The sequence below is a fragment of the Chitinivorax sp. B genome, assembly GCF_005503445.1.
In the GTDB taxonomy this organism is placed as follows: domain Bacteria; phylum Pseudomonadota; class Gammaproteobacteria; order Burkholderiales; family SCOH01; genus Chitinivorax.
The window spans coordinates 1-57,671 of record NZ_SCOH01000030.1 but is presented as its reverse complement, the minus strand read 5'-3'; the positions used below and the strand labels follow the sequence as shown (position 1 = coordinate 57,671).

The following is a 57,671-nucleotide window of genomic DNA, read 5'->3' as shown; positions in this document are numbered from 1 at the left end:
GCTACTGGCCTTGCATCCCGATATTGCAGTTCTATGGTCAAACCTGACAGATCAGGCAAAACAGGCATCTACACTGAATCAGCTCAACGGAAAGATCATCAATCAGCGCTTACAACATAACCGTGAAGCATTGAACATTCTTCGTGGCCAGGAAGGCAATCAAAACATTTACGGGCCTGACGGTCAACCGCTTGAAGGAGCCAGCGGCCGGACTCTCGGCTCTGCCTGACCCCGAATCACTTCCAAGCTTCATCCCTATGGTAGCAAAACAATGCCTACCATGAAGCCAATGAACTTTTCTTAGTCGTTCTTTACACCATCAGATCTATTCTGCTGCATTCAAGGCATTTCACGACACGGACTGCAAAGCGCTAGAATGAGTGAAAAACGGGGTAGATAGCAATAATCCGTGATTACTGACCGCCATCACGCTCCGATCACCAACCAGTCTCCGTTTCGGATACCACCATGCTTATCAATTGTGCTGCCTACCAAAATGGCAGCAAACTGACTGACGTAACCGTTGAAGATATCAGTGAACATCTGAAATTGCCGGATCAGTTTCTTTGGGTTGCCCTGAAAAACCCGACCGATCAGGAAATCGACAAAATGGGAGAGGAATTCGGCCTACACGAATTGGCTGTAGAAGATGCTAAACATGGCCATCAACGCCCCAAAATCGAAGAATATGGTGACACCTTATTTTGTGTATTGCACATGCTGGAGGTTGATGAAGACGATTTATTGCGGGTTGGTGAAATCAATATCTTTGTTGGTCGCAACTTCATTTTATCGATGCGCAGCCGCAGCACAGTGGGATTTCTGAATGTTCGACAACGTTGCGAAAGCGAACCTCACTTGTTGACGCATGGATCCGGATTTGTTTTGTATGCCTTGATGGATGCCGTAGTGGATCGCTACTTCCCAGTCATCGACTGGCTGGCCCGAGAGCTTGACGCCATAGAGAATCGAATTTTCGAACGATCTGCGTCAGCAAGAACCAATATTGAAGAACTCTATGATCTGAAACGGAACCTGATGGTAGTCCAGCATGCTGCATTGCCATTGCTGGAGGCCATCAGCAAGCTCTACGGCGGTCGGGTACCAGGAATTTGTGTCGGCATGGGTGAGTACTATCGCGATATTTATGATCATCTGGCTCGTATAGTCAAAAGTATCGAAAGCATTCGAGACATGCTCAATACGGCCATTCAAGTCAACCTATCTCTGATCTCCTTGGATGATTCCGCTATCACCAAGAAATTGGCAGCATGGGGCGCCTTATTTGCGGTACCAACCATGATTGCTGGCATTTATGGTATGAACTTTGAAGCCATGCCTGAACTGAAGTGGATGCTAGGCTACCCGATGGCGCTTGGATTGATGATTGTATTGGACGTGATACTTTGGCGGCGATTCAAAAAGGCTGGGTGGCTGTAGTAACAAACGTCAGCAGGTTGGACGTTGATGAGAACGAATCAACCACACCATAGTAGCTTCACGAATGGGATCAGCTATCTCGAACACCCATGCCAAAACAATGGGCGGAAGCATTACCTCAAGGGACATCTGTCCTGATCAATTTACCAGCCCGCCTGATCAAGTAGCTAAAACCGTAAAATAAAAAAAGCCGCGGGGAAAACCCTCGCGGCTCGCGACACGGCTCTCAGCCGATTCGTTCAACGTTTGAACAAATACAGGATCCAGCCCATGATTCGCTCCTTTCAATTTCGGCGTCACACCTTGCGGTGTTTAGCTGTACGCGGGCGGTTGCAACCCTTGCCATATTTCATTGAGTCAACCACCGGCCACGAGCGACAACAGTCTGTACACAAGCTCGTTCCGGCCCACCATACCACCATGACATGGCGCTTTGCCACTCGCAACAACAAGCAACTTTTTAATTATAAAGAAAAATTACCTAATATGCAATAATGGCATACAAGAGGTACTCAATCACGTCGACACCACCAATCATGCTATCGACATAAAAAATCCAATCTGTGCTGCCTGATGCCGCGCATTTCACAGCCCTGTTATCTGCATCAACCCATGTAAATCAGATTGCCTGTTCGTTCGTTTCACCGGTACGAATACGCACCACCTGCTCGACAGAAGTCACGAAAATCTTACCATCACCAATCTTGCCAGTACGAGCCGCTTTAATGATAGCGTCAATTGCAGGTTCTACCTGAACATCTGCCAAAATGACTTCAATCTTGACCTTAGGCAAAAAATCGACAACGTATTCAGCCCCACGATACAGCTCGGTATGACCCTTTTGCCGACCAAAACCTTTGACCTCTGTAACCGTAAGCCCAGTAATGCCAATTTCATGCAACGCTTCACGTACTTCATCGAGCTTGAACGGCTTGATCACCGCTTCAATCTTCTTCATCCAGACTCTCCCTGTTGATTGATATTGTGTTGACGCATCAGCCCCACATCAGCAGACTAGATTCCTAACCATTGTGGCCAGAACTTATTGCGGTCATTTTCGGTAAAGCAATATGGGCAACGCGCGTGATCATGTTGTGGTGTCAGTGTAATCGTAAAATACTCACCACAAAATTCACAGTAACCGCACCATGTACCATAGTAATGCCAACTGTCAGGAATGGCCGGTGCCGGTGGCGTAACTGGCCGATTATCTACGTCAGTTTGCTCCGTCTCGGCATCCGTCATACTTACATCCCCGAAGAATAACGATTGGTAATGGGGTAGCGCCAATCCTTGCCATAGCCACGTGCGGTGATACGCACACCAACCGGAGCCTGACGACGCTTGTATTCGTTGATTTTTATCAGGCGGATAACACGTTTCACGTCCTCACCGGGATAGCCTTGGGCAATGATTTCCTGCGGGCTGAGATTACGTTCGACATAGGCCTGCATGATGCCATCCAGTATGTCATAGGGCGGTAATGAGTCCTGATCCGTCTGGTTATCCCGCAATTCGGCACTAGGCGCACGCGTGATAATTCGCTCAGGAATCACGCGGGTGATTGTGTTGCGATATGCTGCCAGACGGTAGACTAGGGTTTTGGCCACATCCTTCAACACAGCAAAGCCCCCTGCCATGTCGCCATATAAGGTAGCATAGCCCACAGCCATCTCGGATTTATTGCCTGTGGTCAATACCAAGCAGCCAGTCTTGTTCGATAGTGCCATCAACATGGTACCTCGTACTCGCGCTTGGATATTTTCTTCCGTGGTATCTTCCGGCAGTCCAGCAAACTCGCCAGACAAGGATGACCGGAAAGCATCGAATACTGGCCGGATAGGTATTTCACTGTATTTCACGTCGAGCAACCCAACCATTTCCCGGGAATCATCCACACTGATGCCGGCGGTATATTGTGACGGCATCATGACTGCATGTACTTTGTCGGCACCTAATGCGTCAACGGCTACCGCCAGTGTCAACGCAGAGTCAATCCCACCCGACAAGCCTAGCAATGCTCCTGGGAAGCCATTCTTCCCGATGTAATCGCGGACGCCAATAGTCAGGGCTTTATAAACCTGCGCTTCTATCGATGGTGTAACCGGAACCTCACCGGGCACCCAGTCTCCGTTCTTGAATTCATAGACACCAATGGCATCATCAAATAGCGGTAACTGTGCAACTACGTCACCCTTGCGATTCACCAGGAAAGACTGACCATCAAACACCAGTTCATCCTGCCCGCCGGTCAAATTGGCATATGCGATGGGCAAGCCAGTTTGCTCAACACGGGATTTAACCACGTCAAAACGTACCTTCTGCTTATCAATGTGAAATGGAGACGCATTCGGCACCACAATCACTTCGGCACCCGCAGATTTAGCCAGGGCTGCAGCCTGCGCTTGCCAGATATCTTCACAGATGTTGATACCAACTCGCACACCAGCAATTTCCACCACGCATGGCGCACCTCCGGCCTCAAAATAGCGTTTTTCGTCGAATACTTCATCATTCGGCAATGAGATCTTGCGATATGTAGCGATGATCTTGCCATTACGAATGATTGAAGCCGCGTTGTAGCGTTTACCCTTTTCCTGTAAGGGATAGCTGACAACCAAGGCAATACCTTGTACTTCCACCGCTAGGCGAGCCAGTTGTGAGGCACAATCGGTGTAAAAAGCCGGACGCAGCAGTAAATCCTCAGGAGGATACCCACATAACGCGAACTCAGGCGTCAGAAGCAGGTCTGCTCCCAAGTCACGTGCTTTACGCACATATTCGACGATCTTGGCAGCATTACCAGCCAAATCGCCAACAGTAGGATTGAATTGGGCAATGGCGAATTTCATATAGTTGTCGTGTGCTCGATATACCGCGATTATATCGCCGGAAGGCAAGTCCGCGAGTGGTTTTACGCGAACGTACATATTTGACGGGCTTGTCAGCCACGCTCACAGCAAATTTCATGCCGAAAGCAGCGCCCCACCATGTCCAACAATACAGAAGTACGCATTCTCGAGTCCTTGAACGATGTTACCGCCGACCAGTGGGACACCTTGGTCGGATCACATCCAGCATTGTGCCATGCGTTTCTACAGGCTATGCACAAATCCGGTGCAGCCTCTCCCGATACAGGTTGGCACCCTGTTTATCCAAGCCTATGGCGGTCTGGCATACTGGTAGGGGCAATGCCGCTTTACATCAAGACGCACAGTTATGGGGAGTATGTGTTTGACTGGGCATGGGCCGATGCCTATGAACGCCACGGCCTACATTACTACCCCAAGCTACTGTCGGCCATACCATTTACCCCAATTGCAGGGCCTCGTTTGCTCGCAACGACACAAGTAGATCGACAGCATTTACTGGAAACAGCATTGAAGCTGCTGGAGGAGGATGAGCAGCTATCATCACTACATGTGCTGTTTCCAGATGACTATGCCTCGCCAATATGCCAGCACTACCAAGGGCTGCAACGGGATGGCATTCAATTCCACTGGCACAACCGTGCTTATGCCGATTTTGATGATTTTCTTGCCTGCATGTCGCACGACAAACGCAAAAAGATTCATCAGGATCGTAAAAGAGCACTTGCTGACATCGACTACATTGAATGCCTGCAAGGCGAGGATATCAGCACTGCCGATTGGGCATTTTTCCATCGCTGTTACACCCATACTTATCACATGCACCGTTCTGCCCCTTATCTTGGTCACAAATTCTTCGAATCCATCCATGACAGCATGCCATCGCAATCTGTCATGTTTGTTGCATATCGACATCAGCAGCGGATTGCCTCATCTTGGTGCCTGCGAGGTCAAGATGTTTTGTTCGGTCGCTACTGGGGGGCAATGGAGTATGTCCCTTGTCTACACTTCGAACTGTGTTATTACCAACCGATCGCCTTCTGTATTCGACAACAACTGGCACGTTTTGAAGGTGGGACGCAAGGAGAGCACAAATTGGCACGCGGTCTATTACCTGTGACTACCCGCTCTTTTCATTGGCTGAAGCGCCCACAGTTCAACCATGCCGTAGCTGATTTTCTACAACAAGAACGAGACGGAATTGCGATCTATCTCGATGATCTCAACGACCGGCAACCGTTTCGCAGTGATGCCGTGAAATAATTGGTTGAACCACTTGCAGGGGCATGCAGGCTTGGCTATGATTTGATTCAATCAAACACTTGTTTGAATTTAATGGGGCGCACCCTGCACCCCATGTCACCCGCTATTTGAAGGAGAGTCGTATGTCACTGCCGTCCAATATCCAGGAACTGTTCCAAGGCTTACCCGCGCGTCTGAAGGCAGCAGATGCGGCCGGAAAGTCCAGCGTTTTTCACTTTGAACTGACTGGTGACGGTGGTGGTCTGTACACCGTTTCGGTTGTTGATGGTGTGTGTAAGGTTGAAACCGGCTTGAATGGCGAAGCAAAATGCAAAGTCACTGCGACTGCCAGCGATTATCTAGATATCGAATTAGGCAAACTGCGCCCAGAAATGGCATTCATGATGGGCAAGATCAAGATCACCAATCTGCCTGAAATGATGACATTCATGCAGTTGTTTACCAAACTGGCATAAATCTGACGGATAGTACAAAAACAACGCCCACCTGATTTGGTGGGCGTTGTTTTTTGATATGGGAACCACAATCAGCACATGTGCTGGCCACCATTCATCGCAATATTAGCGCCCGTCAGGAAAGCTGCATCATCGGAAGCAAGGAAGTTGATCAATGCAGCAACTTCCTCTGGTTTACCCAAACGTCCGACAGGTATGCCGGCAATAATCTGATTCCGGATTTCCTCTTTAACCGCCATAACCATTTCCGTCGCGATGTAACCAGGGGAAATGGTGTTGACGGTTACGCCTTTTTTTGCCACCTCCTGTGCCAATGCCATGGTAAACCCATGCATACCAGCTTTGGCAGCAGAATAATTACTTTGGCCAAACTGACCTTTCTGCCCGTTAATGGACGAAACGTTGATGATTCGGCCAAACCCTTGTTCGCACATATCATCGATGACCTGCTTGGTAACATTGAACAAACTATCAAGGTTGGTGGCCATCACTGCATCCCAGGCTGATTTGTCCATTTTCTGGAAGCGACCATCTTTAGTAATACCTGCATTGTTGACCAATACGCTAACAGGGCCTAGCACCTCGCGGATTTGTGCGACAGCTGCCTGGCAAGATTCAAAACTGGTCACGTCGCACTGCACAGCAAATACATCAAAACCTTCAGCCTTCATGTCCTGCAACCAACCCTCATGCTTGCCGGGAGTAGAGTAAGTGGTTGCCACTTGATAGCCTGCCTTCGCCAGTCGTTTGCAGATCGCCGTCCCGATACCGCCCATACCGCCGGTGACGAGTGCAATTTTCTGTGCCATGTTTTGTCTCTCCTGAATGTCGTTGGTTTCTTGAGAAAGCTGCGACTACCGCTTCAAATCAGTCGGCCTGATTTGATTATCAAGGCCGATTGGCGTGCGTTGTAATCCGGTCTAACCCTATCGGGTCAAACCCTCAATTTGTAGATCATTACATCCGGCAGTCATCACGCAGATCAATGCTTAGCCGGTCTGGGCGACCTAAGTGTCTTACCGCCCGTGACAACACGGAATAGGCCCGAGCGTAGTTGTAGTACTCCTCAATCCGCAATGCAAGGTCAACAATCAGCCCGTCAGCCCATGTTTTTCATGAAATTGGCGCCAGAACTCGATTTGAAGCGCTTTGGGTATAGCGTACCAACCCCAGACCAGCTTACTATGTCAAGCAAATGGACAAGTCATGGCACGGTCTCCACCCACAGATGGCGCCAATCGAATCGCGTTCGCCCATGATTTGTTGTATTCGATGTCTATAATGTGCTCAGGGTCGGCATCACATGTGCAACCCAACCGGTTGCAGGTCATGTAGGTCGCCTGTCTGTAAAAACGGATAGAGAAAGCCCGTCGTTTGGCTTCCGGGGAGTGAGACAAAACATGAGTATGACGGTGCGACGTGCCATTGTCTTGGCTGTTATCGTCGGGCTTCTGATCCCGTCTGCAATCATCAGCTTCATCACCTTGCAAGGGCAGCGCACTGCGTTGATCGAGCAGTTGAAGAAAGATCATGCCCGGCTGACTGAGATCCTGGTACTCGGCATGCAGGAGCCGCTTTGGAACCTGAGCGCTGATGCCGGCATGCCACTACTCAATTCGATCATGGATGATGAGCGTGTAGTCAGGGTACTGGTCACCGATCCGGCCCTAGGCACGTTCCTGCAAGCAGAGCGTCCGGAACGGCGGCGTGGCCAGATTTTGATCCCCCCCTTGCGTAAAACCGTGGTCTATCAAGGCAGTGAGATTGGTGTCGTCACTGTCGAAGTTGACAGCGGTCAGCTTGAGGCCGCACTACGCGATGATCGCAACAAGTTCCTGCTGACAGTGGCGGGCCAATTGCTGGTCAGCCTTGCACTGATACTGATCTTGATGCAATTACGAGTACTGGAGCCATTGCGACGACTGATGACCGACTCACGTAAATTGGCACAGCGTGAGCTGGAACAACCATTCATATGGGAACGGAAGGATGAGTTTGGCGCCTTGGGGCGCAGCTTGGAAACCACTCGCCAATCGCTGCAAACCCTGTTTACCGAATTGGAAAGTAAGAATCAGGCGCTGGAAGCTGACATCATGGTTCGCAAGCAGGTTGAAAACCAATTGCGGATAAGTGAAGAACGCTATCGCCGACTGGTCGAATCGACAAAGGTCATCCCGTGGGAGGCACAATCTGGCTCTTGGCGCTTCAGCTATGTTGGGCCACAAGCCGAGTCTCTTTTGGGGTATCCATTATCAATGTGGTATCAGGAAGGCTTCCTGACCAGTTATCTGCATCCTGATGATCGTCATTTCGCCTATCAAATTTTCGGCGAAACCTCGCCAGAACAAAGTGACAGAGAATTTGAGTGCCGGTTGCTGGCCGCAGATGGACATAATGTCTGGGTATCGCTAGTTGCCTCGGTGTTGACAGATAAGAGTGGCGAGAAATATCTGCAGGGTTATTTAATCGATATTGGCGCCCGCAAGAAGGTTGAAGAACAATTGGTGCATTATCGAGAACACCTGGAGGAACTGGTTGAAGCTCGTACAGCCGCATTAGCGTCTGCCAACAATGAGCTGCAAGCATTCAGCTATTCCGTATCACACGACTTACGGGCGCCACTGCGGACTGTAGATGGATTTGGCCAAGCCCTGCTTGAAGACTATGGTGACAAGCTGGACGAACAGGGCCGTGACTATGTACATCGAATGCGTCGTGCTACTCAACGGATGGGGGAGTTGATTGATACGCTGTTGAATCTGGCACGATTGGCACGCAGTGAGATGCATCTGGAAATGTTGAGCCTGAGTTTACTGATGCAGTCCATTCTGGAAGAACTACAGGCAAACGAGCCGGATCGCAAAGTGGAGATCGCCATTGCGCCGGAAATCTATGTACATGCAGACGGCAAGTTGTTGCGCTCTGCCATGTACAACCTGCTGTCGAATGCGTGGAAGTTCACCAGCAAAGCGGAGCAACCCAGCATCGAGTTCGGCGTCAAAGATGCTGAGGGGCGCCGTGTTTACTTCGTCAGGGATAATGGGGTTGGGTTTGACATGGCATTGGCTGGCAAGCTGTTTGGTGCTTTCCAGCGCCTGCACACGGTTCAGGAGTTCGAAGGGATTGGCGTCGGTTTAGCCACAGCGCAACGCATCATTCATCGCCATCGTGGAGAAATCTGGGCAGAGGCAGAACCAGGCAAAGGCGCCACCTTCTTTTTCACGCTACAAGCCAGCCCCAAAACTGGCAACGAAGACGCAGTATCCCCACCAGAAGAAGCCTGAGTGCGTATTTGAAACGAATGATCCGCCCCCACAACATAGACGAATCCACCATCTTAACCTTCGGCAAAGGCCCTTGATAGTCAGCCCCAGGTCATTTCATCCACCCTGTTTGCCACTGTTCCGTGGCATGCGCCAGCAGAGCGCTACAGCGTTGCAATCGTTAGGTAGTGATGTCGTCATGGCGGGCCAATGCTGGCATTGGTTTATTGCGAAACAGCCACCAAAGAACAACTCCCCCACCGGGTATTTGCCATTCTAGAGCAAGTGGATGTGATGGCAAGCAATGTCAACGGCCATCAATGCCAATTACTGTCCATTTAGCAAAGCTGCCAGTGCATCCACCTGATCCATTGCATTCAAGTTGGTAAAGCACACTGGGTCATCAAAATAACACACATTGGTGTTTAATTCGGACTGCCAGGCACGCACCTGACGCCTACCGGTAGAGACGAATTCACGCAGACTATCTCTGACCGAAGCTCGACAAAGGAAAATGGCGGGATGAATGCGATGAGGATCGGCTGCGATCACTAGTTCAACCTGCCCCACCAACTTGGCTCGCATGTGCATGACCAAATCACGTGGCAGCAATGGCACATCACACGGTACAACCAGTAATTCTCCTGTAGTCAACACATCAAAACCAGCCAGTACGCCAGCCAATGGCCCCGGAAAATCTGTTTGCAGGTCTTGTACAACCTGAAAGCCCAGCGCTTGATAGTGGTCAAGAGAACGGTTTGCGCTGATCAGAATGTCACCGACTTGCTGTCGAATCGCAGCTACCACCCATTGAACCAGCGGCACACCGTTCAGCTCAACCAAGCCTTTGTCTCTCCCCGCCATTCGTTGGGCACGACCCCCAGCCAGAATCAAAGCAGTGGTATCACAACGGATCATAAACGAATACTTGGCGGGTCAAACTGTTGATACAGCCTGAAACGCTCACGGTTGTCACCAGGGCGAGCGCCCTCCCACAATTTACGCCAGTTCCCGGCAGGCAGGACCTCTTCCCGAGTGCCCATTACCAGTAACAAGTCGCAGGGTTTGTCAGGGTTCAGCTTCAAACCCAGTCCTCCATGATAATCGAACAGACTGGCAACATCCGCAGACATACCCGCCGCTGCAATACATTGATATTTAACAGGCAATGCCTTTTTCAACACCGCCACCGGTTGCTGATATCCCTTCACCCAATCGATCCCAGGCAACCACAGCAACATCAGCAGACTCCAGCAAAATGCCACCCCACTCGCCCAGCTACTCAACGCCTGGCGACCCATCTGGCGACGTCTGGAAACCGCCCAGACCCATGCAAAGGTCAACAACAAACCAATCAGTAGATCCCAAATCGAAAATGCTTGAATGAAACCTGGAATCACCTTATCTGCACGACGCGCAAGCTGAGGTGGAATACCTGTCATATAGGCAGTCCAACCCAACCAGATATATAGACCCAACATACCAAAAGTCATCACACCAAACCAGTTCAACGCCGCCGCCGCACCACGTCGTAGTCGGTCAACGGCCGTTGAGGCCAATACACAGATCGGCATCAACAACGGCAGTAGATAGTCGTCCTGAACCAGTGGTGATGTCAGTAATCCCAAGGACATGATAGTCACCGCCAGCAGTGAAAACTGCACAGCAGGCCGCTGATATCCTGTCAATCGCCCATCCCATACTGCCCATATGGCGATGGGCAAGGCTGGCCACGTAAACCAAGGCAAAGTCCGTATATAAAAACTGAAATCGCTCGATTGCACATCGACAATCCATCCATGCAATCTCGCCAAGGCGTTGCCATGCCACCATGCAGCAAATAAATCTGGATTTTGATCGTAGAGCATGACAGGCCATACCAGCAAACCAGGTAGTGCCACAATGGCAGCAATGCCCCCCGTTTTGGCATACAAAGTATCACGCCAGTAACCAAATAATGCGGGTAAACCCAAGGCAATAAGCAGGATCACCATGGCGTCGTAAAACGACGACGTATTCGTCGCCAAGACAATACCTACGCCCAACGATAAACCAGCAAAAACCGGGATACGTTTGAATAGCACCATGCCATAGAATGCTGCGGAGTAACCTGCCATCGTCGCAGCACCGGAAATGGCAGTATGCCCCAGAACAATCAACCCCAGGCAACCAATCATCAGAATCACGACGACACGGCCATATCGGCGCCCAACTAATTCGCGGCCAATCCCCCCACAAAAAGTCAGTGCCAATGCCACGAAAATAGCAGACAACAACCTGGCCACATCATGCATCGGCATCAGATCACTCAACCGCGATGACAGAATGGCCACCAGTTGAAAATACAACGGGCCATCTTGCCAGGCAGGCATACCCGCCAAATGCGGGACCAGCCACTGCCCTTGACTCTGCATGGCATGAATGATCCCGATGGTATGCGGCTCATCGGGTTTCCATGGATGGTGTCCAAGAATGCCAGGTGCAAGCCATATAAGGCACAATAGAAACAGCGCCCATGGACGTTCATCAGTTTTAGGTGATAGCGTGTTGGCAGTTGGAGTGTAGGTCAGCATGTGGTTGTCAACTTTGATTTGGCGCGATTATAGCAGTCCACAAGCTGCACAAACGGGCTGTAGAATGCAAAAAGGCAGCCAAAGCTGCCTTTTTGCAGGATGCGGAAACGCGATTACTTGCGGCCCAGCATGCTGTACTTTTGCTTGAACTTATCGATACGACCTGCGGTATCAACAATCTTCTGCTTACCAGTGTAGAACGGGTGACACTCGGAACATACTTCCACGTGCAGATTCTTTTTCATGGTCGAAGCAGTTTGAAATACGTTACCACAAGAGCAGGTAACTGTAATTTCAGCATATTCGGGGTGGATGCCTTGTTTCATAATTCAGTCCTCGGTATCGGGCCCAGGGGTTTTGCCTAGGCTACTTTAAAACGCGGCATTATCCGCGACACATCTATGTTTGGCAAGCATTAACCGCAAAAGGCTGTCGAAACAAGCTTGTGCGAGAAAGATGCGCTACAGATCAGCGACGCATGGAGTCAAAAAAGTCGCCGTTATTCTTCGTCCCTCTGATCTTGTCTTGCAGAAACTCCATCGCCTCCAGATCATCCATCGGATACAACAATTTACGCAGTATCCAGATTTTCTGGAGTTGATCCTGTGGAATTAGCAATTCTTCACGGCGAGTACCAGAACGATTGACGTTGATGGCAGGATAGATTCGCTTTTCTGCCATTCGACGATCCAAGTGGATCTCCATATTGCCGGTCCCCTTGAACTCTTCATAGATCACATCATCCATGCGAGAACCGGTATCAATCAACGCTGTGGCGATGATAGTCAACGAACCGCCTTCTTCGATGTTGCGAGCAGCGCCAAAGAAACGCTTTGGCCGCTGCAATGCATTCGCGTCCACACCACCGGTCAACACTTTGCCGGATGCCGGCACAACCGTGTTATAGGCGCGCGCCAGTCGAGTGATGGAATCCAGCAAAATGACCACATCCTTCTTATGCTCGACCAAGCGCTTGGCTTTTTCGATCACCATTTCGGCGACCTGAACATGTCGTGCAGCTGGCTCATCAAAAGTAGAACTGACAACCTCACCCTTTACAGAGCGTTGCATCTCAGTCACTTCTTCCGGGCGCTCATCAATCAAAAGAACAATCAAATAAACTTCTGGATGATTTTGCGCAATGGAATGTGCAATATGCTGCAACATTACCGTCTTGCCCGACTTGGGTGGCGCCACCAGTAAGGCACGCTGGCCTTTACCAATAGGCGCAATCATGTCGATGACACGACCAGTGTTGTTTTCCTCCCCCAAAATCGGGCGTTCAAGCTTGAGTGGCTGTGTCGGAAATAGCGGCGTCAGGTTCTCAAACAGGATTTTGTGTTTGGAGTTCTCGGGTGGCTCGTCATTGACTTTGTCAACCTTGACCAGTGCGAAATAACGCTCCCCCTCTTTCGGCGTACGGATCTCACCATCTATCGAGTCTCCGGTGTGCAGATTGAATCGCCGAATCTGCGAAGGACTGACATAAATATCGTCAGGCCCTGCCAAATAGGAGGTATCAGGCGAACGCAGGAAGCCGAAGCCGTCAGGCAGCACCTCGAGCGTTCCTTCGCCAAAAATGCTTTCGCCTTTTTTGGCCTGATTCTTGAGCAAGGCAAAAATCAAATCCTGCTTACGCAGGCGGTTGGCGCCATCGATCTCGTTGGCAATAGCCATTTCAACGAGCTGCGAGACGTGCAAGTGCTTCAGGTCAGATAAATGCATGGTTTCGCCGTGAATACGGAAAAAGGGAGGGTTAGCGGGAAATATCGGTAACTGGTTAAGGAATGCGAGGAAAAACTGGTATCCGGGATTGCAAGTCTCTTGGACTGGTGGTCCCGGATTCGGAACTGCTCAATTAACGATTTATTCTGAGCTGAAGATAGCTTGTTTAAATAGTGCTGTCAATAAACGCCGTCAATTGCGATTTAGCTAACGCACCAACTTTGGTAGCTTCTACATTGCCATTCTTGAAAATCATCAGTGTAGGGATACCACGAATGCCATACTTTGGTGGTGTTGCCTGGTTTTCGTCGATGTTAAGCTTTGCGACTTTCAGGCGACCAGCGTACTCCTGTGCAACCTCATCCAGAATCGGCGCAATCATTTTGCAAGGACCACACCAGTCAGCCCAGTAGTCAACCAGAACCGGCGTACTGGATTGCAGCACTTCGGCTTCGAATGTTGCGTCGGTTACATAGTGGATGTGTTCACTCATTGTGTCCTCACTGGAAAATTGGGTGCCGATTAGTCGGCAATACATAAAGATGGTGTCGGCAGGGCGATTCATCAAGGGCTGAGAATCATGTCTGTACAGATCCCGAGTATGTTGCGAATGCTAGCTGAAATGGGCGCTACTGAAAAGGCGATCCGCTACCGCCACTCAACAATCCAAACGGTCAATTGCCTTCAAATCGCATCAGCTGACGCCGGTCGCGCTTAGTTGGGCGCCCTTTGCCCTGAAATCCGTCACTGGTTAGAAGTTTTGCCTGCTCCTTGCGTTCAACCCGGGCTGCCAGGCTTTCCGCAGTTTCTTCATACAGCAGTTGTGCCATCGGCGCGGGTCCGCGGCTCTCACTCACTCCCTTGACCATGACTGTAGCCGTATCATCACCACGACGCAGCTGTACGGTATCCCCCAGCTTGATAATACGGGCAGGCTTGATACGATCATCGTTGATCAGCACTCTCCCTAAATCAACCGCCTCTGTAGCCAGACTGCGTGTTTTGTAGAAACGCGCAGCCCAAAGCCATTTGTCGATCCGGACCTTCCCATCGTGCTGCCCGTCATTTGATTTACTCATTCGTTGATTGCCCTTGCGAGATTGCCCCTGATGGATGCTATGATGACTCGACAGATACGCAACTGGCAATTCGTCCTTATCAATCGAGACAATAAAAAATCACAATGCGTCGTTTGTTTGCTGTTTCCCTGATCACGCTAACGTATTTATCCACTTCACACGTAGTTGCATTGGATAAGATTAGCCAGCTTGAAATCGATACCCGTGGTATCGACTCTCGATTCGGGCTGATACAGCTTTCCAATTTCAGCCGTCCTGTTACCAATTTGGCGGCCGACTCGTTGGAGGCATTGGCCCGTTATCGCTTCATTTTGCCACCAGAGGCGGATAGACAAGTCAAGCTGGAGGCACAACTGGAAAACAGCCTGACCATATCGCACCCATCAGGGGGAATCACGCTGACCGACTGGAAACATTACCGAAGCGAATGGCAAACACTCCAACGCCTTGACAAAGTAGAGTTTGCTGGCCCGCGTTTTGCCGATGGGGAAGAAGGCCGCTTCCCGTCAGTAACAACAAAAGAAATTCATCAAATACTGAACAAGCATCCCGAGCGATCGGAAAGCGTGTTACGGCAAGCAGAGAATTGCACCACAGCCATGACATTCCCTTGCTCAGTCAATGCCAGTTTGGTGCGGGTACGCCTAATGTACCGTCAGGGTAACGACTGGTCGATTCTGCACGAGATTCGCTTTGATCTCCCCCCGCCGTAATGACTGAACGAATCCAACCACACTATAATTCCTGAATTCCTGCACCCGGGTAACGATGGAGTTTGTTACATGTCCGAGCAACGCCAGCACCCAAGAATGCAGTTGCATTTACGCGCCGCCGTCTTTGTGGCTGGCTCGAGAGAACCAATCAAGGGCCAGACCGTGGAGGTATCAATCAGCGGTGCGGGTATTCTCACCGATGTAGCATTGCGCATCGGACAGCAATATCGGTTGATTCTCGAATTTTTCAACGCCGCCACCAACAGCAAGCAATACCTTGAGACACAGATTGAGGTCGTCCATTGCTCTTTGGTGGGTAACATTAGCCAGTTTCGTTGCGGTGTGAAATTCGTGCAGCCATCAGCTGACTTCAAGACAAAAATTGGCAAATTGATTCGTGGCTGATCCGGCATTGTTTTCGTCGAGTCAGCCTGGATGGTTGATCCCCCTTGTCCACCGTCCTTGACCATACGCCAATGCCCCCGGCAGCAGAGGTGATCGGATGAACAACCAGCGTACCCTGCCCGACCACATCGCCGACTATCTGATTGCCAAGATTTTCATTGGCGACCTGAAGCCAGGGGACAAACTTCCTCCGGAGCGCCTGTATGCTGATCAACTCGGCGTGGATCGTACCTCGCTACGTATGGCGCTGAAACAACTAGCCCGAATGAACCTGATTCGATCGGTACAAGGATCGGGCATCACCATTTCCGACTATCGGGAACACAGCGGCATTGACTTTCTTGCATGCGTATTTAGCATTGAGCAACTGGATCTGGGTGGGCGTTTTTTATTAGAAGCACTTGATCAATGGGTATTTTTTATGCCATTGACCGTAATGATGGCTGCCAGCCATCAGGAAAGTCGGCGGCAGGCGGCTACAATTGAAGACATTCTGGCGTGTCAATTGTCAGCACTGCAAAACCCGCATGGTCTGAGCACCATCATTACATTGGAAATCGAACTGCAGAACATGCTGAACAGGCAGCTAGGCAGCATAATGATGCAACTGATCGGTAATTCAACTTCGTTACTGCGGCGGCGCATCGCCAAGCTATTTTTCGAGCACGGTGACCCAGCACACCATATCGCCTTTCACCAAAACCTCCTTCGACAAGTGCTGGCTGGTGACATACAAGGCTACCATTTGATGGATCACTACCGGCACTACCTGCGTGAAGCAACCGAACCATTACGAGTCTACCTGCACAGCCTACCTCCCGAACCCAAATTGATCCGCTCCCCGCTTTAAAACGTCATCAGGCCAAACACCCAGTTGATGGCCACATTCCGATCAACTGGCAAACGACATCAAGATATGCCAAAGCCGCATATCCATTCTGCTAGCGCAGTCTCGTCCCTTATCGCTATGATCACCATCAAGAGCAAAAACTCTACTCACTATCCACTTTCTGGAGGTGTGCACTCATTCGACCGCAATACATCAGCCAGCCAATCCCACATAGAACAATGATGGCATTCGTGGCAGACCTCAGTTCAATCATCCGGGGCATACCAACACCAGGCAAAGGAGAGACAAGATGCAGAGAATCTGGCAGCAGCACTATCCGATCAACACCCCTCATGAAATAAATCCTGACCAGTATTCGTCAATTGTAGTAATGCTGGATGAAGCTGTGACCAGATACGGTGATAAGCCCGCTTTCATCAACTTAATGACACCCATGAGCTATCACGAACTGGATCAACATGCCCGCCACTTTGCAGCTTATCTGCAACAGGTATTGGGGTTGAAAGCAGGTGATCGGATAGCGCTGATGATGCCCAATTCGTTGCAATATCCCGTCGCCATTTTCGGGGCATTACGAGCTGGTTTGGTCATCGTCAACGTCAACCCGCTTTATACCGCGCGGGAGCTGACGCACCAGCTAAACGATGCAGGCGCTCAAACGATCCTGATTGCAGCCAATTTTGCCACCACACTTCAAACAGCCTTAGCTCAAACACCAATCAAACACATCATCGTTACTGAGCTGGCCGATTTATGCCCTACCCCAAAACGCTGGCTACTAAACTTCGCAATCAAGCACGTCAAAAAGCTGGTACCTTCGTATTTCTTACCTGGTGCAATACGTTTCAAACAAGCCTTACACAAAGGTGCTCAACATACTTTGATTGCACCAGTATTACACCATACCGACATTGCATTTTTGCAATACACCGGCGGAACGACCGGCCTATCAAAAGGGGCCATGCTCACGCATCGCAATATCATCGCCAATGTGCTGCAAATTACTGCAGGCGCGCAGATCACCGAAAACGAGATCATGATAACGGCGTTACCGATCTATCACGTGTTTGCCCTGGTTGCCAGCATTACGTTCTTCATGGCCGGTGGATCCAACATCTTGATCACCAATCCTCGCGATACCGATACTTTTATCAAAGTGATCAAGGATGCCCAGTTCACAGCCATCATCGGCGTCAATACACTGTTCAACGCACTGCTGAACAACCCCAACTTCGATCAAGTTGATTGCTCTCGCTTGCGATTCTCGCTATCTGGCGGCATGGCTACACAGGAAGCGGTCGCAACTCGCTGGCAGCAACGTACCGGATGTATGATCCTGGAAGGCTATGGCCTGACTGAAGCGGCACCGGTTGTCTCCATCAATCCACCACAAACGCCTACCTTCACCGGTACAGTGGGATTGCCCTTACCATCCATCGATGTCCGCATTGTCGATGCGCATGGCAACGCACAAGGTATTGGCGAACCCGGCGAGCTCTGTGTCAAAGGTCCGAACGTGATGATCGGATACTGGCATCGCCCCGAAGAAACCCGCAAGGTACTCAGCCCGAATGGATGGCTGATGACGGGCGACATTGCCCAACTGGAGGCTGACGGCCGTATTCGTATTGTTGACCGCAAGAAAGATATGATTTTGGTTTCGGGATTCAATGTCTACCCGAATGAAGTAGAGAATGTCATCGCACAACACGCTGGTGTGCTGGAAGTAGCTGTCATTGGGATGCCACATGACGACAGTGGCGAACTGGTAAGGGCCTATATTGTCAAGAAAGATCCAATTCTGACAGAGCACAATGTCATCGAACACTGCAGACAATTGTTGACTGCATACAAAGTACCAAAAGAAGTGGTGTTTCGTGAAGACTTGCCCAAAACCAATGTTGGCAAGATTCTACGCAAAGATCTACGAGACGAAGCGCTGGCAGCGCTGAAAACGCCGATAGAAACGACATGAGGGTTCGTAGCCAGCACAGCAGAATCGTACCAGCAGTGGGTACCGCACTGCACAAATGTCAGGCATGTGCATACATCACCACCTATACTAAGGTTGAGCCCAATTGCTAATGCGGGTGATGCCCATGCCAGACAACGCCCAGATCCTGCAACAACTGACTGCCCTCTCCAATTTCATTGACAGCGAGGGTAGCTTGGATGACCGGCTATACGAACTTGCTGAATTGGCTGCAAAAATGTTGTCTGCGGATTATTGCTCTTTGATGCTATTAAGCCATGCTGACATTGGAGATGTCCAGCTCAAGTTGGTCGCCAGCTATGGCCCTTTGCATCAAGATGCAATGGACGTTTCCGTACGTAAGGGCGAAGGAATCGCCGGCCATGTACTGGAAACCGGTCGGTCGCTCCTGATCGCGGACATTGAACAATCGCCCTTTGCAGACTATGCCAAACGATGTGATGACCCTCGGAAATCGATGATCTCCTCACCGATCATCCTCAACAGTGACATCATTGGCGTTATCAATATCAGCGGCAATCGCCACAAACGACCGTTCAATATCGATGACCAGCACCTATTGGATATTGCCGCACTGTTCATTGGCAAAGCCATTCAAGTCATCCAATTGCAGAATGTTCTGAATTCACGCTTTGCACAACTCGCCTTGCTGCAACGCCAAACAGAAGGCAACTCTCCCTTTGCATTCAACGCAACACAAAACCCGGACCAGCTAGCACGCATTCTGGCCAAGACCTTCTACCGAGAACTTACCCGTGCTGGGTTCAATCCCAATCAAATCATCAGTACTGCCACCGAAATCATCCATCAGCTCAATGACAATATTGCCAAGCACAAAAAACGGTTGGATCGTCGAGAGTAAATACAGCCAATTTGTCAGTTGACTTAAAGCCCAGTAAAATCGTCGACTACTCCCGATCCTAACCTTGCTGTTTCTTGCTCCGCATCAAAAATCCCCCTTTGCTAATAGTTGACTGATTTAATCGGGAATTATATACTGCCAGTCAGTTATCCAAACTCTTCGCGTCACAAGGACAGTCCATGCGCCTCACCACCAAAGGCCGCTTCGCCGTTACCGCCATGCTCGATCTGGCGTTACGCCAGGGTAATGGCCCCGTGACGCTGGCAGGCATTGCCGACCGGCAGCGCATCTCGCTGTCTTATCTTGAGCAATTGTTTGGCAAGCTGCGCCGCCGCCAACTGGTAGAGAGCGTACGTGGGCCCGGTGGTGGCTATTGCCTGGCCAAACCACCTCAGGACATTTCAGTTGCCGAGATAATCCAGGCAGTGGATGAGCCAATTGACGCCACTCAATGTGGTGGCAAGGAAAACTGTCTGGAAGAGCATCGATGCATGACCCACGATTTGTGGGCAAGCTTGAATGTCACGATTTTCGAATATTTGGCGTCGGTATCACTGGGCCAGCTGGTAGAAAGCCAGCGAGCCAAGGAACACGCCTGTGATGTCGCCGTCCTGCAAGATAAACGCGTAACCGGCAACAAGCCGACCGCGGGTGCTTCGGTCTGAACCCGCACCCTTTACCGACACTTGGAGAGCATCGCATGACCAAACTCCCGATCTACCTGGATTATTCGGCTACCACGCCTGTTGATCCACGGGTCGCGCAGAAAATGATTCCCTATCTGACCGAACTCTTCGGCAACCCCGCATCCCGTTCGCACAGCTTCGGCTGGGAGGCGGAAAAAGCCGTGGAAGAAGCGCGTGAACAGGTAGCTGCATTGGTCAATTGCGATCCAAAGGAAATCGTCTGGACATCCGGTGCGACCGAGTCCGACAACCTGGCTCTAAAAGGCGCTGCGCACTTTTATCAGACCAAGGGTAAACACATCATCACCATCAAGACTGAACACAAAGCAGTGTTAGACCCTTGCCGTGAACTGGAGCGCGAAGGCTTTGAGGTGACCTATATGGCACCTGAAGAGAATGGTTTGTTGGATCTTGGGAAACTGCGTGACGAGATCCGCCCGGATACCATCGTGATCTCGGTGATGATGGTCAACAACGAGATTGGCGTAGTTCAACCCATTGCCGAGATTGGTGAGCTATGCCGTGAAAAAGGCATTATTTTCCATGTGGATGCAGCCCAGGCTACCGGTAAGGTAGAAATCGATCTATCCAAGCTGAAGGTCGATCTGATGAGTTTTTCGGCCCACAAGACTTATGGGCCGAAAGGTATTGGTGCATTGTATGTGCGCCGAAAGCCACGTGTGCGTCTGGAGGCGCAGATGCATGGTGGTGGTCACGAGCGTGGTATGCGTTCCGGCACCCTGGCGACTCACCAGATTGTCGGTATGGGGGAAGCCTTCCGTATCGCCAAAGCAGACATGGCGGCAGAAAACGAACGCATCCGCACGTTGCGTGATCGCTTGTGGCAAGGTCTGCAAAGCATTGAAGAAGTCTATTTGAATGGCGACATGGAACAGCGCGTGCCGCATAACCTGAACGTCAGCTTCAACTTTGTTGAAGGTGAATCCTTGATCATGGCGATCAAGGATCTGGCGGTATCAAGTGGTTCAGCCTGTACTTCCGCCAGTCTTGAGCCCTCCTATGTGTTGCGAGCCCTAGGCCGTAACGATGAATTGGCACACAGCTCGATCCGTTTCTCGATCGGCCGCTTCACTACAGAGGAAGACATCGACTTCACCATCAACCTGCTCCGACAGAAAATTGGCAAGCTGCGTGAGATGTCACCCTTGTGGGAGATGTATAAAGACGGTATCGATCTGAATACCGTTCAGTGGGCAGCACATTGACTTTAAGGCCGGACGTTGTCTGGCCAGTATTCAGGCAATAGCCTGAACGCATTGATCAGGAGTACGACATGTCTTATAGCGACAAGGTGATTGATCACTACGAAAACCCTCGAAACGTGGGTTCATTTGACAAGGGCGATGGATCGGTAGGCACCGGAATGGTTGGTGCACCGGCCTGTGGCGACGTGATGAAGTTGCAGATCAAGGTAAACGAACAAGGCGTGATTGAGGATGCCAAATTCAAAACCTATGGCTGTGGTTCGGCAATTGCTTCTTCATCACTGATCACCGAATGGGTCAAGGGCAAGACACTGGATCAGGCCATGGATATCAAGAACACCCAGATTGCCGAAGAGTTGGCATTGCCACCGGTGAAAATTCACTGCTCAATCCTGGCAGAAGATGCCATCAAGGCCGCTGTTGCAGATTACAAAGCCAAGCATACCGCCTGACCAGGAGAAACTGTTCCATGGCTATTACATTATCAGAACGCGCCGCCAAACATGTATCGAATTTTCTGGCCAAACGGGGCAAAGGGGTCGGCATCCGTCTGGGTGTACGTACTTCGGGCTGCTCCGGTATGGCTTACAAACTGGAATTCGTTGATGAAGTGGTCGACAGCGACCTGACATTCGAAAGCCATGGTGTAACAGTCATCACTGATGCCAAAAGCTTGCCATATCTTGATGGTACAGAGCTGGACTTTGTGCGCGAAGGGCTGAACGAAGGCTTCAAGTTCAACAACCCAAACGTCAAGAACGAGTGCGGCTGCGGGGAAAGTTTCAACGTCTGATCTTATGGATCTGACTGCCTAAGCCGCAGGCAGACGCTTGCGGCTTTTTCGTGGCAACGCGGATAAGGATTTCATGAGCATCGATTTCAGACAAAACCACTTCGAACTGTTCGGCTTGCCAGTGCGCTTCGAACTGGATTTGAGCGCCCTTGAACAAGCTTATCGCCGCGTTCAATCAGAGGTTCATCCGGATCGCTATGCTCATCTGAGTGATGCCGAAAAGCGTCGGTCACTGCAATGGGCAACCCAAACCAACGAGGCTTACCAAACACTACGCAAACCGCTGAGCAGAGCCCGTTACTTATTGCACCTGGCGGGGGTGGATACCCAGGAAGAAACCAACACGGCGATGCCTTCCGAATTTCTGATGGCACAGATGGAATGGCGTGAGGCCATTATGGAAGCCAAGTTCAGCCAGAACGTGGCGGAGCTGGAACAGCTCTCCCGCCGCCTGCGCCATGAAGTGAATGATCTGCACCACACGCTGCACACATTGCTGGATGAAGAAGGCCGTACCGATCTGGCGGCCACCACAGTTCGCAAACTCAGGTTCATGGAAAAACTGGATGAAGAAATCGGCAATGCGATTGATGCAACCCTTTCCTGATCCAGCGATCCATTGCAATTCGTCGGCATGCTGCCTTGTTTTGATTTAATTTTTTGAAAAGTGCCGCTCAACATGGCTCTCCTGCAGATTTCCGAACCCGGACTTTCCACCGCCCCTCATCAGCATCGGCTGGCTGTTGGTATTGACCTCGGCACCACCAATTCGCTGGTGGCCACCGTGCGCTCCGGCGCTGCTACCGTATTGGATGACGAGCAAGGCCGCCCATTGTTACCGTCTGTGGTGCATTACCGTGCAGATCAGCATGTGGATGTTGGTTTTGCCGCGCAAGCCCGCCAGAATGACGACCCGCACAGCACCATCGTCTCCGTGAAACGATTCATGGGGCGCGGTCTGCGCGATATCGAAGGCCACGAGAATCTGCCTTACAAGTTTGTCGATGCACCTGGTATGGTCCAATTGCGTACCACGGCTGGCATCAAAAGCCCGGTGGAAGTCTCCGCAGAAATTCTCAAACGCTTGAAAGAACGTGCCGAGAAGAGCTTGGGTGGAGAATTGACGGGCGCGGTGATCACGGTGCCCGCCTATTTTGACGATGCACAACGCCAAGCCACCAAAGATGCAGCCAAACTAGCCGGCCTGGAAGTGCTGCGTCTGCTGAATGAACCGACCGCTGCCGCAGTGGCTTATGGCTTGGACAACAACAGCGAAGGCACCTATGTAGTGTATGACTTGGGGGGGGGCACATTTGACGTATCCGTCCTCAAACTTACGCTGGGGGTGTTTGAGGTACTTTCCACCAGTGGCGATTCTGCACTCGGCGGGGATGACTTTGATCATCGCGTGTACTGCTGGGCCTTGCAACAGGCTGGCGTTACCCTGCCCTCTGCCCGTGATACCCGCTTGCTGCTGACCAAATCCCGCTCAGCCAAAGAAGCACTCACAGATCACGGCGTGGCCGACATCACCGCCATTCTATCTGACGGCAGTGTAGTCAATCAGACGATCACCAGTGAAATCTTCACCGACATCAGCCGCACGCTGGTCAACAAAACGCTGATTCCCGTTCGCAAAGCGTTGCGCGACGCCAAACTGACCATTGATGACATTGATGGCGTTGTCATGGTTGGCGGAGCCACCCGCATGCCCCAGATTCGCCGAGCCGTTGCCGATTTCTTTGGCAAGGAACCTTTGACCAATCTGGACCCAGACAAGGTCGTCGCACTGGGCGCCGCCATTCAAGCCAACGTGCTGGCGGGCAACAAGGCACAGGATGACTGGTTGCTGCTAGATGTGATTCCGCTCTCGTTGGGATTGGAAACCATGGGCGAGCTGGTGGAAAAAATCATTCCGCGCAATTCAACCATTCCAATTGCCCGTGCGCAGGAATTCACGACATACAAAGATGGCCAGACAGCGATGGCGATCCACGTATTGCAAGGCGAACGGGAGTTGGTAAGCGATTGCCGTTCGCTGGCGCGTTTTGAGCTGCGTGGCATCCCTCCGATGGTTGCAGGTGCCGCCCGCATCCGCGTGACTTTTCAGGTCGATGCAGATGGTCTGCTGTCGGTTTCTGCCCGAGAACTCAGTACCGGCGTGGAAGCCAGCATTGCGGTGAAACCCTCTTACGGTCTGGGTGACGATGACATCGCCCGCATGCTGCAGGAATCCATGCAGCATGCCAGCGAGGATATGGGCGCACGCAACCTGCGGGAAGCGCAAGTTGAAGCCCAGGCCTTGATTGATGCAACCGATACTGCGTTGGCGCAGGATAGCAGGTTACTGGACGAGACCGAGCGTACCACGGTCCAAGCCAGTATAGACACACTGCGTCAGGCCTTGCATACGGCCGATGCTTCAACCATCCGTCAATTGACCGATGCCCTCAACCATGCCACTGCCGATTTCGCCGCCCGCCGCATGGATGCCAAGATTCGCCAAGCCCTGGCCGGGCAAAACATTACCAGTTTGGAGTAAGCCATGACCCAGATCGTCGTTCTGCCGCACCATGAAGTCTGTCCTGATGGTGCTGTGATTGAGGCAGAGCCCGGTACCAGTATTTGTGATGCATTGCTGGAGCACGATATTGAAATCGACCATGCCTGTGGCCAGGTGTGTGCCTGCACCACCTGTCACGTGGTGATCCGCGAGGGCTTCGGTTCGCTCAACGATCCGGATGAAGATGAAGAAGACATGCTGGACCGAGCTTGGGGCCTGGAACCCACATCGCGTCTGTCCTGTCAGGCCAAGGTTGGTAACATCCCGCTAGTTGTCGAGATTCCCAAGTATTCACTGAATCACGCCAAGGAAAACCACTGATGGCCGACAGTCCAAGCCAGGCTCGTGTGCGCCAAGCCTTGGATGCTCAGGGGCTGGCCACTGACATCGTCGAATTCGATACCCATACCCGAACGTCGCACCAGGCGGCAGTGGCCATTGGTTGCGATGTGGCACAGATTGCCAAATCTCTGGTCTTCCGATGTCAGCACAGTGGACAAGCGTTACTGGTGATCGCCAGTGGTGCCAATCGCATTTGCGAACGCAAGCTGGCAAGCCTGATCGGTGAACCCATTGGCAAAGCCGATGCCGACTTTGTTCGCAGCCAAACTGGCTTTGCCATTGGTGGTGTCGCCCCATTTGGCCATATCACCCCAATCCGCATTGTGATCGATCAGGACATTCTGCACTTTGATGCAATGTGGGCAGCGGCAGGCACACCCAACAGTGTGTTCCGTATCCGACCGAAGGATTTGGTGAGCGCCAGTGGCGGCACCTTGGCCGATGTTCGTCTAGATTGAAGTATCCCAGGAGCCTGATATGAAATGGACTGACTCTCGCGTGATCGCAATTGAGCTGAGCGAAGCTCACCCTGATATTGATCCCAAAAACATTCGCTTCACTGACTTGTTCAACTGGGTTGTCGCCCTACCAGACTTCAACGACGACCCGAAACATTGTGGTGAAAAGATACTGGAAGCCATTCAAATGGCCTGGATCGACGAAGCAGAATAGCAACCCACTCCAATCCAAACCGGCCGCATGCCGGTTTATACCTATACACCGACCTGGGTGCCGAACCAGGCCAATACCAGTAGCGACCGTTTCATGTCGACACCTATTCAGCCCGCCGAGCTCGCTTTCACCGAAGCAGGTATTCCCTTCTCCTCAGCCTTTGATGACATCTATCACTCCGATGATGGCGGTGTAGGCCAGGCGCGACACGTGTTCATGGGCGGTAACGATCTGCCAGCACGCTGGCGGAACAAATCGCGATTCGTAATCCTGGAAACCGGCTTTGGCCTGGGGCTGAACTTTCTTACCACGTGGCAGGCCTGGCGGGCTGACACTGCACGGTGTGACACACTGCATTTCATCTCGCTGGAAAAGTATCCGTTTTCGGCGGATGACTTACGGACACTCCATCAGCAATGGCCGGACTTTACCGACATGGCCAATGAGCTGCAGCAACAATGGCCCCTGTTGGCACCCGGTACACACCGCTTGCACCTGGAGGGTGGCCGAGTCTGCCTGACGCTGATCTTTGGTGATGCGTTGGATGCATTGCCAAAGCTGGTCGCCGAAGTGGATGCATTCTATCTGGATGGATTTGCACCCTTGAAAAACCCGGCGCTCTGGTCGCCCCCCCTATTCAAACAAGTTGCGCGCTTGGCCGCACCTGAAGCCACGGCTGCAACCTATACGGTCGCGGCAATCGTGCGCGAAGGCATACAATCTGTGGGTTTTCGTTGGGAGAAACGACCCGGCTTCGGTAAAAAGCGCAACATGCTGAGCGCTCGTTACCAGAACCCACGTCCAAGCCATCTGCAAATCCCCGTTACCCAGCGTGCAATTGTCTTGGGTGCTGGCCTAGCCGGTACCAGCGTAACTGAACGACTGACCGCACGCGGCTGGCACATCACCTTGATCGATCGGCGCAGCGGGCCCGCACAGGAATGTTCCGGCAACCCCGTGGGTGCGCTATTGCCATTGATGTCATTGGATGACAATCGCCAATCGCGCCTGAGCCGGGCCAGTTTGTTATATGCATGGCGTCACCTACGCCATATCAGTCCAGGTCAAGTGGACTGGTGGCAATGTAATGGTGTATTGCACCAGGCCAGTGACGAGACTGATTTTCAGCATCAGGCTCAGGTGGTTGATACCCTGGCACTGCCAGCCGAGTTTGTACACATGGTCAATCGCGAAGAAGCCAAGCAATGCGTTGGTCGCCCTGTGACTATTGGTGGATGGTGGTTCGGCCAAGCAGGTTGGGCCAATCCCGGTTCAATCTGCCAAGCCAATCTCGACAAGGCTGGGCCGCTGCTAACAACCCGTTTTAATACCGAGGTTAAACAGATTGTCTACGATGACAAGTTGCACGAATGGCGCTGCCTAGATCGCACGGGCCAGCTAATCGCCAGCGCTCCCATGCTGATTTTGGCCAACGCCGGTTATGCCCATTTGTTCACTCCCAGTCAGCATCTGCCATTAAGTCAGGCCTGGCGACAGTTGACCTGTATTCCTGCGACACAAACACCAACACTCAATCATGTAGTATGTGGCGATGGCTATATCACCCCGGCCTGGCGCGGCATTCGTGCGATAGGTGCCAGTACCGCCAGCGGCCCAGCCCAACCAGATGTAGCTGGCCACCACGCCAATCTGGGCCTTGCAGAAAGGCTCTTACCAGGATTCACACAAGGCCTGCAAGCTGCCTTGCAAGCCGGCCGAGTCAGTTACCGTCCGGCCACGCCTGATCGCTTGCCCATCGTTGGCCCTATTGCCGATGCTTCAGCCTTCAACCCGCGTAAGCACCATCGACCACAACTAGTACCGCGGCAAGCTGGCTTGTTTGCCCTACTGGGGTTAGGTGCCCGGGGATTGACCTGGTCCGCGCTGATGGCAGAGCTGCTGGCCAGCCAGATTCATGCTGAACCGTTACCACTTGAACGTGATTTGGTCGATGCCGTTGACCCAGCACGCTTTTTACTAAGGGCGCAAATCAAACCGACTGACGATTGACCCTGCTGGGGATGAAACTAGACCCTCGAGACCATTCCTACGACACGGACCAAGCGAGGGATATTTGTAACACCTTCGCGTAATGGGGCACCTGTTCCTAGTCACAGTCGTCAGGTAATCGGGTTCCGTCGTCACCATTCGCGCCATCAAGGCTATTGCCAGCCGTCCCATGCTTTGGTTAGGCTTGTCATATCCCTTCCAACCCAGTCAGGGGCATCTCACCACCGTGAGATCGATATTCTGACTGGCCAGACAACAACCAATACGATACTGATTCCAAACTGAGGAGTAAGCATGACTTCACGTTTTCTGCCCGAGCAGGAGATTCGCCCATTCAGCCCACCAGAGCGCCTGCTGCTGGGCCCAGGCCCGTCCAACGTGCCGCGACGGGTACTGGATGCATTGGCCCGCCCGACCATCGGCTATCTCGACCCGGCGTTCGTCACCATGATGGACGAACTCAAAAGCCTGATGCGCTATGCGTTCCAGACCCACAATGCGCTGACCTTTCCGGTATCCGGCCCGGGTTCCGCCGGGATGGAAATGTGTTTTGTGAACCTGGTCAGCCCAGGTGACAAAGTGATTGTGTGCCGAAATGGCGTATTCGGCGGCCGAATGGTGGAAAATGTCGAACGCTGTGGCGGTATTGCCGTGACAGTGGACGACCGCTGGGGAGAACCCGTGGACCCGAACAAGCTGCGTGAGGCATTAAAGGCCAATCCAGATGCCAGGGTCGTCGCCTTCGTCCATGCCGAAACTTCAACAGGCGCTTTTTCAGATGCCCAAACCCTGTGCAAAATTGCACAAGATGCGGGTTGCCTGACCATTGTGGATTGCGTGACCTCACTAGGTGGCATTCCAGTTCAAGTAGATGAATGGGGTGCCGATGCAGTGTATTCTGGAAGCCAGAAATGCCTGTCCTGCGCACCTGGGCTTTCACCGATCACCTTCTCAGATCGGGTGGTGGAACGCGTGAAAAACCGCAGCCGCAAGGCGCAAAGCTGGTTTCTCGATCTCGACCTGCTGCTCGGCTACTGGGGTGCCACTACGCGCACCTACCACCATACTGCGCCCAATAATGGCTTGTATGCGTTACACGAATCGTTCTTGATGTTGCGAGAGGAAGGTTTGCAACAAGCCTGGGCACGCCACCGTCATCACCACAACATGCTGCGCACTGGGTTGGAAGCCATGGGCATTCAGTTCCTGGTCAAGGAATCAGCCCGCCTGCCACAGCTCAATGCCATCCTGATCCCTGAAGGTGTGGATGACAAAGCAACCCGCACCAGACTGCTGAGCGAGTTCAGCATCGAGATTGGTGCAGGCCTAGGGGAGCTGGCCGGAAAAGTATGGCGGATTGGTTTGATGGGCTATTCCAGCCGGGCAGACAATGTGTTGCAGTTATTGTCGGTGCTGGAACGGGTTCTAGCTGATGCCGGCCACCCGATTACACCCAATACAGCGCTAGATGCCGCCCAGTCAGTGTGAATGCCATCAAATGAAAAAGTCAGCCTTGGGCTGACTTTTTCATTTGAAACTACAGCAAATCAGGCCTGGGGCATTTCACCACCCATCACCTCAATCAAATCTGGCAACAGATTAGCCAATTCACCGGTCATGATGGCGAAGTTGGCATCGAACTGCTCTTCGGCATTATCCGCACCACTCTCCTTGGCTTGCTCCTGCAACATATCCAGAAACGCCAGTTTTTTCACCTGAAGGTCTTCTGTCACCATCATTGACAGACGATCCTGCCAGGTCACAGCCAACTTAGTCACCAATTTGCCCGCGGCCAGATGGTTACGCACCTCATCGGCATGCAGATCCTGTCGGCTACACCGCACCACGGCACCGTCTTCACCTGGGGTTTTCAGCTCGCAGTCATCGTCAATCGTGAAAATGGCAGGCGGCTCACCGCTCTGCAACCAGTCGGTCATGATCAGGCTGGCATTGCCTTGGGTACGCAATGGACTGGCACGCAGGCCATCAATGCACTTGCGCAACCATTCCAGCATTTCTTCGCCCTTTTTGGGTGAACCAGCATCAACGACAATCCAGTGGTTAGCCGGGTCAATGTAAGCCCAAGTTTGTCGAACACGGCTGAATGCACGTGGCAGCAGTTCTTCTGTCACGCGTTCAGACAAATCTCGGCGTTCTTTCTTACCGACTTTGCGGTCCTGCTGCTCTTCGATCTCAACCACTTTGACTTCGACCATTTCTTTGACGACCGATGACGGCAAGATCTTTTCTTCCGCAGCCAAGGTAACCAGGTAACAGCCATGCACCGGGTAGACCAGTGCTTCAGACAGTTTCGGACGTGGGGCGCGGAAACCGACCGTGCTCATCTCCATCTTGCCACAACGTTGAAATTGCGCACGACGCAGGGATTCATCGATCTGTTCGGCATCCAGGGTAAAGTCGGCTTGCAGGCGAAACAGTTGCAGATTCTTGAACCACATATGGAACACATCCAAAGTCTGATGAAGGCCGGGCATTTTATCCCAGGCAACGACGGCTGGCACGCCGTAGATTTCCCCAAGTATCCCAGCTACTGATCAGACGATAGGCGGGTTTTCTTCCCGCAGCTTCTCGTCATCCTCCAGATAGGCTTTCGTCAGACTCATCGCGGTTGCCATCAGCACGGGACCCAGTACGACACCCAGAAAGCCAAAAACAGCAATGCCGCCCAAAATCGAGATGAACATCAACAGTTCATTCATCTCACTATGGCCGGACATCAGGATTGGCCTCAACAGATTATCAACCATGCCGATCACTCCAAAACCCAACCCCAGCAGGACGATGCCACTGACGATCTCACCGGTGGCCATCAGCCACAATGCCGTGGGCAGCCAGACCAAAGCGGTACCAATCGCAGGCAACAAGGCTAGGAAAGTCATCACCAGCCCCCAGAACAGGGCGCCATTGATACCCAGCGCAAAGAAAATGATGCCGCCCAGCGTTCCTTGCACCAAGGCGACCAGCAGGCTGGTGGTAACGCTGGCAAAGATCAGATTGCGGGTCTGTCCCAGCAGACGGTCGCGACGGATATTGGAAAAAGGCATCAGGCGACGGACATAATCCGCAAGGCGGGGACCATCCCTCAGGCAGAAATACAGTGCGAACAAAGTGACCAGCAAATCCAGCAGAAACAAGGCAGATTTGCTGGCAACAGCCGCAGTTTGCCCAGCAACAAAAGCGGCAGCCTTCTTCATGCCATCATTGAGCATTTCCTTCAATTCCTCCATGGGCGGCAACGGCAGATGAGCTTGCGCCCATTCCCAGGTGCTGAGCAACATCGGGGGCAACTGGGGAGAACGCCCGTCGCCCAATACCCCTTGCAGCGCGGAGATCCCCGAATAGGCCTGCCGCACCAGTTCCGCGGCCAAGCCCAAGGCAGGTAATACCAACAATAAGGTCACCAGAAACGTAGTCAGCAAGGCAGCTCGGCGTGGCGTCATGCGCCCTTGTAGTTTGCGATGCATCGGGTAGACACTGACAGCCAGCACACCTGCCCAGCACAACGGCACCAGAAAGGGCTGCAGCATCTGATAAAGCAGGTAGAAGATGATGGCAATGAACAAATAGAACACCACTCGCGACAAGGCGTAGTGTTGAGGATCTTTGATCACGGGCTGCTCCTAGAAAAGTTGAGTGGATTCTATCTGATAAATCACACCATGCCAGTTGGGAAATCAATCCACTGGCGCCGTTTGCCGGCGTTCGGGCAGGCAATGTTGCTATACTGGATTGCACCACGACTACTTGAGCCTGCCATGAAACTGATTGCATCACTCACCAGCCCCTATGCCCGCAAAATTCGTGTTGTACTGATCGAAAAACGTATTGCCTGCGAACTGGTGGTCGATATTCCCTGGAACGCTGACACTCAGGTCCCAGCCTATAATCCGTTGGGCAAGGTACCTGTATTGCTTGCCGACGATGGCGAAGCTTATTATGACTCACGCGTGATTGCGGAGTATCTCGATACCGTAGTCAGCCACCCCAGCCTGATCCCTGCAAATGCCCTACAGGCTGTTCATGTCAAACGGCTGGAAGCTTTGGCAGATGGCATTTGTGATGCCGCCGCCGCAACATTTCTGGAGAAAAAACGCCCACCAGCACAGCAAAGTACGGAGTGGATACAGCGCCAGCTGGACAAAATCGATACCGGCCTGGCGGCACTGGCCAAAACAGCGGAAGACACCTGGCTGGTGGGCGGACAACTGAGTTTGGCGGATATTGCAGCGGGATGTACGCTCGGTTACCTGAACTTGCGCTTTCCCGACATCGACTGGCGACACCGACATCCGCAACTGCAAAGCTATTTTGACCGGTTGATGACGCGGGAATCTTTCCTGCAGACGATACCACCGGTCGCCTGACGACAGTCATCGGTCATGAAGTAAAGGATGTTGATGACGACGGCCACTACCGCGATCAACGACACCGCTACCGAACTGATTGCGGACATCGACCGCTTGCTGGCAGGCGGCATGGCACGCCTGCGTTTTTCCACCAAGCTCGAAGACCGCTTTCTGAGCGACACTGCCCCCGGACGATCGAAGCGCTATACCCTGCTCGGGCTGATTGCGATTGTGCTCTACAACATCTTCAACATCACCGATCGGTTGATGTTGCCAGACGTCTATCAAGAGGCATGGGTCATCCGGATGGCAATTGTGACGCCGATGATGGTGTTGGCCATTGGTCTGGCACGTCTGCCACGCATGGCGCGCTATCTGGATCTACTGGCCATGATATTGATACTTTTGTCATGTATCAGTCTAATGGTGATCTTCAGCCTCAGTCGACATGCCAATGCCATTCACTATGTAACGGGTATTGTCCTCAGCTTCATGTTTATCAGTATCGTGGTTCGAATGCGATTTTGGTACACATTGGTCAGTGCGGTGGTGATTTTCGTCAGTGCCGTGCCGGCAGTCATGTCGTTGACCGGTAGCCCGCTGGAAATTCAGATCAACAGCCTGGTTGAACTTGGCGCTGCGATGATCATCAGCCTGATTGCCAACTACCAGATGGAATACGAAGCGCGCCGGGAGTATCTACGCACCCTGCGCGAGACCCTGCGAGCCAGCGCGCTTTCTGTTGCCAATGCTGAACTGTCACGATTGGCGGCAGTTGACACTTTGACTGGGCTGGCCAGCCGCCGCAGCTTCGATCAGCAGATGGCCCTGGCCTGGGAACAAGCCCGGCAATTGAATCGGCCATTGTCACTGATCTATATCGATGTTGATCATTTCAAGCGCTACAACGATCACTATGGCCATCCCACCGGTGATCAATGCCTGATACAGATCGGGCAGGCCATTCGCACCGGCTTACAGCGCAATGGCGATTTGGCTGCGCGTTATGGGGGTGAAGAGTTCGTGGTATTACTGAGGGAATGTGGCCCGGATGACGCTCTGATTGTTGCCCGGCGAATCCGACAGGCCATGACATCACAAGCCATCCCCCATGCGGATTCGCCAACTGCGGCGATTGTGACACTCAGCCTGGGAATTGCCGGGGGCTTACCTGGCGAATTCAAAAGCAGCATCGATCTGTTCGAAGCCGCCGACCACGCGCTGTACCAAGCCAAGGCCGATGGACGGAACCGGGTAGTGATCGCAGGCAGGGCTGCAGGCCCCGTCATCAAACCAGCTCCATCACCACCTTCAACTAATTGATTTTCAATGATTACTGAATGATGCCACCACCCAGGCAAATATCGTGATCATACAGGACTACCGATTGACCGGGTGTGACAGCCCACTGTGGCTCATCGAACTGCACGGTACACACCCCCTCCTCAATGGCAAGCAACGTACACGCAGCATCTTGTTGACGATAACGGGTTTTGGCTGTGTAGCGGCCAGGTTGAGGTGCGTCATCCTGCGTCCATGAGAGTTGCTGGGCGGTCAGTTCCGGTTTCAGCAACAATGGGTGATCATGGCCTTGCACCACAATTAGCTTATTATTGGGAATATCCTTAGCTGCGACAAACCAGGGCTCACCCTGCCCACCAATTCCCAGCCCCTTGCGCTGCCCAATGGTGTGATACATCAAACCTTCATGCTGCCCCATCACCTTGCCTTCCGGTGTCACCATTGGCCCTGGAGAACGGGGCAAATAGCGATTCAGGAACTCACGAAAGGGCCGTTCGCCAATAAAACAGATGCCCGTGCTGTCTTTTTTGCCAAAATTTGGCAACTGGGCTTCCTCCGCCATGCGACGGACTTCAGTTTTGCGAATATCACCCAGTGGGAACCAGGACCGTGACAGCTGTGACTGATTGAGTCGATATAGGAAATAGCTCTGATCCTTGGTGTCATCTACCGCTTTGGCCAGATAATGTCTGCCACCCTGCTCAACCTTGCGGGCATAGTGGCCCGTGGCAATCACCTCGGCACCCAGGTTCATGGCGTAGTCCAGAAATGCCTTGAACTTGATCTCGGCATTGCACAGCACATCTGGGTTGGGTGTTCGACCTGCCGAGTATTCATCCAGAAAGTACTTGAATACGCGGTCCTTGTACTCCTTGGCAAAATTGACGACTTCGATATCGATGCCAACAATATCTGCTACAGCAATGGCATCGGCAGCATCTTCTTTGATCGAACAATATTCGTCATCGTTGTCGTCTTCCCAGTTCTGCATGAACACGCCGATGACTTCGTGACCCTGTTGCTTCAGCAACCAGGCCGTCACTGAGGAATCCACCCCGCCGGACATGCCGACGACAACCCGTTTCTTGCTACTCATTGCTTCACTTTCCAATAATCTGTTCCGCACGCCACGCCACCCGGCACGGCGAACCACTGGTACCGACCAGCCGCAATGGCATGGCCAGCAATTCGCCACCTGACTCCACTTGGCAGGCAGCATCAGGCTGCAAGTCTTCAACCAGGAATTTGCCGTATTCGGCCAAGGTGCGATGAAAATAGAACATATCCTGGCCGACCACGCCAGGCATGCCATCCAGCACCCATACCGGTTCGGGGCCAGCCAGTAATTGATGTAATGCTGCAGGTGCAATACGCACCTGTTCAACAAATCGGATAAACAACAAATTGGGCTGTCCAACTGCCGGTTCAAGTGTCACCCCTTCTGTATTGACCGTTACCCATTGGTAGCGACCAACCAGCCAATCGAGCGATACCGACTCAAGTGTTGCGCCATCATGTAGAAAGTGCCGTGGCGCGTCGATATGGGTTCCAGTCTGTGTCCCCATCATCAACTGTGCCACGCAATAGCCTTGCTCCGCTACATCGCACCAGGGTGTGATCTGCATTGGCGGGTCTGCATACACAGCCTCGCGATAGATCGGCAGATCAATATCCATGGGGCGTGTCAAATCCAACCAACTCATGATGGCAATAGCTCCGTCAGAATGTTCAGTGGATAGCGCTTACCTATCAGAAAATCTTCCATGCAACGTAACACGAGTGGGCTACGATGGCGATCCGCAGTGACGCGGATTTCCTCAGGTGTCATCCAGACTGCTCTCAAGATCCCGTCGTCCAGCTTGCGCGCCGCATCGTGCTCGCCCAGTTCCCCACAAAACGCAAACCGCAAATAAGTGATATCACGATTTAGCACCGGTATCAGGTATATCCCGACCAATGCTTTTGGGGTGAACCGCCAAGCAGTTTCTTCGCGTGTTTCACGACTGCAGGCGCTGAGGATGGATTCCCCTTCATCCAAATGACCCGCAGGCTGGTTGAAGCGGATGCCTTCCGGTGTTTCCTCTTCCACCAGCAAAAAACGACCATTGCGCTCAATCACGGCAGCCACAGTGACATTGGGTTTCCAGATTGTCTGGTTCATGGTGCTTACATCCTTGTTACTTGCTGCAGGGAAGGTCTTACATCAACCAGCCATTCGTCATCATTGACCGACTAAGGGTAATTGCACCGGCTGGGATAGTTTGACGTAATCTTTGTACGCGGGAATCGCAATTGCAGCAATGACACCGACCAGCAAGATAGCCGGCATCACACAAGCCATCAGAATCACGCCAATACTATTTTTCTTGGGTGGCAACCCGTACTGGTTTTTGCCAGAGCTACCAGGAATGAACAGGTATATCAGGTTGATGAGCGGCACCAACGCCAGCAGGCAAGTCCAACCGTTCCAGCCTATGTCGTGACAGCGACGACGAGTAATCAACAGTGACGTGATCACCATACACACCGCACCCACAATCATGATCAAGCCAGCCATGAATGGCCCCCAGCTTCTTCCCAATACACCGCTCAGCAAGGAAAATGGGAGCATCACCGCAAAGTAGTTGGCCATCTGGTAGGCCATGTAACGCAACCGGCCAATACGACCATTCAACGCAAGAAAACTGGGCTGATAAGTTTCGTCAGCACTCGCATCCACCATTGTTGTCGGTGCCTGGTAGGGGTTGATGCTAGGTTCTTGCGAGGTCATATGGCTCACCATATCCATTACGTAAACCGGGTATTTTATTGTATAAGCACGCTGGCGGCGACTGGATGCCGTCAGTGCTTGCCAACATATCGCGCCTCTATTCCTGCCCGGAGCCTTCATGATTTTGCCACTTGCCGTCTACGTAGCCTGCCTGCCATTGGCAATCACAATTTTCTGGTGCCTGCTTGCACCGGTATCTCACCCTTGGTTCCAAGCTGTTCGCCTTGCTGGCATTACGCTCAGCACTTTGGCTGCCATCACTGCTGGCCTGATCCAACCTGCAGGTGTGCTTGGGCTGCTGGTGCTGGCGGGCTTGGTTCATGCCGGGCAACATAGCCGCTCCAGTGTACTTCGAACCTTGTTTATTGCTACTGCATTGATCTTTGCCATCGCAATGGCACTGCATATCGTTCCAGGTTTTGAGCGCGTTGCCATTTATCGTGGTGTGCTCAGCCCTGGCAGTACGGAAGCCCGCATTGGCTGGACATTGGATAAAGCACTGGCAGGCCTGCTGCTGTTTGGGCTTTACCGCCCAGCATCCACTAGCCCGTACCGTATGCATACATTATTGGCGGCAGCCATCCTGATGGTATGTGTACTTTTTGCCGGCTATCTTGGCGGATTACTACAATGGTCGCCAAAGAACATGAATATCGTCGCCCTGCATTGGCTGTTTGGCAACCTGTTCCTGACTTCATTCGCAGAGGAAGTGGTATTCCGTTTCTGGTTACAAAATACACTGGCAAAACATTGGCATGATCGATCGTACGGTTCATCTGCCGCCATTGCCGTGACTGGCCTGGTATTTGGGTTGTCCCATCTGGCAGGCGGGCCATTTTATGCATTACTGGCTGCGGGAGCGGGCTGCGCCTACGGTATGGTGTATGGGGTATTTCGAACGCGATTGGCACCAGTGTTAGCCCATGTGGGATTCAACAGTGTGCATTTTTTCCTGCTGACATATCCACTTGCGCAGATGGGCTGATCAAGCTAACAAAAAAGGAAGCCATCACGGCTTCCTTTTTTTTTCAGTCAGCGGTGGGTCAACCTTCGGCCACCCGCTTGGCAATATGCGCCAAGGCCTCCTCCACCTGATCCACCAGAACTAGGCATAGATCACCAGTCGTCAAACGTGACAATGCGGTATCAATTGCCACAAACTCACCGCGAATCTCGTCGACCTGTTTGGTGCGACGTGCACTGGCAAGTCCTTCACGTAGCAGACCGATCACTTCGCCATCCGCACGACCACGCTGGCAGGCATCCTGATACAACAATACATCGTCAAAGGCATCCCCCAGAATCTGGGTTTGCTGACGGATATCATCGTCCCGACGATCACCAGCACCGCTGATTACCACAGAACGTCGATTGGCGGGCAATGCATCAATTGCCTTGACCAAGGCCATCATCGCATCGGGATTGTGGCCATAATCGGCAATCACAGTTGCGCCGCGATAGCCGAAGACATTAAACCGACCAGGTGCATTGTCGACGTCGTTGTGGAAGCTGGCCAACCCCTTGCGAATGACTTCCCAGTCCAAATTCAGAGCCCAGGCTGCAGCCACGGCCGCCATCACATTCTCGACCTGGAAGCCGATTGTCCCACCGCGTGTAATTGGTACCTCGTCCAGCGCTACACGATATTTACGCTCGCCCTGCGCGGCGACCACTGCGTGGTCTTCCACATAAACTACACGATGCCCTTGGGCTCGATGCGTAGCCATGATCGGGTTGTGCTTATCTTGCGCGAAGAAGGTCACTGCACCTGGGCAGTTATCTGCCATTCGCACCACCATCGGGTCAGCTGCATTCAGCACTGCCATGCCATCCTTGGCCACATTCTGCACAATGACACGCTTCAATACCGCCAAATCTTCAACGGTGGTGATGTAGTTCAGGCCGAGATGATCACCCATGCCAATATTGGTGACCACAGACACTTTGCAGCGATCAAATGCCAATCCTTCGCGCAACATGCCACCACGAGCAGTTTCGAACACGGCTGCGTCGACATCCGGGTGCATCAACACATTGCGTGCACTACGTGGACCACTGCAATCACCACTGTCTACTTGGCGGCCGTTGACATACACACCATCGGTATTGGTCATGCCAACACGCAGACCATTGCTTGCCAAAAGATGAGCAATCACGCGAACCGTGGTGGTCTTGCCATTGGTTCCCGTCACAGCAACGACCGGAATACGGCCATCATCCCCGGCAGCAAACAGATTATCGATAATCGCTTCGCCCACTTGACGGCCTTTGCCAAATGACGGGCTGATGTGCATCCGCAAACCAGGGGCGGCATTCACTTCCACAATCCCGCCTCCCTGCTCTTCCAGCGGTTTCAGCACACTATCACACACCACGTCGACACCGCAGATATCCAACCCTACCATCTGTGCTGCTGCGATGGCGCGCGCCGCAACTTCCGGGTGGACGTCATCAGTTACATCGGTCGCCGAACCGCCGGTACTCAAGTTGGCATTGTTGCGCAGCACCACACGCTGCCCTTTTGCCGGTACCGATTCTGCGTTCAAATCTTCTGCGGCCAACCGCGCCAACGCAATATCATCAAAACGAATCTTGGTCAGTGAAGTGGCATGACCATCACCGCGACGCGGGTCACGATTGACCTGTTCCACAAGCTCGCGGACAGTATGCACGCCATCGCCGGTTACCTGAGGCGGATCGCGGCGGGCGGCGGCGACCAATTGCTTGCCAACCACCAACAAACGAAAGTCACTGCCAGGCAGGTAGCTTTCCACCAAGACATCATCACTGATTTCCGCAGCAGCAGCATAAGCTTTAAGTAGTTGTTCACGATCGACTACATTGACCGTCACGCCCTTGCCCTGATTACCATCCTGTGGCTTGACCACGACTGGACCATTGATTTCCGCCATGGCAGCCAGTGCGTCCTCAGCGCTTTTCACCGGACGGCCAGATGGTACCGGTACGCCAGCGGCTCGCAACAATTTCTTGGTCAGTTCCTTATCCTGCGCGATTGATTCGGCAATAGCACTGGTCGAATCCAGCTCAGCCGCCTGAATGCGTCGTTGACGGCTTCCCCATCCAAATTGCACCAGGCTGCCTTCCGTCAGTCGACGGTAAGGAATGCCACGCGCAACACCCGCATACACGATGGCGCCGGTACTCGGTCCCAGGCGAATGTCTTCATCCAGCTCGCGCAAACGCTTCAACGCGTCTTCCAAGTCAAACGGCGTATCCTCGACGGCAGAAAGGCATAGCGCCTCCGCCAACTCCAGTGCCAAGCGGCCAACAGCTTCTTCCGAATATTCGACCACCACTTGAAAAACACCTGCCTCCAGTGTCTGTGCAGTGCGACTGAATGTCACCGGGCACCCGGCCTGGGCTTGCAACCCCAACGTGGCAAATTCCAACGCATGTGCCATCGAAATGGTTTCATCATGACTGGTAGGGTGCAAAATGCCGATCTCGGGAAACCGGACGCGTAACCGGGCTTCGAATTCTGGTGTATCGGCGATTGAGCGTTCTGTCTCAGCGCAGGCCACAATGGCTTCAACAGCCGTATGTCGGCTCCAGAGATTAGGGCCACGTAACGCCCGGATTCGTGAAACTTCCATGCAAAATCTTCCTGTCGTGGCGGGTATGAGTACACCCGCCGATATCAATTTTTGGTGATACGAGCTCGAGATGCGCTATCGTCAGCCGTGATGGTTGCGCCTAGTTCGAAGTTCTCAATGCCTGCACAAATCAGGTCAGGGTCAATACCCAATGCCCATGTGGCAGCCACGGCTGCCAACATACTTTCGAGATGAGCAAGCTGGCCGTCCCGGGTCAAGGGAAACAGATCCAGCGTGGCCAGCACGGTTTCAGTACTGCCACTGGCCAGAATCACGGCCTGATCCCGCATAAAGACCGCACGGCCACCATTGGCCAGATGCTCTACGATTGGCAACAGGGTCGAATCCTTGGCATAGAAAATCACCTCGCCATCCGACAGATCGGCCATGTCAGCCACCAACAGATCATTGGCATTCAGAACCGCAGCCCCTTCGGACATGACGACATCCACCTGGGTACGCAGGACGTTGTAGACTTGTTCCGGTTCGTGGATATAGAAATCGTTCAACGAGCCATTCTCGGTTACATCGGTAACAATACCGATCTGGCACCGGTCGTATGGCAGGCCTTCGCTGAGGATGGTTTCAGGGCTGTGTTCGAACACGGCTGCCTCAACCACTCGGTTGATCAATAGGCGTTGGCCTGCATCCCAGTTTGTGCAATCACGAGATTCCACCTGGCGTCGATCCAGGAACAAACCGTCACGGCATGCCAAGCCGACATGGCGTCCTGCCAAATGCAACAGATGGGCAACCAGGCGGGCAATCAAGGTAGTACCTTGAGTGCCGGAAATACCGACCGTCGGAATACGACCTGAATCGCCTTCCGGGAACAAGTGATCGACGATCGCCCGTCCAACCGGACGGGGTGCGCCGTGTGCTGGCTTCAGATGCATCAATAGGCCAGGCCCAGCGTTAACCTCCACAATTGCCCCACCTTGTTGATGCAAGGGCTTGCTGACGTCCTCCGCCACCACGTCGATCCCGGCAATGTCCAACCCGACAACACGTGCTGCCAGCGTCGCGACTGCTTCCACATCCGGATGCAATGTTTCGGTTACATCGTTGGCCACGTTGCCATTGCGCTGAATCAACACGCGACGGCCATCGGCTGGCACTGAATCTGCATTCAGCCCCTGTCGCTCCAGATCGCGCAGGATCACGGCGTCCTCGCTCACGATGATGCGATTGAGCGGAAAGTCCTCCGTCAGACCACGACGTGGGTCGATATTCAAATGCCGGTCGACCAGTTCACTCACCGTCGATTTGCCGTCACCCTCCACCCATGCAGCCTCACCTTTTGCGACAGCAACAACACGATTGCCCACCACCAGCAGTCGGTGTTCGTCGCCACGCACGAAGCGTTCGACGATGACTTCGCTGCCTTCCTGCTCAGCCAATGTAAAGGCAGCATGCACGTCAGCTTCGTTGATCAGATCCAACGATACACCGCGGCCATGATTGGCATCGGTTGGCTTCACAACCACCGGCAAACCAATATCCTGCGCGACTTCCCACGCTTCCTCTACCGAACTGACAACCTGACCTGCTGGTACCGGTACACCGCAGGATTCCAGCAGGCGCTTAGTCAGATCCTTGTCACTGGAGATGCTTTCTGCAATGGCACTGGTACGGTCGGTCTCGGCCGTCCAGATACGGCGCTGCAACGCGCCCTGACCAAGTTGCACCAGATTGCCGTCAGTCAACCGAATATGCGGGATACGGCGTTCAGTCGCAGCATCGACGATACAGGCAGTACTCGGGCCAAGGTGGTAGGCATCGACCATTTCCTTCAAGTGCGCCACGGTACCAGCCACGTCAAACGGTCGATCCTCGATGGCAGCCATGACCAGGTCACGGCCAGCCTCCAGGGCTGCATGACTGACCTGTTCGTTGCGCGCACGTACCGCAACTTTGTACACACCATATTCACTGGTGGATCGGGCTTTGCCAAAACCAACCTGCATGCCGGCCAGATTCTGCAATTCCAGTACCACGTGTTCCATGATGTGAGCTGGCCAAGTACCTTCACGTACACGCTGCAAGAAGCCGCCGCGCTCACCGACACCGCAACGGTGTTCAATCAGCGTCGGCAACCAATTCGACAGTCGCTCGTAAAAACCAGGGATGGTATTCGATGGCGACTCTTCGAGCTCGCCGATATCAACCCACGCTTCCAGCACCGGGCGATAAGTCCAGATGTTCGGACCGCGCAGATAGGTCACGCGGAGAAATTGAATGTCTTTTTTCTTCATGATCCAGTTGTGGGCATGCAATCCAGTCATCAGACCGGATCAAACCGAGTGCGTCGGTCGGCTGGGCGGCCGTACCGTGCTTCAGAGTGAAGTATACTTCTCGACTTGGGCGCCATATGCCATTTTAGAATATGCGAGAATACCGTAAACCATCCGATAATGGGAAACACCCCGTTTCGCTTAACGTTGCCGCCATTATACGGTTGACTACGGTGCCGAATATTTACCTTCCAGCCAGGGTTACCCTGCAAGCCAGTGACAATGCGGCCTGCAGGGCAGATCGGAAGCCCGCCTGACGACACGACATGTTGCGCGACAAGCATATCCATCCCTGCCTGAATAACTGATTAATTCAATGATGATACACACAGCTTCAACCACCAACCCCATCCTGCCCGCACCATGGCACGCCAACATGCAGTCACAATTGGCTGCCAAGGAAGAAATCGTCGCCTGGTTGCAGTTGGATCTGGATGCGCAGCTCCGATTTACACAGGGCATACTGGTACTGACCACACAACGCTTGTTGACCCAAATGCCAGGCCAGCACGATTGGCAAAGCTGGCCACTCCGGGCGGGATTATCCCTGAAACATCACGATCACGCAGGAGTCGGCACACTGGAACTGTTCGATACCGAAGTGCGTTTGGCCCACTGGCGCTATACCTTGGGTCAGAACGTGGTCGCGCTGCGACTGCTGGACAAATTCAAACTGCAACTGGACAGTGCAATCACAGGACAGCCAGTCCCGCCACCAGAAGAATCCACCTGCCCACAGTGTAAGGCACCCATGGAGCCGGATCAGGATGAGTGCCCGATCTGTGCCCGCGAGCTGCATACCCCGCCTTCTACCTGGACACTATTGCGCTTATGGCGCTTTGCCAAACCCTATCAGGGACAGTTGCTGGCGGGCTTCCTGTTGATGCTGGGGGCAACAGCCGCTGCCATGGTCCCGCCCTATCTGACCATGCCATTGATGGATAATGTGCTGATCCCATTCCAGAATGGTGCCCATATCGAGCCAAGTACAGTTGGTGTCTACCTGCTAGGCCTGTTTGCCGCGGCCATTCTGCAATGGGGGTTGGGTTGGGGCAAAACCTATATCCTGGCCTTGGTCAGTGAACGCATCAGTGCCGACCTGCGAACCAGCACCTATGAACATCTTTTGCAGCTATCACTGGAATACTTCGGCGGCAAACGTACTGGGGATCTGATGTCGCGCATCGGCTCTGAATCCGATCGTATCAGCGTGTTCCTGTCGCTGCATTTGCTGGATTTTGTTTCCGATGTGCTCATGATTGTGATGACAGCTGTCATTTTGCTTTCCATCGACCCGTGGCTGGCCCTGGTAACATTGTTACCGCTACCGTTCATCGGCTGGATGATCCATTTTGTGCGCGACCGCCTGCGCACCGGCTTTGAAAAGATCGACCGAGTATGGGGGGAAGTCACCAACGTGCTGGCCGATACCATCCCTGGCATTCGGGTCGTCAAGGCTTTTGCACAAGAACAACGCGAAGCACAGCGTTTTCGTGACGCCAACAAACATAATCTGTTGGTGAATGACAGACTGAACAAAGTCTGGTCGCTTTTCTCCCCCACTGTATCGCTGTTGACCGAACTCGGCTTGCTGGTGGTGTGGGCATTTGGCATCTGGCAGGTGGCCAACGGCCATGTCACCGTGGGTGTGCTGACTGCATTCCTGGCCTATATAGGCCGTTTCTACGGCCGGTTGGACTCCATGAGCCGCATCGTATCCGTCACCCAAAAGGCAGCAGCGGGTGCCAAGCGCATCTTCGATATCCTGGATCACGTCTCCAGTGTGCCGGAGCCCGTCAATCCGGTGAAACTGCCAGTTGTCAAAGGTCAGATCGACATCCGTGACGCCCGCTTTCGTTATGGCAACCGGGCCGTGATCAAAGGCGTGGATCTCACCATCCACCCTGGTGAAATGATCGGTCTGGTCGGCCATAGTGGCTCGGGCAAAAGCACCTTGGTCAACCTGATCTGCCGCTTCTATGACATCACCGAGGGTTCGATCCGTCTGGATGGCACCGACATCCGATCGCTGACCGTGGCCGACTATCGCCGCAATATCGGCCTGGTCCTGCAGGAACCGTTTCTGTTCTTCGGAACCATTGCTGAGAACATCGCCTATGGCAAGCCAGATGCATCCCGCGAGGAAATCATCGCCGCCGCCCGTGCAGCACATGCCCACGAATTCGTCCTGCGCCTGCCGCAGGGCTATGATTCACTGGTGGGTGAACGCGGCCAGGGCTTGTCGGGTGGGGAACGCCAACGTATCTCGATTGCCCGCGCGCTGCTGATCAATCCGCGCATTCTCATTTTGGATGAAGCCACTTCATCGGTCGATACCGAAACCGAAAAGGAAATCCAGAAAGCGCTGGACAACCTGGTCCAAGGCCGCACCACTATTGCCATAGCACACCGACTATCCACACTACGCAAGGCAGATCGGCTGGTCGTCATGGACCGCGGTGTGGTCGTCGAGGTTGGCAACCATGATGAATTGATGGAAAGACAAGGTCATTACTTCCGCTTGTATGAGGCGCAAGCTCGCAATGTGGATACCGAGGGCGACAACAGCGAGCAGGATGAGGACTGAGTATGAGCACACCCCAATTTCAACTGACCCGTAACGGATTTGGCCGACTGGTGCTGACCACCTCTGGCAGCCTTGTCTATGAAGGGGTTGTCCCGGTACGAGCCTTTCCCATCGCTGCACCAGACGTAGGGATCGCACTGGTGGATACCGATGGTCATGAAGTCGTTTGGATCGACCAGCTACGAGAACTCCCGGCCTCCGTTCGTGCCCTGCTCGAAGAAGAACTCGCCAGCCGTGAATTCATGCCGGAAATTCTCAAACTCAAACATGTATCCACCTTTGCAACACCCAGCACCTGGGATGTGGAGACGAACCGTGGCGAAACCAGCTTCATCCTGAAAGGAGAAGAAGACATCCGCCGTTTGCCTGGTGGCGTGTTGTTGATCGCCGACAGCCACGGGGTGCAGTTTATGATCCGTGACCTGTTTGCCATGGATCCGCACAGTAAGAAACTGCTGGATCGCTTCCTGTGAACCGACAACAGCGGAAATTGACCACCTTGCTATGCAGCTTTACCTTCAGTGGGGCGATTGCAGCGCTCCCCACCGAACAGGTGCAATGCCACTACACCTATGGCGGTGAGACTCACACGCTCGTGGCTACGCCAACTACCACCCCTTATACGATCGATAATATTCAGATTGGCTCCTACTTTCAGTTTCGCATCGTGTTCCAGCGTGAGCCGGCCGATCTAGCCGCCATCAAGCTCTACACCTTTGCAGATCAGGAAGGCAGCCCGGTCCCCATTCATCAGGCCACTTATCACTATCCGCCCGCTTTCCAACGGCAATATGGCTTCACTGGACTGCAATTCGTCTACGAATCGGTGCGAGATGGTGAGCTGCAGTATTGGTGCGAGTTGATCAACGCTGTGGGGAAATCACAATGAACCGGCTGATCTTTATATTAGGCTTGCTGTATCTGATCGATATCAACTATGCCTTCGCTGCAGAACAAGGCAGTGTCAAGTTGCTGTTCGTCGGTGACATCATGTTGGATGACGGCCCGGGCCGTAGCATCGCCAATGGGCAGGATCCATTCCGCCATGTCGACACCTTGCTTAAATCGGCCGACTTTCGCATTGGCAATCTGGAATGCCCCATTGCCACCACAGGTGCAGCACTTGGCAACAAGATCTTTACCTTCCGTGCCCACCCTAGCGTATTGCCGTTACTGAAAGGTCGCTTCGATGCACTCTCGGTCGCCAACAATCATGCCGGTGACTACGGCAAGGACGCCTTTGTCGAAACACTGAACCTGCTTGAACAAACAGGCCTGAGACCCTTTGGGGGTGGCCGCAATCTCAGCGCTGCCCACGCCCCACTGTGGCTGGAGCGCAATGGTCTGCGCATCGCCCTACTTGGCTACAACGAATTCAAACCCCGATCCTTTGAAGCCGGTAGCAACTGGCCTGGCATCGCATGGAGCGAAGACAGCCAGGTTGTTACTGACATTCGTGCGGCTCGCCAATCAGGCGCAGATCTTGTGATTCCCTTCATGCATTGGGGCTGGGAACGCGAGCCAAAACCCACGGCACGTCAACGACAACTTGCCCACACCATGATCAATGCCGGGGCCGATATCGTTATCGGTGGCCACCCGCATATCACTCAAGGGGCCGAGTACTATCAAGGTAAGCCTATCATCTACAGTCTGGGTAATTTTGTATTCGACAGTTTCACCACACCAGCAACCCGTACCGGTTGGGTATTACGGTTGACGGTGGATCGGCAAGGCGTGACAAAGTGGGATACGGTCGCGGTAATGGTTGACGACGATGGAACACCAGCGCCCATTGTCGGTGCCAAGACCCCATGTGGCATTCGTGGCAGCCAGCACATTCAAACATGCCAAGATCGCTGATACCCCACGTCCACGAATCCACCTGAGTATTTACCATGAATCCGACTCCCCTTTCCTCAACCTCGCTGAACTCCCCACCCCGTTTCTCCAAAATAATTGACGTCAGCCAACCGGGTGACGATATCGGAATCTGGGGCATGGTATTGTCCGGCATGCTTGGAGGTGCACCTGGGTTCTGGCTTAGCGTCACTCTGCTTGGAAATGGCGAAGCAACAGGATGGCGAGCAATCCTGTCCACAATTGGCATGCTGGGCCTGTTAATTGTCAGCCTCGTCGGCATGGTAATCGGGTTTATCTTGTATTTCGTGCTTGAGGAACGCTGGCGGAGATGGCGTGGTATCACGCTATTCAATCAATCCACACAAACCATATTGGATGAGCACGGCCTGCATATTGAAGGATTGGGGTCTGCGACTTGGCATCAGGTACTGGATTACGATTTCATCCCGGATAGCGAATCGGCACTGATCATTCATACCGAACCATTTGGCCGTTTGTTGTTGCAGGCAGACATTACGTCACTGGTTACGGTATTGGAATACCATCTTAAGTCTACCCGCGATCAAGCCATTGCAAACAGTCACCAGCAGCCTACACAGCACGTGTTCCAATTCAAGGCCCAAGTATTTCACTGGCCTACTTTTCGGGTATGGATTGCCGCAGGTTATCTGGCCGCCACCGCCATAACCGTTTGCCTACTCTATTTTGCTAGCGATGCTGGCTTCTTCAAACTACTGGTTGGCCTGCTCTTCTTGGTGCCGTGTTCAGCCTGGCTTGTCTGGGCCATCCCATTCTGGCGTATTACCCACGGTGGCCGTCATATACAAGCCTTTGAACTTGCAGGTCATTCACTACGTAACACATCCGGCGACTGGGTTGTCGACTTGCGCAACACCAGTGTTGAATATCAGCAGACCAGCGGGGTTGGCTATGGGCTACGTTTCATCACGATCAATCCCACCAACAACAAACGGTTCGATCTGTTGATTGATGATGTCACCTGCCCCGCCCTGATCAAACAGTTACGAGCAATCGATGTTTTGGAATTCGACCGCCATATCTTGCGGCAATTGGATTGATCAAGCCCAAGGCAATACCACAGCCATGCAATGACTACGGATCATTTAGCATGTCAAACTCGATTAGCCACAACAGCATTTGCGGCCATTGGTATCAAAAAATAGCGTCACCCCCATGACGAGCCGGTTAGCAGCCATTGCAGTGCAAAAGGCACTCGAGATCTGGCAATACATGAACAAATGGAAAAAGCATGTCTCGTCATACCCCACCTGCTTGAAAATATATGAGTTTGTCCCTCAGCTGTGAATGCCGCTATTGGTGAATGTATACGCGATTTGACAGCATGCCATTTCCGATCGACATCTGCCGCTCACCCTGACCAATCAGATTCAGATAGGGTACAGTCGATACACCCAAGTTGACGAAATGGTTGCAAAACATGCTCCTTAACCCCCTGTGAAGCCAGTTCGCACTTGAGTTGCTCAAGCTTGTCAGGTGGCAACCAAGCATCGTGTACCGTTGTGCGTATCTGATAAGGCACGCCTGACCGCTGAACCAGTGCGAATGAATCACGCGCAGCCATGGCGCTGCCAGGGGTTGCCGTCAGCGCATCATAGTCAGCCCACAAAGCCTTCACATCCAGCCCCACCCAATCGCACAACGGTAATGCTACAGCCAGTCGATCAGGATAGGCACCCGCCGTATGCAGCCCAATTCGATAGCCCAGTGTTTTCAATATCTGCATTGCTGCGGGCAATGCCTTGTCGACGGTTGCCTCGCCACCTGAAAACACGACTGCATCCAGCAGGCCGACTCGTTGTTCGAAGAAGTCGTAGACCTCCTCCCAGACCAATGCCGATGCCTTACCACGCACCTGCAAATGCGGGTTATGGCAATACCGGCAACGCCAAGGGCAACCCTGTACCCAGACGACAGCAGCCAAATAGCCAGGATAATCTACCGTGGTAAATGGTGTCAGGCCACCAATCAACAATGAATCTGCCTGATTTGCATCCAGGTAAATAGGTATCGGCATCAGGCTTGATTCGAATGGCAGGGCTCAACAAAGAAACGGCGCTGTTGGTGTTCCCCTTTTTTCCCCGTATTGAAAGACGACACTGGGCGGTGATAGCCCATGACACGTGTCCAGACTTCACAACGAGTACGCTGGGCTTCAGGTAGGTCGACAATGGTCAGTTTGTTCGGGTTCACGATTGGGTTCCTTTTATCAAATCAACATTCACAAGTAGCTTGGCTACCCTGCTGGGCCAACAAGGCGGCATCGCAATGCGGGCAAAATTCATGCTCGCCAGCTAGATAACCATGCTTCGGGCAAATCGAGAATGTGGGTGTAACAGTGAGATACGGTAGTCGGAAACGCGACAAAGCCCGTTTCACCAATTGCTTACAAGCTTCAGCTGACGATACCTGCTCATTCATATACAAATGCAGTACCGTGCCACCAGTGTACTTCCGCTGCAGCTCATCCTGGCGTTGCAAGGCATCGAACGGATCATCGGTAAAACCGACAGGCAACTGGCTGGAGTTGGTGTAATAGGGCTGATCTGGCGTACCGGCCTGCAAGATGATCGGGAAGCGCTTTTTGTCCTCCTTGGCAAAACGATAGGTGGTACCTTCGGCAGGTGTGGCTTCAAGATTGTAGAGATGGCCGGTTTCTTCCTGAAATTCAATGATACGGGCACGAATATGATCCAGTAACCGGCAGGCAAAGGCATGCCCCCATTTCGTGGTGATATCATGCTCATCGTCAGTAAAATTGCGGATCATCTCATTGATGCCATTGACACCCAGTGTGGCAAAGTGATTGCGCAACGTGCCCAAATACCGCTTGGTATAAGGAAACAGCCCCCGATCAATATGACGCTGGATCACTTTGCGTTTGATCTCCAGACTCTGCTTCCCCAACATCAGCAATTCATCCACGCGCGCCAACATACCCACTTCGTCGCCTTTGTACTGGTATCCAATCCGAGCGCAATTGAGGGTAACGACCCCCAGCGAGCCCGTTTGCTCGGCCGAACCAAACAGGCCGTTACCCCGTTTCAGTAGCTCCCGCAGATCCAGTTGCAATCGGCAGCACATTGAACGAATCATGTGTGGTTGCAGTTCCGAATTCAGGAAGTTCTGGAAATAAGGTAAGCCGTACTTGGCCGTCATCTCGAACAAGAGATGAGCATTGGGGCTGTCCCAATCAAAATCTGAGGTAATGTTGTAGGTAGGAATCGGAAAGGTGAATACTCGGCCTTTGGCATCACCCGTCATCATCACTTCGATGTATGCGCGGTTGATCAGGTCCATCTCTGCCTGCAAATCACCGTAGGTAAACGGCATCTCCAGCCCACCGATATGAGGTACTTGCTCACACAGATCAGCGGGGCAGGTCCAATCGAAAGTCAGATTGGTGAACGGCGTTTGTGTGCCCCAGCGGCTGGGCACGTTCAGGTTGTAGATCAGTTCCTGAATGTATTGCTTCACCTCTACATAACTCAGGCCATCGTTGCGTACAAATGGCGCCATATAGGTATCGAACGACGAAAATGCCTGCGCACCGGCCCATTCGTTTTGCAAGGTCCCAAGAAAATTGACGATCTGGCCGATAGCACTCGACATGTGCTTGGGCGGCGTCGCCTCCACTTTACCAGGCACACCGTTCAGGCCCTCGTGCAGCAGCGTGCGCAAGCTCCAACCAGCACAATAGCCTGAGAGCATGTCGAGGTCGTGGATATGCAAATCAGCGTCGCGATGCGCCTGGCCAATTACTGGTGGGTAGACATGTGACAGCCAGTAGTTAGCCACCACTTTGCCAGATACGTTCAGAATCAACCCACCCAGGCTATAGCCCTGATTGGCATTGGCATTCACTCGCCAATCTTGCTGATCCAGATATTCATTGATACTGCTTGCAACATTGATCATGGTGCGTTGATCCTGCCGCAACTTGGCATGCTGTTCACGGTAAACAATGTAGGCACGGGCCGTGGCAAAGTAGTCTGCCGTAATTAGTGTTTGCTCCACCACATCCTGAATCGCCTCGATGTGTGGCATGCCACGCCCAAAACGGTGAACCAGTACTTTGACCACTTGTGTGGTCAAACGAGCGCTTTCAGCCACGCCGAACTCGCCACTGGCCGCACTGGCCTTGATCAGTGCATTACGGATTTTGTCTGCATCGAACCGAGCCCGGCTGCCATCCCGTTTGATGACATCACCTGAAATTGCCACTACGTTGTCCACCCTGCCCCCTTTCGCCAACCGGCATAAAATCAACCTATTGATATTCAAATAAATATTATTACAATATATTGTGCTAAAACAATGTGAACTGGCATTTTCTTGACACACATCAACAGTAGCCAACAGTCAACGCCATCGTTGCAGGCTGGTTGTCACCTTATCTCGTACCTATACTTAATCTGGGTTGCATGTCCAAACTGCAGATTGCGGCGGGTACTTCAACCTGCGACAACATGGAAAGGGGTAGCACGTCCATGCCAGCGAACCACCAGCGGATTGCCGAAGCCCACTTGACGGTTGGCGAGCCCTTGCCGTGGGATATGCACGATGAGCATGGTCATCTGCTATTGCGAAAAGGCTATGTACTGGAATCGGAAGGGCAGATTGATCGCCTCATTGACACCGGCCTATATGTGGATCGAGACGAGTTAGCCGCCACAGAAAAGGCTGCGTCAGAAGGCGAAGGTGCCCAATCGGCGGTAATGCCATTGTTACAGGCACGAGAACAACTGGATGCATTGGCGCCACAATTGAAAACACCAGACTTGGCATTGGACAGCATGATCGACGCCATTGCCCAGGTGGTGCAACGTGCATGTGACATCAACCCTGACATTGCCTTAGCGTTTATTCAACAACGACAGAAAGGCAGCTATGCGGTACGACACCATGTCGACAGCGCAATTCTGGCGTGTATTATGGCGCACAGCATGAAGATGCCACCCCAGGAGACACATTCGCTACTCTGTGCCGCACTGACTATGAACCTGGGCATGATCGAAGTACAGGACAAGCTCAATACCATCACAGGTGAACTGGCACCGGCAGTCAAAACTGCTATTCGTGCCCATCCACGAAAGAGTATGGATATCCTGATGCACGCTCAGGTGAAAGATCCCCTATGGCTGGACATTGTCGCCCATCATCATGAGGCAGATGACGGCACCGGTTACCCCGATGGCTTGAGAGGCGAACAGATCGTACTCTGCGCCAAGCTGCTCAATATCACGGATCGATACTGTGCACGGATATCAATACGGGGCGAGCGCCCGGTTGCCCTCCCTAACGCCGTGCTGCGCGACATCCTGCTCGAAAGCGGTCATGCTATTGCACCAGACATCGCCGCCCATTTCATCAAGATCATCGGTATTTACCCACCAGGCACCATGGTTCGCCTGGCCAATGGGGAAATTGGTGTTGTCAGCAAGCGAGCTGAAAATGCAGCAACCCCATGGGTACACGCCGTCATTGGCCCCTTTGGTGCTGATCTGGAATTTCCAATCCGCCGTAAAACAAGCGATGCACTCTACGCCATCCGTGAAGCAGTTGACCCACGTAAATATCGCATGCCATTTCGCATGTTTCCAGTATGGGGCAAAGAGGCCGCTGGTGGTTGATGTGTGCTGCCATCCGCAGCAAACTGCGCTAAGCTAGGCACCCATCTTCACTCACCCGGAACAAAGCCATGCTGATCGATGCTAGCCGCTCGTGGTTGTTGGTAGTGGATGTACAGGAAAAACTAGTGCCAGCAGTCCATCAAGCTGCGCAATTTATCGAAGATTGTGCTTGGCTGATTGAACTGGCTGGCTTGGTTGGCGTACCTGTGGTGTTTTCCGAACAGTACCCGAAGGGCTTGGGTCACACTCTGGAACGCCTGACAACTCAAGCACCAACCGCCCCGGTGGTCGACAAAGTGCATTTTTCATGTGTGGCTGGTGAATGCTTGCCGACTGAACTAATGTCACGCCGCAAGCAAGTGATCGTGACCGGCATGGAAGCTCATGTCTGCGTTCTCCAGACCGTACTGGAACTACTGGTGGAAGGCAAACAGGTATTCGTCGTAGGCGATGTGGTGTCATCACGCAATCCAAACGATACTCAGCTTGCCCTGACTCGCATGCAACAAGCTGGCGCAGTTGTTGTCAGCAAAGAGATGGTTTTGTTTGAATGGTTGCGGCAGGCGGGTACTCCGCAATTCAAAGAGGCCAGCATGCGATTCTTGCAGCCCCCACAGCAACGTTGACCGAACACAGATAAAGTGGTGCATCAGTAATGCTTGGTTTCTTACATGATTTCCAGCAAACCAAGCTAAACATAGTGCCTTTCTCCCCGCAATCTGTATTCGATTCAAGACTCACAGAAACGTGGCAAGACCAACCTACCGAGCCACAATGAGATGAGAGAAAGGCACTTCCTTTGATTTACAGATCTATCAGCCTGTGCACAAATCTGACGATACCCCTAAATTCATCTCGTCATATACATCTTTTTTATTTATTGAAAAACTATTGGTTGCAAGGAATTATTGCGAATCCTTTAACGACACGACCAACCAGGCAAATTAATGGCTTACGCAAAGCACAGCCCTGAAAATGGCATGACAAATGAGCTGTGTGTAATGAGATGCCTTAAACCTGAGGGAGCGCCATCTCAGCCATTGCAAATATTTTCTTTTTCAATATATTTCATCAGCAACTCGGCAGCCCACTTATGGCCGAACTCTGACCAATGATAATCATATTTAAAATTTGCCTTGTTTATATCAAGCTTTCTATCCACTATATATTCATAGTGATCGATAACTGGCACACCTATCTTTCCAGCTATATCAAGCAATCTTCGATAGGCATAACGACCTTCATCAACCCCAATACTTGAAGCGAACATTTCACTAGTCGCCAGAATTACTATTCTGGCGCCATCAGCATCTACCCTTCGCTTAAATTCAGCAAGTGCAAATTCTGTCGCACCGATTGCACCATGATAAAAATCAGCTAGAACCTTTTCATGTACATTTCTATCCAGATTTTCTGCAAACCGCTCACTCCACCCTGCCATCTTACTTGCAGTTTTACTATCATTACTAAAATACACCGCTCTTCTGTTTATTTTTTCCGCATTTGTCATACCAATAAACCCTTGTAAAATAGGAAATTGCAATGACGCCCTATTCCAAACCCATCGATAGAATGCACTATTCTTCATGAGGAAAGTGTGGCTCCTTGGCGGATTTTCCATTTTATCCTTAATCTTATACGCTTCCCAATCAGGAGAAATATTTGAAACAGAATAAAAACCAGATTCCTTTTTGGCAAATATTCTCGGCAAATGATCTGGATTCCAGCCATATCTTAAAGATTCAATAATAGAAAAATTATTTGCGTAATCATTTGACACAAACATAAGAACAACAAGCTTAGGATTAAACTTTTTAGCAAATTTATCATAAAATGGCAATTGACTTAATTGCCCAGTTCCACTGTATCCAAATGCACTTGCCGTTAAACTCCATTCAGGATGAGCTACTGCTGCAGCTCGCTCTAAAATTCTTTGTGTCTTGTCTTTAACTCTTACTTGGGCAGCTTCTACAAATGAATCACCTATCAATGAAATGTGGCACTGTCCTTCAGTGTATTTTGGTGGCTCGGCATCAAGAAATCCAAGAGAATTAGTACGTTCCTCAACCCAAAAATCAATATTATTAGTATGCCTAACAATATCATTCGGGCCAAACAAAAAACCAATATCCTGATAAAAATTAGAAGGCCACCTCTCTTCGAAAACAGGTTCTTTATATCTGAATATAATTTCAAGAAATACCAAAAATAGAAAAATAGAAACCACAGGGAAAACAACAGCCAAACAAGTACCACTAAATTTCTTGCTATTTTTCATGAATTCCACATTAAAAATTATGAACAATCCAAAAAACACTAATCAAGATAATACAAATTAGTGTAATTTTTTCTCAAATCGCCATTTTGATCATTCTTATATAGAATGCAATTACCAATAGCCAAAACATCAATTTCCGTACACATAAAACACTTGAATGCATCAGCAGGGGTGCAAACGACTGGCTCGCCTCTTATATTGAAACTAGTATTAACCAAAACCGGGCACCCTGTAATGCCCATAAATTTTGATATCAGCGCATGATATTTTTGATTGGTTTCAGCATGAACCGTTTGGATCCTAGCAGAATAATCAACATGAGTTACCGCTGGAATTGATGACCTCTTAACATTCAATTGATCTATTCCAAATAGATTCTGTTGAGATTCAGACAGAGGAAGTCTATGTACCTCTAATACATCCCCAACCATTAACATATATGGACTACTATCTGGTAAATTAAAATAATTACCTGCCTCCTCACTCAATATAGACGGAGCAAAAGGACGAAATGACTCACGATACTTCACCTTCATATTCAAATTTCGTTGCATATTTGGCAACCGAGGATCTGCCAAAATAGACCGCCCACCCAAAGCACGTGGTCCATATTCCATACGCCCTTGATGCCAGCCTAGCGCGTTGCCATTGGCCAATTCCATTGCGCATTGATTAACAAGTTCTGTTTCCTCAAGAACTTTGAATACAGCCCCTTCATTTATCAGACACTGCTCAATTTCCATCTGCGAATAGGAAGGCCCGAGAAAGCTACCTGCCATTTTATCCAAGCCTTTTCCATCACCTCGCTCACTTTTAAGGAAAACATGATTCGCAGCATATGCTGCCCCGAGCGCACCACCAGCATCTCCAGCAGCAGGCTGAATCCATATCGAGTCAAAAATGTTTTCGCGAAGTAGTTTGCCATTTGCTACACAGTTCAATGCAACACCACCGGCCAAACAAAGGTTTCTTTCCCCAGTCTCTTTCGAAATAGCACGTGCAAGTTTGATGACAACTTCCTCAGTAACAACTTGTATTGAGGCAGCCAAATCCATTTCACGCTGCGTTAACGTTGATTCAGGCTGTCTTGGCTTTCCACCAAATATCTTATCGAATTGACCATTGGTCATGGTTTGACCAACACAATAATCAAAATATTCCAAATTCAGCCTGAAACTACCATCATCCTTAATGTCAATTAAATTATCTTTAATTAAATTAGCAAATCTTGGCTTACCATACGGCGCCAAGCCCATTACCTTATACTCTCCAGAATTAACTTTAAACCCTGTGTAATAAGTAAAGGCTGAATATAAAAGACCAAGAGAGTGAGGAAAATGAATTTCGCGAGCTATTTTTAGATCATTACCACTACCTAGTGCCAATGAAGTCGTCGCCCATTCCCCTGCTCCATCCATAGTCAGTACAGCAGCTCTATCAAATGGAGAAGGATAAAAAGCACTAGCTGCATGGCTAAAATGATGCTCTGAAAAGAGTAACTTTTCCATCCAGTCTATATCTGGATCTATCTTACTGAGCTCATTACTTAATGTATTCTTCTGAAACAACTTATCTTTAAGCCATATTGGCAATGCTTTGGCAAAAGATAGAAAACCTTTAGGCGCAAAGGCCAAATATGTTTCCAACAAACGCTCGAATTTTAAAAATGGCTTATCATAAAATGCCACATAGTCAACATGGCTAGGCAATAGACCACCTTCCATCAAGCAGTATCTGATTGAATTAACCGGAAAGGTTGGATCATGCTTTATTCTGGTAAACCGCTCCTCCTGTGCTGCAGCAATAATTTTCCCATCAATGAGCAGTGCAGCTGCACTATCATGATAATACGCAGAAATTCCAAGAATATTCATAAATAGCTCAAAAAAGCGTATAAATAAGTGGAGCCAATGCAGAGCCTTGAGCCAAAATAAGTAAACCACCGAGAATGACCATTATAAATACCAATGGAAACATCCATATTTTCTTTCTAGCCTTTAGAAAATCCCAAATCTCTTTAATAAAATACATTTCCACCCTCTAAAATTGTTTACTCAGACTATCAGAATTAGGCCCAGGCGGATGCCTGAGCTGCCAATAGCTTTCAGCATTTGCATCAAACCTCTTCCTCATCGGATCATATCCAAACAACCGCATAACCAAGCCAAATGGGGTCAGCATGAAAAAATACATCATAGCCAGAACAATTGGACTAATAATATGCTGAATAAGATTACCGAATCCCATCCACAACTTACTTAACGAAGACAACTGACTAGGTGCAACAAATGAAATAATTATCAAAAAAACACCAAGCCAGCCAATTGGAAGATAAATATCATTACCTCCCCACCAAAACAGAATGCTTATTATATAAAATAACAAAGAAAACAAAATTCCAAAATCACGCTCAGTAGCACAGATCGCTTTCATCATGACCAACATGGCTTTGTTAGCTCAACTATTAAGATTGCCACAACTCCATCAGCGACACCAACAACATATGCTTTTTAACAAATAGCAAATCCACTCTCGGCAAAAATTAATCACATCCATCCATATGAAAATTGAAAATACATAAATAGGTACTACATATAATTCACTTTTGTTTTTGCCAGGCACCAACACGGATCAATTGACACTGAAGCGACAGTCAACCTACATTAGTCCATTTGGCGGAGGTGTTAAAGTCACTTATGCTGTGTTCGATGGGGAAAATTCAAGCTAGGCGATACCGATTAGAGATTCGTGGTCTTGCTCATGTAAGTCATGACATCTATCAATTCTGACATCAGACCTGAAGCTGTTGTGTCATGAGGCATGGAAGGCAGGCACGCTTCCCTCGCAAGATTGGGCCTCCAGGAGCGAAGGGTAGACTTCAACGGCAGGGCGGGATCGAACTTGCCATCGGCATAAATTCAGGTACGACAGTGCACCTCATCAAGCAACCTGGTGCCCAGTCCGGTAAGCTGCGAACCCCCAATCCTTCACCGTCAACCTTGGCCATGGTCCTATTCACCCACCTCGTCGATCTGCCCGACCCACGTACCCCGATCAACATTCGCCACAACCTGATGGACGTGGTGTTCCTCACCTTTGCAGCCGTGCTCAGCGGCGCCAGCGGCTGGAAGGCCATCGAAG

Annotated in this window: 54 protein-coding genes and 1 pseudogene (1 of these 55 running past the window's edge); 32 read left to right on the top strand and 23 right to left on the bottom strand. The window is 51.7% G+C overall.

What is annotated here, in order from left to right; genetic code table 11:
* Both FFS57_RS17270 and corA read left to right on the top strand, forming a co-directional pair.
* Positions 1-229, top strand: partial view of a flagella synthesis protein FlgN gene (locus FFS57_RS17270; protein WP_137939063.1) — the 3' portion only. 218 nt of this gene lie to the left of the window's left edge; the window shows 229 of its 447 coding nt (coding positions 219-447); its start codon lies off the left edge, out of view; it ends in the stop codon at positions 227-229.
* 239 nt (positions 230-468) lie between these two features.
* Entirely contained in the window at positions 469-1,440 is a 972-nt protein-coding gene (corA, locus tag FFS57_RS17265; protein ID WP_137939062.1) for a magnesium/cobalt transporter CorA, read from the top strand.
* 619 nt (positions 1,441-2,059) lie between these two features.
* Here the strand turns inward: corA and FFS57_RS17260 are convergent.
* Positions 2,060-2,398 (bottom strand): P-II family nitrogen regulator, encoded by a 339-nt coding sequence (locus FFS57_RS17260; RefSeq protein WP_137939061.1) that lies wholly within the window; start codon positions 2,396-2,398, stop codon positions 2,060-2,062.
* A 289-nt stretch (positions 2,399-2,687) separates the two neighbouring features.
* Positions 2,688-4,292, bottom strand: coding sequence for an NAD+ synthase (locus FFS57_RS17255; protein WP_137939060.1), 1,605 nt, complete (start codon positions 4,290-4,292; stop codon positions 2,688-2,690).
* 138 nt (positions 4,293-4,430) lie between these two features.
* Between FFS57_RS17255 and FFS57_RS17250 the strand changes: the two genes are divergently transcribed.
* Together FFS57_RS17250 and FFS57_RS17245 are read left to right on the top strand one after the other, a co-directional pair.
* Positions 4,431-5,573, top strand: coding sequence for a GNAT family N-acetyltransferase (locus FFS57_RS17250; protein WP_137939059.1), 1,143 nt, complete (start codon positions 4,431-4,433; stop codon positions 5,571-5,573).
* 122 nt (positions 5,574-5,695) lie between these two features.
* Positions 5,696-6,028 carry an SCP2 sterol-binding domain-containing protein gene (locus FFS57_RS17245; protein WP_137939058.1) on the top strand — a complete coding sequence of 111 codons (333 nt, stop codon included), beginning with the start codon at positions 5,696-5,698 and terminating at the stop codon, positions 6,026-6,028.
* A gap of 71 nt (positions 6,029-6,099) precedes the next feature.
* Here FFS57_RS17245 and phbB read toward each other — a convergent pair whose 3' ends face one another.
* Positions 6,100-6,837 carry an acetoacetyl-CoA reductase gene (gene phbB, locus FFS57_RS17240; RefSeq protein ID WP_137939057.1) on the bottom strand — a complete coding sequence of 246 codons (738 nt, stop codon included), beginning with the start codon at positions 6,835-6,837 and terminating at the stop codon, positions 6,100-6,102.
* A gap of 591 nt (positions 6,838-7,428) precedes the next feature.
* Here phbB and FFS57_RS17235 point away from each other — a divergent pair.
* Positions 7,429-9,312 (top strand): ATP-binding protein, encoded by a 1,884-nt coding sequence (locus FFS57_RS17235; RefSeq protein WP_137939056.1) that lies wholly within the window; start codon positions 7,429-7,431, stop codon positions 9,310-9,312.
* A 306-nt stretch (positions 9,313-9,618) separates the two neighbouring features.
* Here FFS57_RS17235 and mobA read toward each other — a convergent pair whose 3' ends face one another.
* The 6 genes from mobA to FFS57_RS17205 all read right to left on the bottom strand — a co-directional run bounded on the left by mobA (position 9,619) and on the right by FFS57_RS17205 (position 14,668).
* Positions 9,619-10,209 carry a molybdenum cofactor guanylyltransferase MobA gene (gene mobA, locus FFS57_RS17230; RefSeq protein ID WP_137939055.1) on the bottom strand — a complete coding sequence of 197 codons (591 nt, stop codon included), beginning with the start codon at positions 10,207-10,209 and terminating at the stop codon, positions 9,619-9,621.
* On the bottom strand, positions 10,206-11,864 hold the full coding sequence (locus tag FFS57_RS17225) for an ArnT family glycosyltransferase (RefSeq protein ID WP_137939054.1): 1,659 nt from the start codon (positions 11,862-11,864) through the stop codon (positions 10,206-10,208). The genes mobA and FFS57_RS17225 overlap by 4 nt, the downstream gene beginning before the upstream one ends.
* Before the next feature lie 113 nt (positions 11,865-11,977).
* Complete coding sequence (rpmE, locus tag FFS57_RS17220; protein WP_137939053.1) at positions 11,978-12,190, bottom strand: 50S ribosomal protein L31; 213 nt, start codon at positions 12,188-12,190, stop codon at positions 11,978-11,980.
* A 142-nt stretch (positions 12,191-12,332) separates the two neighbouring features.
* The gene (gene rho / locus FFS57_RS17215) at positions 12,333-13,589 is read right to left on the bottom strand and encodes a transcription termination factor Rho (RefSeq protein ID WP_137939052.1); all 1,257 of its coding nucleotides are present in this window, start codon (positions 13,587-13,589) and stop codon (positions 12,333-12,335) included.
* Between the two features lie 166 nt (positions 13,590-13,755).
* Complete coding sequence (gene trxA, locus FFS57_RS17210) at positions 13,756-14,082, bottom strand: thioredoxin TrxA (RefSeq protein WP_137939051.1); 327 nt, start codon at positions 14,080-14,082, stop codon at positions 13,756-13,758.
* Between the two features lie 181 nt (positions 14,083-14,263).
* On the bottom strand, positions 14,264-14,668 hold the full coding sequence (locus tag FFS57_RS17205; RefSeq protein ID WP_137939050.1) for an RNA-binding S4 domain-containing protein: 405 nt from the start codon (positions 14,666-14,668) through the stop codon (positions 14,264-14,266).
* 170 nt (positions 14,669-14,838) lie between these two features.
* On the opposite strand from FFS57_RS17205, the gene FFS57_RS17200 reads away from it, so the two are divergent.
* The 16 genes from FFS57_RS17200 (at position 14,839) to FFS57_RS17125 (ending at position 29,271) form a co-directional block, all read left to right on the top strand.
* The gene (locus tag FFS57_RS17200; RefSeq protein ID WP_137939049.1) at positions 14,839-15,381 is read left to right on the top strand and encodes a hypothetical protein; all 543 of its coding nucleotides are present in this window, start codon (positions 14,839-14,841) and stop codon (positions 15,379-15,381) included.
* Between the two features lie 69 nt (positions 15,382-15,450).
* A complete protein-coding gene (locus FFS57_RS17195) occupies positions 15,451-15,786 on the top strand; it encodes a PilZ domain-containing protein (RefSeq protein ID WP_137939048.1) in 336 nt (111 codons plus the stop codon).
* Positions 15,787-15,883: 97 nt separating this feature from the next.
* On the top strand, positions 15,884-16,636 hold the full coding sequence (locus FFS57_RS17190) for a FadR/GntR family transcriptional regulator (protein ID WP_137939047.1): 753 nt from the start codon (positions 15,884-15,886) through the stop codon (positions 16,634-16,636).
* Between the two features lie 289 nt (positions 16,637-16,925).
* Entirely contained in the window at positions 16,926-18,611 is a 1,686-nt protein-coding gene (locus FFS57_RS17185; RefSeq protein WP_137939046.1) for an AMP-binding protein, read from the top strand.
* A 124-nt stretch (positions 18,612-18,735) separates the two neighbouring features.
* Positions 18,736-19,491, top strand: a complete 756-nt coding sequence (locus FFS57_RS17180) for a GAF domain-containing protein (RefSeq protein ID WP_137939045.1) — start codon at positions 18,736-18,738, stop codon at positions 19,489-19,491.
* 179 nt (positions 19,492-19,670) lie between these two features.
* The gene (gene iscR, locus FFS57_RS17175; RefSeq protein ID WP_137939044.1) at positions 19,671-20,156 is read left to right on the top strand and encodes a Fe-S cluster assembly transcriptional regulator IscR; all 486 of its coding nucleotides are present in this window, start codon (positions 19,671-19,673) and stop codon (positions 20,154-20,156) included.
* A gap of 35 nt (positions 20,157-20,191) precedes the next feature.
* Complete coding sequence (locus FFS57_RS17170) at positions 20,192-21,403, top strand: IscS subfamily cysteine desulfurase (protein ID WP_137939043.1); 1,212 nt, start codon at positions 20,192-20,194, stop codon at positions 21,401-21,403.
* Between the two features lie 68 nt (positions 21,404-21,471).
* Positions 21,472-21,855: a Fe-S cluster assembly scaffold IscU gene (iscU, locus tag FFS57_RS17165; RefSeq protein WP_137939042.1), complete on the top strand. Its 384-nt coding sequence runs from the start codon at positions 21,472-21,474 to the stop codon at positions 21,853-21,855.
* Between the two features lie 17 nt (positions 21,856-21,872).
* Entirely contained in the window at positions 21,873-22,196 is a 324-nt protein-coding gene (iscA, locus tag FFS57_RS17160) for an iron-sulfur cluster assembly protein IscA (RefSeq protein ID WP_137939041.1), read from the top strand.
* Between the two features lie 73 nt (positions 22,197-22,269).
* Positions 22,270-22,803: a Fe-S protein assembly co-chaperone HscB gene (hscB, locus tag FFS57_RS17155; protein WP_137939040.1), complete on the top strand. Its 534-nt coding sequence runs from the start codon at positions 22,270-22,272 to the stop codon at positions 22,801-22,803.
* A 72-nt stretch (positions 22,804-22,875) separates the two neighbouring features.
* A complete protein-coding gene (gene hscA / locus FFS57_RS17150) occupies positions 22,876-24,738 on the top strand; it encodes a Fe-S protein assembly chaperone HscA (RefSeq protein ID WP_137939039.1) in 1,863 nt (620 codons plus the stop codon).
* A gap of 3 nt (positions 24,739-24,741) precedes the next feature.
* Positions 24,742-25,080, top strand: coding sequence for an ISC system 2Fe-2S type ferredoxin (gene fdx, locus FFS57_RS17145; RefSeq protein ID WP_137939038.1), 339 nt, complete (start codon positions 24,742-24,744; stop codon positions 25,078-25,080).
* Complete coding sequence (locus FFS57_RS17140; RefSeq protein WP_137939037.1) at positions 25,080-25,559, top strand: YbaK/EbsC family protein; 480 nt, start codon at positions 25,080-25,082, stop codon at positions 25,557-25,559. The genes fdx and FFS57_RS17140 overlap by 1 nt, the downstream gene beginning before the upstream one ends.
* 19 nt (positions 25,560-25,578) lie before the next feature.
* Complete coding sequence (gene iscX, locus FFS57_RS17135) at positions 25,579-25,773, top strand: Fe-S cluster assembly protein IscX (RefSeq protein WP_137939036.1); 195 nt, start codon at positions 25,579-25,581, stop codon at positions 25,771-25,773.
* A 27-nt stretch (positions 25,774-25,800) separates the two neighbouring features.
* A complete protein-coding gene (mnmC, locus tag FFS57_RS17130; RefSeq protein WP_249384043.1) occupies positions 25,801-27,783 on the top strand; it encodes a bifunctional tRNA (5-methylaminomethyl-2-thiouridine)(34)-methyltransferase MnmC2/FAD-dependent 5-carboxymethylaminomethyl-2-thiouridine(34) oxidoreductase MnmC1 in 1,983 nt (660 codons plus the stop codon).
* Between the two features lie 294 nt (positions 27,784-28,077).
* The gene (locus FFS57_RS17125) at positions 28,078-29,271 is read left to right on the top strand and encodes a pyridoxal-phosphate-dependent aminotransferase family protein (RefSeq protein WP_137939035.1); all 1,194 of its coding nucleotides are present in this window, start codon (positions 28,078-28,080) and stop codon (positions 29,269-29,271) included.
* Between the two features lie 59 nt (positions 29,272-29,330).
* On the opposite strand, the gene FFS57_RS17120 is transcribed toward FFS57_RS17125, so the two are convergent.
* Both FFS57_RS17120 and FFS57_RS17115 read right to left on the bottom strand, forming a co-directional pair.
* On the bottom strand, positions 29,331-30,242 hold the full coding sequence (locus FFS57_RS17120) for a recombination-associated protein RdgC (RefSeq protein ID WP_171014029.1): 912 nt from the start codon (positions 30,240-30,242) through the stop codon (positions 29,331-29,333).
* Positions 30,243-30,338: 96 nt separating this feature from the next.
* Entirely contained in the window at positions 30,339-31,415 is a 1,077-nt protein-coding gene (locus FFS57_RS17115) for an AI-2E family transporter (protein ID WP_137939033.1), read from the bottom strand.
* Positions 31,416-31,559: 144 nt separating this feature from the next.
* Here FFS57_RS17115 and FFS57_RS17110 point away from each other — a divergent pair, with 144 nt between their 5' ends.
* Together FFS57_RS17110 and FFS57_RS17105 are read left to right on the top strand one after the other, a co-directional pair.
* Positions 31,560-32,168, top strand: a complete 609-nt coding sequence (locus FFS57_RS17110) for a glutathione S-transferase (RefSeq protein WP_137939032.1) — start codon at positions 31,560-31,562, stop codon at positions 32,166-32,168.
* A 33-nt stretch (positions 32,169-32,201) separates the two neighbouring features.
* Complete coding sequence (locus tag FFS57_RS17105; protein ID WP_171014028.1) at positions 32,202-33,473, top strand: GGDEF domain-containing protein; 1,272 nt, start codon at positions 32,202-32,204, stop codon at positions 33,471-33,473.
* Between the two features lie 10 nt (positions 33,474-33,483).
* Here FFS57_RS17105 and mnmA read toward each other — a convergent pair whose 3' ends face one another.
* From mnmA to FFS57_RS17085, 4 genes are read right to left on the bottom strand one after another with little or no spacing between them, the layout of a single operon-like run.
* Positions 33,484-34,548 carry a tRNA 2-thiouridine(34) synthase MnmA gene (gene mnmA, locus FFS57_RS17100; RefSeq protein ID WP_137939030.1) on the bottom strand — a complete coding sequence of 355 codons (1,065 nt, stop codon included), beginning with the start codon at positions 34,546-34,548 and terminating at the stop codon, positions 33,484-33,486.
* 4 nt (positions 34,549-34,552) lie between these two features.
* Positions 34,553-35,155 (bottom strand): cyclase family protein, encoded by a 603-nt coding sequence (locus FFS57_RS17095; RefSeq protein WP_137939029.1) that lies wholly within the window; start codon positions 35,153-35,155, stop codon positions 34,553-34,555.
* Positions 35,152-35,613: an NUDIX hydrolase gene (locus tag FFS57_RS17090; protein ID WP_137939028.1), complete on the bottom strand. Its 462-nt coding sequence runs from the start codon at positions 35,611-35,613 to the stop codon at positions 35,152-35,154. Before FFS57_RS17090 ends, FFS57_RS17095 begins: the two co-directional genes overlap by 4 nt.
* Before the next feature lie 60 nt (positions 35,614-35,673).
* Positions 35,674-36,222 carry a DUF805 domain-containing protein gene (locus FFS57_RS17085; RefSeq protein ID WP_171014027.1) on the bottom strand — a complete coding sequence of 183 codons (549 nt, stop codon included), beginning with the start codon at positions 36,220-36,222 and terminating at the stop codon, positions 35,674-35,676.
* A 118-nt stretch (positions 36,223-36,340) separates the two neighbouring features.
* On the opposite strand from FFS57_RS17085, the gene FFS57_RS17080 reads away from it, so the two are divergent.
* The gene (locus FFS57_RS17080; RefSeq protein ID WP_137939026.1) at positions 36,341-37,207 is read left to right on the top strand and encodes a CPBP family intramembrane glutamic endopeptidase; all 867 of its coding nucleotides are present in this window, start codon (positions 36,341-36,343) and stop codon (positions 37,205-37,207) included.
* 58 nt (positions 37,208-37,265) lie between these two features.
* Here the strand turns inward: FFS57_RS17080 and cphA are convergent, their stop codons facing one another.
* Complete coding sequence (gene cphA, locus FFS57_RS17075) at positions 37,266-39,836, bottom strand: cyanophycin synthetase (RefSeq protein ID WP_137939025.1); 2,571 nt, start codon at positions 39,834-39,836, stop codon at positions 37,266-37,268.
* Positions 39,837-39,880: 44 nt separating this feature from the next.
* On the bottom strand, positions 39,881-42,091 hold the full coding sequence (locus FFS57_RS17070) for a cyanophycin synthetase (RefSeq protein WP_137939072.1): 2,211 nt from the start codon (positions 42,089-42,091) through the stop codon (positions 39,881-39,883).
* Positions 42,092-42,506: 415 nt separating this feature from the next.
* Between FFS57_RS17070 and FFS57_RS17065 the strand changes: the two genes are divergently transcribed.
* From FFS57_RS17065 to FFS57_RS17045, 5 genes are read left to right on the top strand one after another with little or no spacing between them, the layout of a single operon-like run.
* Positions 42,507-44,717, top strand: a complete 2,211-nt coding sequence (locus FFS57_RS17065; protein ID WP_249384042.1) for a cyanophycin metabolism-associated ABC transporter — start codon at positions 42,507-42,509, stop codon at positions 44,715-44,717.
* Between the two features lie 2 nt (positions 44,718-44,719).
* Complete coding sequence (locus tag FFS57_RS17060) at positions 44,720-45,190, top strand: cyanophycin metabolism-associated DUF1854 family protein (protein WP_137939023.1); 471 nt, start codon at positions 44,720-44,722, stop codon at positions 45,188-45,190.
* Entirely contained in the window at positions 45,187-45,606 is a 420-nt protein-coding gene (locus FFS57_RS17055; protein ID WP_249384041.1) for a hypothetical protein, read from the top strand. The genes FFS57_RS17060 and FFS57_RS17055 overlap by 4 nt, the downstream gene beginning before the upstream one ends.
* A complete protein-coding gene (locus FFS57_RS17050) occupies positions 45,603-46,580 on the top strand; it encodes a CapA family protein (protein WP_137939022.1) in 978 nt (325 codons plus the stop codon). Before FFS57_RS17055 ends, FFS57_RS17050 begins: the two co-directional genes overlap by 4 nt.
* 35 nt (positions 46,581-46,615) lie before the next feature.
* Positions 46,616-47,659: a hypothetical protein gene (locus tag FFS57_RS17045; RefSeq protein WP_137939021.1), complete on the top strand. Its 1,044-nt coding sequence runs from the start codon at positions 46,616-46,618 to the stop codon at positions 47,657-47,659.
* 311 nt (positions 47,660-47,970) lie between these two features.
* Here FFS57_RS17045 and FFS57_RS17040 read toward each other — a convergent pair whose 3' ends face one another.
* Together FFS57_RS17040 and FFS57_RS17030 are read right to left on the bottom strand one after the other, a co-directional pair.
* On the bottom strand, positions 47,971-48,636 hold the full coding sequence (locus FFS57_RS17040) for an anaerobic ribonucleoside-triphosphate reductase activating protein (protein WP_137939020.1): 666 nt from the start codon (positions 48,634-48,636) through the stop codon (positions 47,971-47,973).
* Positions 48,636-50,843 (bottom strand): annotated as a pseudogene (locus tag FFS57_RS17030) (ribonucleoside triphosphate reductase). Before FFS57_RS17030 ends, FFS57_RS17040 begins: the two are co-directional and overlap by 1 nt.
* 266 nt (positions 50,844-51,109) lie before the next feature.
* Here FFS57_RS17030 and FFS57_RS17025 point away from each other — a divergent pair.
* Together FFS57_RS17025 and FFS57_RS17020 are read left to right on the top strand one after the other, a co-directional pair.
* Positions 51,110-52,252 carry an HD-GYP domain-containing protein gene (locus FFS57_RS17025; RefSeq protein WP_171014026.1) on the top strand — a complete coding sequence of 381 codons (1,143 nt, stop codon included), beginning with the start codon at positions 51,110-51,112 and terminating at the stop codon, positions 52,250-52,252.
* Positions 52,253-52,320: 68 nt separating this feature from the next.
* Positions 52,321-52,878 carry a hydrolase gene (locus tag FFS57_RS17020; RefSeq protein ID WP_137939016.1) on the top strand — a complete coding sequence of 186 codons (558 nt, stop codon included), beginning with the start codon at positions 52,321-52,323 and terminating at the stop codon, positions 52,876-52,878.
* Between the two features lie 407 nt (positions 52,879-53,285).
* Here the strand turns inward: FFS57_RS17020 and FFS57_RS17015 are convergent, their stop codons facing one another.
* Genes FFS57_RS17015 through FFS57_RS17005 form a run of 4 tightly spaced genes read right to left on the bottom strand, consistent with a single transcriptional unit; the run spans position 53,286 to position 56,966 of the window.
* Complete coding sequence (locus FFS57_RS17015) at positions 53,286-54,530, bottom strand: hypothetical protein (protein ID WP_137939015.1); 1,245 nt, start codon at positions 54,528-54,530, stop codon at positions 53,286-53,288.
* 38 nt (positions 54,531-54,568) lie between these two features.
* A complete protein-coding gene (locus FFS57_RS17010) occupies positions 54,569-56,404 on the bottom strand; it encodes a carbamoyltransferase family protein (protein WP_137939014.1) in 1,836 nt (611 codons plus the stop codon).
* A 7-nt stretch (positions 56,405-56,411) separates the two neighbouring features.
* Positions 56,412-56,561 (bottom strand): DUF5989 family protein, encoded by a 150-nt coding sequence (locus FFS57_RS25850; RefSeq protein WP_249384040.1) that lies wholly within the window; start codon positions 56,559-56,561, stop codon positions 56,412-56,414.
* 9 nt (positions 56,562-56,570) lie between these two features.
* Positions 56,571-56,966: an SxtJ family membrane protein gene (locus FFS57_RS17005; protein WP_137939013.1), complete on the bottom strand. Its 396-nt coding sequence runs from the start codon at positions 56,964-56,966 to the stop codon at positions 56,571-56,573.
* A gap of 563 nt (positions 56,967-57,529) precedes the next feature.
* Here FFS57_RS17005 and FFS57_RS25270 point away from each other — a divergent pair.
* On the top strand, positions 57,530-57,671 hold a 142-nt coding region (locus FFS57_RS25270), incomplete at its 3' end, for a transposase family protein (protein ID WP_249384045.1).

Excerpts from the sequence above, each read along its gene's own strand:
- corA (WP_137939062.1), top strand. The coding sequence starts at position 469 with ATGCTTATCAATTGTGCTGCCTACCAAAATGGCAGCAAACTGACTGAC.
- FFS57_RS17260 (WP_137939061.1), bottom strand. The coding sequence starts at position 2,398 with ATGAAGAAGATTGAAGCGGTGATCAAGCCGTTCAAGCTCGATGAAGTA.
- FFS57_RS17255 (WP_137939060.1), bottom strand. The coding sequence starts at position 4,292 with ATGAAATTCGCCATTGCCCAATTCAATCCTACTGTTGGCGATTTGGCT.
- FFS57_RS17250 (WP_137939059.1), top strand. The coding sequence starts at position 4,431 with ATGTCCAACAATACAGAAGTACGCATTCTCGAGTCCTTGAACGATGTT.
- FFS57_RS17245 (WP_137939058.1), top strand. The coding sequence starts at position 5,696 with ATGTCACTGCCGTCCAATATCCAGGAACTGTTCCAAGGCTTACCCGCG.
- phbB (WP_137939057.1), bottom strand. The coding sequence starts at position 6,837 with ATGGCACAGAAAATTGCACTCGTCACCGGCGGTATGGGCGGTATCGGG.
- FFS57_RS17235 (WP_137939056.1), top strand. The coding sequence starts at position 7,429 with ATGAGTATGACGGTGCGACGTGCCATTGTCTTGGCTGTTATCGTCGGG.
- mobA (WP_137939055.1), bottom strand. The coding sequence starts at position 10,209 with ATGATCCGTTGTGATACCACTGCTTTGATTCTGGCTGGGGGTCGTGCC.
- FFS57_RS17225 (WP_137939054.1), bottom strand. The coding sequence starts at position 11,864 with ATGCTGACCTACACTCCAACTGCCAACACGCTATCACCTAAAACTGAT.
- rpmE (WP_137939053.1), bottom strand. The coding sequence starts at position 12,190 with ATGAAACAAGGCATCCACCCCGAATATGCTGAAATTACAGTTACCTGC.
- rho (WP_137939052.1), bottom strand. The coding sequence starts at position 13,589 with ATGCATTTATCTGACCTGAAGCACTTGCACGTCTCGCAGCTCGTTGAA.
- trxA (WP_137939051.1), bottom strand. The coding sequence starts at position 14,082 with ATGAGTGAACACATCCACTATGTAACCGACGCAACATTCGAAGCCGAA.
- FFS57_RS17205 (WP_137939050.1), bottom strand. The coding sequence starts at position 14,668 with ATGAGTAAATCAAATGACGGGCAGCACGATGGGAAGGTCCGGATCGAC.
- FFS57_RS17195 (WP_137939048.1), top strand. The coding sequence starts at position 15,451 with ATGTCCGAGCAACGCCAGCACCCAAGAATGCAGTTGCATTTACGCGCC.
- FFS57_RS17190 (WP_137939047.1), top strand. The coding sequence starts at position 15,884 with ATGAACAACCAGCGTACCCTGCCCGACCACATCGCCGACTATCTGATT.
- FFS57_RS17185 (WP_137939046.1), top strand. The coding sequence starts at position 16,926 with ATGCAGAGAATCTGGCAGCAGCACTATCCGATCAACACCCCTCATGAA.
- FFS57_RS17180 (WP_137939045.1), top strand. The coding sequence starts at position 18,736 with ATGCCAGACAACGCCCAGATCCTGCAACAACTGACTGCCCTCTCCAAT.
- iscR (WP_137939044.1), top strand. The coding sequence starts at position 19,671 with ATGCGCCTCACCACCAAAGGCCGCTTCGCCGTTACCGCCATGCTCGAT.
- FFS57_RS17170 (WP_137939043.1), top strand. The coding sequence starts at position 20,192 with ATGACCAAACTCCCGATCTACCTGGATTATTCGGCTACCACGCCTGTT.
- iscU (WP_137939042.1), top strand. The coding sequence starts at position 21,472 with ATGTCTTATAGCGACAAGGTGATTGATCACTACGAAAACCCTCGAAAC.
- iscA (WP_137939041.1), top strand. The coding sequence starts at position 21,873 with ATGGCTATTACATTATCAGAACGCGCCGCCAAACATGTATCGAATTTT.
- hscB (WP_137939040.1), top strand. The coding sequence starts at position 22,270 with ATGAGCATCGATTTCAGACAAAACCACTTCGAACTGTTCGGCTTGCCA.
- hscA (WP_137939039.1), top strand. The coding sequence starts at position 22,876 with ATGGCTCTCCTGCAGATTTCCGAACCCGGACTTTCCACCGCCCCTCAT.
- fdx (WP_137939038.1), top strand. The coding sequence starts at position 24,742 with ATGACCCAGATCGTCGTTCTGCCGCACCATGAAGTCTGTCCTGATGGT.
- FFS57_RS17140 (WP_137939037.1), top strand. The coding sequence starts at position 25,080 with ATGGCCGACAGTCCAAGCCAGGCTCGTGTGCGCCAAGCCTTGGATGCT.
- iscX (WP_137939036.1), top strand. The coding sequence starts at position 25,579 with ATGAAATGGACTGACTCTCGCGTGATCGCAATTGAGCTGAGCGAAGCT.
- mnmC (WP_249384043.1), top strand. The coding sequence starts at position 25,801 with ATGCCGGTTTATACCTATACACCGACCTGGGTGCCGAACCAGGCCAAT.
- FFS57_RS17125 (WP_137939035.1), top strand. The coding sequence starts at position 28,078 with ATGACTTCACGTTTTCTGCCCGAGCAGGAGATTCGCCCATTCAGCCCA.
- FFS57_RS17120 (WP_171014029.1), bottom strand. The coding sequence starts at position 30,242 with ATGTGGTTCAAGAATCTGCAACTGTTTCGCCTGCAAGCCGACTTTACC.
- FFS57_RS17110 (WP_137939032.1), top strand. The coding sequence starts at position 31,560 with ATGAAACTGATTGCATCACTCACCAGCCCCTATGCCCGCAAAATTCGT.
- FFS57_RS17105 (WP_171014028.1), top strand. The coding sequence starts at position 32,202 with ATGACGACGGCCACTACCGCGATCAACGACACCGCTACCGAACTGATT.
- mnmA (WP_137939030.1), bottom strand. The coding sequence starts at position 34,548 with ATGAGTAGCAAGAAACGGGTTGTCGTCGGCATGTCCGGCGGGGTGGAT.
- FFS57_RS17095 (WP_137939029.1), bottom strand. The coding sequence starts at position 35,155 with ATGAGTTGGTTGGATTTGACACGCCCCATGGATATTGATCTGCCGATC.
- FFS57_RS17090 (WP_137939028.1), bottom strand. The coding sequence starts at position 35,613 with ATGAACCAGACAATCTGGAAACCCAATGTCACTGTGGCTGCCGTGATT.
- FFS57_RS17085 (WP_171014027.1), bottom strand. The coding sequence starts at position 36,222 with ATGACCTCGCAAGAACCTAGCATCAACCCCTACCAGGCACCGACAACA.
- FFS57_RS17080 (WP_137939026.1), top strand. The coding sequence starts at position 36,341 with ATGATTTTGCCACTTGCCGTCTACGTAGCCTGCCTGCCATTGGCAATC.
- cphA (WP_137939025.1), bottom strand. The coding sequence starts at position 39,836 with ATGGAAGTTTCACGAATCCGGGCGTTACGTGGCCCTAATCTCTGGAGC.
- FFS57_RS17070 (WP_137939072.1), bottom strand. The coding sequence starts at position 42,091 with ATGAAGAAAAAAGACATTCAATTTCTCCGCGTGACCTATCTGCGCGGT.
- FFS57_RS17065 (WP_249384042.1), top strand. The coding sequence starts at position 42,507 with ATGCAGTCACAATTGGCTGCCAAGGAAGAAATCGTCGCCTGGTTGCAG.
- FFS57_RS17060 (WP_137939023.1), top strand. The coding sequence starts at position 44,720 with ATGAGCACACCCCAATTTCAACTGACCCGTAACGGATTTGGCCGACTG.
- FFS57_RS17050 (WP_137939022.1), top strand. The coding sequence starts at position 45,603 with ATGAACCGGCTGATCTTTATATTAGGCTTGCTGTATCTGATCGATATC.
- FFS57_RS17045 (WP_137939021.1), top strand. The coding sequence starts at position 46,616 with ATGAATCCGACTCCCCTTTCCTCAACCTCGCTGAACTCCCCACCCCGT.
- FFS57_RS17040 (WP_137939020.1), bottom strand. The coding sequence starts at position 48,636 with ATGCCGATACCTATTTACCTGGATGCAAATCAGGCAGATTCATTGTTG.
- FFS57_RS17025 (WP_171014026.1), top strand. The coding sequence starts at position 51,110 with ATGCCAGCGAACCACCAGCGGATTGCCGAAGCCCACTTGACGGTTGGC.
- FFS57_RS17020 (WP_137939016.1), top strand. The coding sequence starts at position 52,321 with ATGCTGATCGATGCTAGCCGCTCGTGGTTGTTGGTAGTGGATGTACAG.
- FFS57_RS17015 (WP_137939015.1), bottom strand. The coding sequence starts at position 54,530 with ATGAAAAATAGCAAGAAATTTAGTGGTACTTGTTTGGCTGTTGTTTTC.
- FFS57_RS17010 (WP_137939014.1), bottom strand. The coding sequence starts at position 56,404 with ATGAATATTCTTGGAATTTCTGCGTATTATCATGATAGTGCAGCTGCA.
- FFS57_RS25850 (WP_249384040.1), bottom strand. The coding sequence starts at position 56,561 with ATGTATTTTATTAAAGAGATTTGGGATTTTCTAAAGGCTAGAAAGAAA.
- FFS57_RS17005 (WP_137939013.1), bottom strand. The coding sequence starts at position 56,966 with ATGATGAAAGCGATCTGTGCTACTGAGCGTGATTTTGGAATTTTGTTT.